General features: G+C 62.4%; 55 protein-coding genes, 1 pseudogene and 1 riboswitch (1 of these 57 only partly in view). Of the genes and pseudogenes, 30 read left to right on the forward strand and 26 right to left on the reverse strand.

The annotated features are described in order from the left end of the window. The 3 genes from groEL to NKI73_RS23985 all read right to left on the reverse strand — a co-directional run. Positions 1 to 622, reverse strand: a 622-nt coding sequence (gene groEL / locus NKI73_RS23975; RefSeq protein ID WP_352633254.1) for a chaperonin GroEL, incomplete at its 3' end; no start/stop codon positions are given. 62 nt (positions 623 to 684) lie between these two features. Beyond that, positions 685 to 981: a co-chaperone GroES gene (gene groES / locus NKI73_RS23980; protein WP_006203049.1), complete on the reverse strand. Its 297-nt coding sequence runs from the start codon at positions 979 to 981 to the stop codon at positions 685 to 687. 184 nt (positions 982 to 1165) lie between these two features. Beyond that, complete coding sequence (locus NKI73_RS23985; protein WP_352633255.1) at positions 1166 to 1963, reverse strand: class I SAM-dependent methyltransferase; 798 nt, start codon at positions 1961 to 1963, stop codon at positions 1166 to 1168. Positions 1964 to 2049: 86 nt separating this feature from the next. On the opposite strand from NKI73_RS23985, the gene NKI73_RS23990 reads away from it, so the two are divergent. Then, on the forward strand, positions 2050 to 2901 hold the full coding sequence (locus tag NKI73_RS23990; protein WP_352633256.1) for an ATP-grasp domain-containing protein: 852 nt from the start codon (positions 2050 to 2052) through the stop codon (positions 2899 to 2901). 43 nt (positions 2902 to 2944) lie between these two features. On the opposite strand, the gene NKI73_RS23995 is transcribed toward NKI73_RS23990, so the two are convergent. Beyond that, positions 2945 to 3577: a TetR/AcrR family transcriptional regulator gene (locus NKI73_RS23995; RefSeq protein ID WP_352633257.1), complete on the reverse strand. Its 633-nt coding sequence runs from the start codon at positions 3575 to 3577 to the stop codon at positions 2945 to 2947. 125 nt (positions 3578 to 3702) lie between these two features. Here NKI73_RS23995 and NKI73_RS24000 point away from each other — a divergent pair, with 125 nt between their 5' ends. The 3 genes from NKI73_RS24000 to NKI73_RS24010 all read left to right on the forward strand — a co-directional run bounded on the left by NKI73_RS24000 (position 3703) and on the right by NKI73_RS24010 (position 7374). Then, positions 3703 to 4890: an MFS transporter gene (locus NKI73_RS24000; protein WP_352633258.1), complete on the forward strand. Its 1188-nt coding sequence runs from the start codon at positions 3703 to 3705 to the stop codon at positions 4888 to 4890. 67 nt (positions 4891 to 4957) lie between these two features. Next, a complete protein-coding gene (locus NKI73_RS24005; protein WP_352633259.1) occupies positions 4958 to 6238 on the forward strand; it encodes a D-arabinono-1,4-lactone oxidase in 1281 nt (426 codons plus the stop codon). Beyond that, a complete protein-coding gene (locus NKI73_RS24010; protein ID WP_352633260.1) occupies positions 6235 to 7374 on the forward strand; it encodes an alanine racemase in 1140 nt (379 codons plus the stop codon). Before NKI73_RS24005 ends, NKI73_RS24010 begins: the two co-directional genes overlap by 4 nt. Before the next feature lie 4 nt (positions 7375 to 7378). Here the strand turns inward: NKI73_RS24010 and NKI73_RS24015 are convergent, their stop codons facing one another. Beyond that, a complete protein-coding gene (locus NKI73_RS24015) occupies positions 7379 to 8212 on the reverse strand; it encodes a GyrI-like domain-containing protein (protein WP_352633261.1) in 834 nt (277 codons plus the stop codon). A 234-nt stretch (positions 8213 to 8446) separates the two neighbouring features. Continuing rightward, a riboswitch (cobalamin riboswitch) is annotated at positions 8447 to 8653 on the forward strand. A gap of 93 nt (positions 8654 to 8746) precedes the next feature. On the opposite strand from NKI73_RS24015, the gene NKI73_RS24020 reads away from it, so the two are divergent. From NKI73_RS24020 to NKI73_RS24035, 4 genes are all read left to right on the forward strand, one after another. After that, the gene (locus NKI73_RS24020; RefSeq protein ID WP_352633262.1) at positions 8747 to 9151 is read left to right on the forward strand and encodes a DUF1636 family protein; all 405 of its coding nucleotides are present in this window, start codon (positions 8747 to 8749) and stop codon (positions 9149 to 9151) included. Continuing rightward, positions 9148 to 9933 (forward strand): ABC transporter ATP-binding protein, encoded by a 786-nt coding sequence (locus NKI73_RS24025; protein ID WP_352633263.1) that lies wholly within the window; start codon positions 9148 to 9150, stop codon positions 9931 to 9933. The genes NKI73_RS24020 and NKI73_RS24025 overlap by 4 nt, the downstream gene beginning before the upstream one ends. A 38-nt stretch (positions 9934 to 9971) precedes the next feature. Further along, a complete protein-coding gene (locus tag NKI73_RS24030) occupies positions 9972 to 10919 on the forward strand; it encodes an ABC transporter substrate-binding protein (RefSeq protein WP_352633264.1) in 948 nt (315 codons plus the stop codon). Between the two features lie 301 nt (positions 10920 to 11220). Continuing rightward, a complete protein-coding gene (locus NKI73_RS24035; RefSeq protein WP_502909600.1) occupies positions 11221 to 12252 on the forward strand; it encodes a FecCD family ABC transporter permease in 1032 nt (343 codons plus the stop codon). Positions 12253 to 12273: 21 nt separating this feature from the next. Here the strand turns inward: NKI73_RS24035 and NKI73_RS24040 are convergent, their stop codons facing one another. Genes NKI73_RS24040 through NKI73_RS24065 form a run of 6 tightly spaced genes read right to left on the reverse strand, consistent with a single transcriptional unit; the run spans position 12274 to position 18071 of the window. After that, a complete protein-coding gene (locus tag NKI73_RS24040) occupies positions 12274 to 13209 on the reverse strand; it encodes a phosphatidate cytidylyltransferase (RefSeq protein WP_352633265.1) in 936 nt (311 codons plus the stop codon). Then, positions 13209 to 13871: a lysophospholipid acyltransferase family protein gene (locus NKI73_RS24045; protein WP_352633266.1), complete on the reverse strand. Its 663-nt coding sequence runs from the start codon at positions 13869 to 13871 to the stop codon at positions 13209 to 13211. Before NKI73_RS24045 ends, NKI73_RS24040 begins: the two co-directional genes overlap by 1 nt. Further along, positions 13868 to 14311: a hypothetical protein gene (locus NKI73_RS24050; RefSeq protein ID WP_352633267.1), complete on the reverse strand. Its 444-nt coding sequence runs from the start codon at positions 14309 to 14311 to the stop codon at positions 13868 to 13870. The genes NKI73_RS24045 and NKI73_RS24050 overlap by 4 nt, the downstream gene beginning before the upstream one ends. After that, positions 14308 to 15633: a phosphatase PAP2/dual specificity phosphatase family protein gene (locus NKI73_RS24055; RefSeq protein WP_352633268.1), complete on the reverse strand. Its 1326-nt coding sequence runs from the start codon at positions 15631 to 15633 to the stop codon at positions 14308 to 14310. The genes NKI73_RS24050 and NKI73_RS24055 overlap by 4 nt, the downstream gene beginning before the upstream one ends. A 5-nt stretch (positions 15634 to 15638) precedes the next feature. Next, positions 15639 to 17423, reverse strand: a complete 1785-nt coding sequence (locus NKI73_RS24060; protein WP_502905604.1) for a bifunctional alpha/beta hydrolase/class I SAM-dependent methyltransferase — start codon at positions 17421 to 17423, stop codon at positions 15639 to 15641. Between the two features lie 39 nt (positions 17424 to 17462). Continuing rightward, complete coding sequence (locus NKI73_RS24065; protein WP_023762285.1) at positions 17463 to 18071, reverse strand: CDP-alcohol phosphatidyltransferase family protein; 609 nt, start codon at positions 18069 to 18071, stop codon at positions 17463 to 17465. Positions 18072 to 18285: 214 nt separating this feature from the next. On the opposite strand from NKI73_RS24065, the gene NKI73_RS24070 reads away from it, so the two are divergent. The 3 genes from NKI73_RS24070 to NKI73_RS24080 all read left to right on the forward strand — a co-directional run bounded on the left by NKI73_RS24070 (position 18286) and on the right by NKI73_RS24080 (position 21786). Then, on the forward strand, positions 18286 to 18765 hold the full coding sequence (locus NKI73_RS24070; protein ID WP_352633270.1) for a MarR family winged helix-turn-helix transcriptional regulator: 480 nt from the start codon (positions 18286 to 18288) through the stop codon (positions 18763 to 18765). Continuing rightward, a complete protein-coding gene (locus NKI73_RS24075) occupies positions 18762 to 19946 on the forward strand; it encodes an HlyD family secretion protein (protein WP_352633271.1) in 1185 nt (394 codons plus the stop codon). The genes NKI73_RS24070 and NKI73_RS24075 overlap by 4 nt, the downstream gene beginning before the upstream one ends. A 307-nt stretch (positions 19947 to 20253) precedes the next feature. Beyond that, positions 20254 to 21786 carry a DHA2 family efflux MFS transporter permease subunit gene (locus tag NKI73_RS24080; protein WP_352633272.1) on the forward strand — a complete coding sequence of 511 codons (1533 nt, stop codon included), beginning with the start codon at positions 20254 to 20256 and terminating at the stop codon, positions 21784 to 21786. 53 nt (positions 21787 to 21839) lie between these two features. Here the strand turns inward: NKI73_RS24080 and NKI73_RS24085 are convergent, their stop codons facing one another. Then, positions 21840 to 22349, reverse strand: coding sequence for a CAP domain-containing protein (locus NKI73_RS24085; RefSeq protein WP_352633273.1), 510 nt, complete (start codon positions 22347 to 22349; stop codon positions 21840 to 21842). A 72-nt stretch (positions 22350 to 22421) separates the two neighbouring features. Beyond that, a complete protein-coding gene (locus NKI73_RS24090; protein WP_352633274.1) occupies positions 22422 to 22784 on the reverse strand; it encodes a winged helix-turn-helix transcriptional regulator in 363 nt (120 codons plus the stop codon). 106 nt (positions 22785 to 22890) lie between these two features. On the opposite strand from NKI73_RS24090, the gene NKI73_RS24095 reads away from it, so the two are divergent. After that, a complete protein-coding gene (locus NKI73_RS24095; protein ID WP_352633275.1) occupies positions 22891 to 23601 on the forward strand; it encodes a glutathione S-transferase family protein in 711 nt (236 codons plus the stop codon). A gap of 147 nt (positions 23602 to 23748) precedes the next feature. Here NKI73_RS24095 and NKI73_RS24100 read toward each other — a convergent pair whose 3' ends face one another. Further along, complete coding sequence (locus NKI73_RS24100) at positions 23749 to 24972, reverse strand: TadE/TadG family type IV pilus assembly protein (protein ID WP_352633276.1); 1224 nt, start codon at positions 24970 to 24972, stop codon at positions 23749 to 23751. 289 nt (positions 24973 to 25261) lie between these two features. Here NKI73_RS24100 and NKI73_RS24105 point away from each other — a divergent pair, with 289 nt between their 5' ends. After that, positions 25262 to 26089 carry a DUF2189 domain-containing protein gene (locus NKI73_RS24105; RefSeq protein WP_352633277.1) on the forward strand — a complete coding sequence of 276 codons (828 nt, stop codon included), beginning with the start codon at positions 25262 to 25264 and terminating at the stop codon, positions 26087 to 26089. A gap of 118 nt (positions 26090 to 26207) precedes the next feature. Beyond that, positions 26208 to 27074 carry a dienelactone hydrolase family protein gene (locus NKI73_RS24110; RefSeq protein ID WP_352633278.1) on the forward strand — a complete coding sequence of 289 codons (867 nt, stop codon included), beginning with the start codon at positions 26208 to 26210 and terminating at the stop codon, positions 27072 to 27074. Between the two features lie 32 nt (positions 27075 to 27106). Here NKI73_RS24110 and NKI73_RS24115 read toward each other — a convergent pair whose 3' ends face one another. After that, complete coding sequence (locus NKI73_RS24115; RefSeq protein WP_352633279.1) at positions 27107 to 27739, reverse strand: LysE family translocator; 633 nt, start codon at positions 27737 to 27739, stop codon at positions 27107 to 27109. A gap of 230 nt (positions 27740 to 27969) precedes the next feature. Further along, positions 27970 to 29955 (reverse strand): pilus assembly protein TadG-related protein, encoded by a 1986-nt coding sequence (locus tag NKI73_RS24120; protein WP_352633280.1) that lies wholly within the window; start codon positions 29953 to 29955, stop codon positions 27970 to 27972. 272 nt (positions 29956 to 30227) lie between these two features. Between NKI73_RS24120 and NKI73_RS24125 the strand changes: the two genes are divergently transcribed. Together NKI73_RS24125 and NKI73_RS24130 are read left to right on the forward strand one after the other, a co-directional pair. Next, complete coding sequence (locus NKI73_RS24125; protein ID WP_352633281.1) at positions 30228 to 31088, forward strand: TIGR01459 family HAD-type hydrolase; 861 nt, start codon at positions 30228 to 30230, stop codon at positions 31086 to 31088. A gap of 6 nt (positions 31089 to 31094) precedes the next feature. Beyond that, positions 31095 to 32075, forward strand: a complete 981-nt coding sequence (locus NKI73_RS24130; protein WP_352633325.1) for a bifunctional riboflavin kinase/FAD synthetase — start codon at positions 31095 to 31097, stop codon at positions 32073 to 32075. 58 nt (positions 32076 to 32133) lie between these two features. Here the strand turns inward: NKI73_RS24130 and NKI73_RS24135 are convergent, their stop codons facing one another. Then, complete coding sequence (locus NKI73_RS24135; protein WP_352633282.1) at positions 32134 to 32688, reverse strand: HdeD family acid-resistance protein; 555 nt, start codon at positions 32686 to 32688, stop codon at positions 32134 to 32136. A 196-nt stretch (positions 32689 to 32884) separates the two neighbouring features. On the opposite strand from NKI73_RS24135, the gene NKI73_RS24140 reads away from it, so the two are divergent. Next, positions 32885 to 33691: a MipA/OmpV family protein gene (locus NKI73_RS24140; RefSeq protein ID WP_352633283.1), complete on the forward strand. Its 807-nt coding sequence runs from the start codon at positions 32885 to 32887 to the stop codon at positions 33689 to 33691. Positions 33692 to 33832: 141 nt separating this feature from the next. On the opposite strand, the gene NKI73_RS24145 is transcribed toward NKI73_RS24140, so the two are convergent. Next, positions 33833 to 34033, reverse strand: coding sequence for a hypothetical protein (locus tag NKI73_RS24145; RefSeq protein WP_352633284.1), 201 nt, complete (start codon positions 34031 to 34033; stop codon positions 33833 to 33835). A 107-nt stretch (positions 34034 to 34140) separates the two neighbouring features. Here NKI73_RS24145 and ileS point away from each other — a divergent pair, with 107 nt between their 5' ends. Both ileS and NKI73_RS24155 read left to right on the forward strand, forming a co-directional pair. Then, positions 34141 to 37104 carry an isoleucine--tRNA ligase gene (ileS, locus tag NKI73_RS24150; RefSeq protein WP_352633285.1) on the forward strand — a complete coding sequence of 988 codons (2964 nt, stop codon included), beginning with the start codon at positions 34141 to 34143 and terminating at the stop codon, positions 37102 to 37104. 211 nt (positions 37105 to 37315) lie between these two features. Further along, positions 37316 to 37996: a hypothetical protein gene (locus NKI73_RS24155; RefSeq protein ID WP_352633286.1), complete on the forward strand. Its 681-nt coding sequence runs from the start codon at positions 37316 to 37318 to the stop codon at positions 37994 to 37996. A gap of 47 nt (positions 37997 to 38043) precedes the next feature. Here the strand turns inward: NKI73_RS24155 and NKI73_RS24160 are convergent, their stop codons facing one another. Continuing rightward, positions 38044 to 38493, reverse strand: coding sequence for a nucleoside deaminase (locus tag NKI73_RS24160; protein WP_352633287.1), 450 nt, complete (start codon positions 38491 to 38493; stop codon positions 38044 to 38046). Between the two features lie 235 nt (positions 38494 to 38728). Between NKI73_RS24160 and NKI73_RS24165 the strand changes: the two genes are divergently transcribed. From NKI73_RS24165 to NKI73_RS24185, 5 genes are all read left to right on the forward strand, one after another. After that, the gene (locus NKI73_RS24165) at positions 38729 to 40696 is read left to right on the forward strand and encodes a pseudouridine synthase (RefSeq protein ID WP_352633288.1); all 1968 of its coding nucleotides are present in this window, start codon (positions 38729 to 38731) and stop codon (positions 40694 to 40696) included. Between the two features lie 13 nt (positions 40697 to 40709). Next, positions 40710 to 41264 carry a 16S rRNA (guanine(966)-N(2))-methyltransferase RsmD gene (gene rsmD / locus NKI73_RS24170; protein WP_352633289.1) on the forward strand — a complete coding sequence of 185 codons (555 nt, stop codon included), beginning with the start codon at positions 40710 to 40712 and terminating at the stop codon, positions 41262 to 41264. Between the two features lie 211 nt (positions 41265 to 41475). Beyond that, positions 41476 to 42864, forward strand: coding sequence for a M16 family metallopeptidase (locus NKI73_RS24175; protein WP_352633290.1), 1389 nt, complete (start codon positions 41476 to 41478; stop codon positions 42862 to 42864). 122 nt (positions 42865 to 42986) lie between these two features. Next, on the forward strand, positions 42987 to 44414 hold the full coding sequence (locus tag NKI73_RS24180) for a M16 family metallopeptidase (protein ID WP_352633291.1): 1428 nt from the start codon (positions 42987 to 42989) through the stop codon (positions 44412 to 44414). A gap of 273 nt (positions 44415 to 44687) precedes the next feature. Then, positions 44688 to 45551, forward strand: a complete 864-nt coding sequence (locus tag NKI73_RS24185; protein ID WP_352633292.1) for a patatin-like phospholipase family protein — start codon at positions 44688 to 44690, stop codon at positions 45549 to 45551. A 42-nt stretch (positions 45552 to 45593) separates the two neighbouring features. Here the strand turns inward: NKI73_RS24185 and NKI73_RS24190 are convergent, their stop codons facing one another. Continuing rightward, complete coding sequence (locus NKI73_RS24190) at positions 45594 to 46136, reverse strand: dihydrofolate reductase family protein (RefSeq protein WP_352633293.1); 543 nt, start codon at positions 46134 to 46136, stop codon at positions 45594 to 45596. A 129-nt stretch (positions 46137 to 46265) separates the two neighbouring features. On the opposite strand from NKI73_RS24190, the pseudogene NKI73_RS24195 reads away from it, so the two are divergent. Then, a pseudogene (locus tag NKI73_RS24195) lies at positions 46266 to 46523 on the forward strand (hypothetical protein); the annotation flags it as partial. On the opposite strand, the gene NKI73_RS24200 reads toward NKI73_RS24195, so the two are convergent. The 5 genes from NKI73_RS24200 to efp all read right to left on the reverse strand — a co-directional run bounded on the left by NKI73_RS24200 (position 46495) and on the right by efp (position 51751). Further along, complete coding sequence (locus tag NKI73_RS24200; protein ID WP_352633294.1) at positions 46495 to 48093, reverse strand: non-canonical purine NTP pyrophosphatase; 1599 nt, start codon at positions 48091 to 48093, stop codon at positions 46495 to 46497. The pseudogene NKI73_RS24195 and the gene NKI73_RS24200 overlap by 29 nt on opposite strands. Next, entirely contained in the window at positions 48086 to 49123 is a 1038-nt protein-coding gene (locus NKI73_RS24205) for a beta-ribofuranosylaminobenzene 5'-phosphate synthase family protein (RefSeq protein ID WP_352633295.1), read from the reverse strand. Before NKI73_RS24205 ends, NKI73_RS24200 begins: the two co-directional genes overlap by 8 nt. Beyond that, positions 49062 to 49775 carry a hypothetical protein gene (locus tag NKI73_RS24210; RefSeq protein WP_352633296.1) on the reverse strand — a complete coding sequence of 238 codons (714 nt, stop codon included), beginning with the start codon at positions 49773 to 49775 and terminating at the stop codon, positions 49062 to 49064. Before NKI73_RS24210 ends, NKI73_RS24205 begins: the two co-directional genes overlap by 62 nt. Then, entirely contained in the window at positions 49775 to 50914 is a 1140-nt protein-coding gene (locus tag NKI73_RS24215; protein WP_352633298.1) for a DNA adenine methylase, read from the reverse strand. The genes NKI73_RS24210 and NKI73_RS24215 overlap by 1 nt, the downstream gene beginning before the upstream one ends. A gap of 267 nt (positions 50915 to 51181) precedes the next feature. Continuing rightward, the gene (gene efp, locus NKI73_RS24220) at positions 51182 to 51751 is read right to left on the reverse strand and encodes an elongation factor P (protein ID WP_352633299.1); all 570 of its coding nucleotides are present in this window, start codon (positions 51749 to 51751) and stop codon (positions 51182 to 51184) included. Between the two features lie 114 nt (positions 51752 to 51865). Here efp and epmA point away from each other — a divergent pair, with 114 nt between their 5' ends. Then, entirely contained in the window at positions 51866 to 52912 is a 1047-nt protein-coding gene (epmA, locus tag NKI73_RS24225; RefSeq protein ID WP_352633300.1) for an EF-P lysine aminoacylase EpmA, read from the forward strand. Between the two features lie 27 nt (positions 52913 to 52939). On the opposite strand, the gene NKI73_RS24230 is transcribed toward epmA, so the two are convergent. Then, entirely contained in the window at positions 52940 to 53356 is a 417-nt protein-coding gene (locus NKI73_RS24230; RefSeq protein WP_352633301.1) for a VOC family protein, read from the reverse strand. 167 nt (positions 53357 to 53523) lie between these two features. Here NKI73_RS24230 and NKI73_RS24235 point away from each other — a divergent pair, with 167 nt between their 5' ends. The 4 genes from NKI73_RS24235 to NKI73_RS24250 all read left to right on the forward strand — a co-directional run. Continuing rightward, positions 53524 to 54867 (forward strand): TldD/PmbA family protein, encoded by a 1344-nt coding sequence (locus NKI73_RS24235; RefSeq protein WP_352633302.1) that lies wholly within the window; start codon positions 53524 to 53526, stop codon positions 54865 to 54867. After that, positions 54854 to 55657, forward strand: a complete 804-nt coding sequence (locus tag NKI73_RS24240; RefSeq protein ID WP_352633303.1) for a 3'(2'),5'-bisphosphate nucleotidase CysQ — start codon at positions 54854 to 54856, stop codon at positions 55655 to 55657. Before NKI73_RS24235 ends, NKI73_RS24240 begins: the two co-directional genes overlap by 14 nt. Positions 55658 to 55759: 102 nt before the next feature. Beyond that, positions 55760 to 56005 carry a DUF4170 domain-containing protein gene (locus tag NKI73_RS24245; RefSeq protein ID WP_352633304.1) on the forward strand — a complete coding sequence of 82 codons (246 nt, stop codon included), beginning with the start codon at positions 55760 to 55762 and terminating at the stop codon, positions 56003 to 56005. 5 nt (positions 56006 to 56010) lie between these two features. Next, positions 56011 to 56157, forward strand: partial view of a lysophospholipid acyltransferase family protein gene (locus NKI73_RS24250; RefSeq protein ID WP_352633305.1) — the start only. Its footprint extends 645 nt past the window's final position; 147 of the gene's 792 nt are visible here — the first part of the coding sequence; its start codon is at positions 56011 to 56013; the stop codon falls past the right edge of the window.

Here is a 56157-nt window from a genome sequence, read left to right on the forward strand (position 1 = left end):
CGTTGGTGACGAAGTAGGGCGAGAGGTAGCCGCGGTCGAACTGCATGCCTTCGACGACTTCGAGTTCGGTCTCGGCGGTCTTGGCTTCCTCAACCGTGATGACGCCTTCGTTGCCGACCTTCTGCATCGCTTCCGCGATCATCTTGCCGACCGACTCGTCGCCATTGGCCGAGATCGTGCCGACCTGGGCAACTTCCTCGGAGGTCTTGATCTTCTTGGCGGCCTTGCCGAGCGCCGAGACGACTTCGGTCACGGCCAGATCGATGCCGCGCTTCAGGTCCATCGGGTTCATGCCGGCGGCAACCGCCTTGTGGCCTTCCTGGACGATCGACTGCGCCAGAACGGTCGCGGTCGTGGTGCCGTCGCCGGCGATGTCGTTGGTCTTCGAAGCAACTTCGCGGACCATCTGCGCGCCCATGTTTTCGAACTTGTCCTCAAGTTCGATTTCCTTGGCGACGGTGACGCCGTCCTTGGTGATGCGCGGCGCGCCGAACGACTTGTCGATGACGACGTTGCGGCCCTTGGGGCCGAGCGTGACCTTCACCGCGTCGGCGAGGATGTTGACGCCGCGCAGCATGCGCTCGCGGGCATCACGGGAGAATTTTACGTCTTTGGCAGCCATTTTTAGCTCCTGGCAGGGGCTTTGATTGAGCCCGGGAATTCAGTTGAGGGAAAGGCTTGATATCAGCCGATGATGCCCATGATGTCGGATTCCTTCATGATCAGAAGGTCTTCGCCATTGAGCTTGACTTCGGTGCCCGACCACTTGCCGAACAGGATGCGGTCGCCAGCCTTGACGTCCAGGGGGACCAGCTTGCCAGCTTCATCACGAGCGCCGGAGCCGACAGCGATGATCTCGCCTTCCTGCGGCTTTTCCTTTGCCGTATCCGGGATGATGATCCCGCCGGCGGTCTTGGATTCGGATTCGACCCGGCGAACGACCACGCGGTCATGAAGCGGGCGGAACTTCGACTTTGCCATTTTTTCTTCCTCGATGAGAACGGTGAGAAACAGTTCCTCCGTCCGGCGGCGCCGGACATATGAGTTAGCACTCACCAATGGCGAGTGCTAACGTGGCGCTGAAATAGGCTGGCGGCTCGCCGGAGTCAAGGCGCTCGGAGCCATGAATTGCTCGATCAAAGCCCTGCCGCGCCCGACAATGAACTTACCGGCGCCTTGGCGATCCAAGCACCAGAAGCGGGCACCGTTCCGCCAGCGGGTACGAGCCGCTCGGCACGACACGCACGTCGCCGAAGCAGCCGCTCGCCTCATCGATCAGCATGGCCAGCGTCGCGAAGCAATAAATCGTTTCGGAACCTGCATAAACATCGATGGTGTTGATGGAGGCCATGCTCCATCCCGTGTTCGCGGCAAGGGCTCTGCGGTCGGGAAAGTTCTTGTCAAAAGCATCGCGGATTGCCTGCACCTTTATGGCGCGGTCGCAATCGTTCGTCGTACACGCCATTGCTATGCGCCATTTGAGGGCGTGGAAATTCCCGACCTCGCCGGCCAAGGCTTGGGCCTCGATGCTGCGCAAATCGTCAAACGTCTCTGGGCCGGCGAAAACGCGGATCGCTACCTGCCCCTGCGGCTTCAGGACTCTGGCGATCTCGCTCAGCAGCGCGCGGCGAGAGCGTGCGGAATCGACGACGGTCAAGCAACCGTCACCAATGACTGCGTCGAGGCTGGCGTTGCCGATTGAAAGGCTCAGCCAATTCCCGGTCATCGCTCTGCGACAGGCGTCGTCGCCCGGCCACACGCCGGAAACCATTGCAGCGGATCCATCGACCGCCAGCATCGTCCGGCCAAGGCCCGCCAGTTCCGGAGTAACGCCCAGCAGCAGAACATCGGCCTCGTCCAGATCGAGCTCGCGCTTGACAATGCCAACTGTTTCCGGCGGCGGCCGCAACGGCGCGTCCAGTAGCTGCCAGTGCCGATGATAATTGTCCCAATGATCTGTCATGCAAATTCGCCGGAGGCTAAGAAAGTCTGGCGCCGAATGCTCATAGCCGCTTAATAGAAGTGGGGATGAAGCCAAGGAGGTTAGCTGTGTCGCGCATCGTTGTCATAACGCATGAGCATGACCGGTTTCTGGGCAAGCGCAACCTCCTGCTGCGCAGGGACAGCCCTTATTTGCTTTTCGATATTCTTGGGAAACTGAAAAGGCGTGGCCATTCGGTCCGGGTTCAACAAGGTCCGTCGAAGGCACACAGCGCCGACATCGCGGTTCTGCACGTTGATGCCACGGTGACGTCCGCAGACTATGTCGACTATGCACGGAGTTTTCCATTCTGCCTCAATCTGGGGGCGTCCGACATATCCAAACGACGGGTCAGTGGAGCGTTGATAGTCGACGGAGATTCCTGGCAAGGCCCGGTCATCGTCAAAAGCGACCTCAATAACCAGGGTATTCCGGAGACGCTCCTCAACCGGCGATCGGAGCGCGCGGGGAAATCGCCGCCTTTTCCGCACATGCAGACCCTGCCGCCCTATCAGATCTATGGATCTCTCGGCGACGTTCCAGATGGCGTCTTCGAGCGCGATGATCTGGTCGTGGAAAAGTTCATTCCTGAAAGAGAACCCGACGGCTTCGCGGCACGCTTCTGGGTGTTTTGCGGAGAGCGCGAGCGTTGCACCCGCTATATATCGCCAAACAGCCTGGTCAAGGCATCGGAAACGATCCGACGTGAGACCGTTCCCGTTCCTGACGAAATGCGCGAGCGGCGACGTGAGCTAGGCTTTGACTACGGGAAGTTCGATTTCGTCATTCATGAGGGCAGGGCAATCCTCCTCGATGCCAACAACACCCCAGGCCGTCCCAAAAACCTCGTGAAGATGTTCGCTGCCGGCGCTTCCGATCTGGCCGACGGCTTCGAGGGCATCATTCATCGGGCGAGATAGGCCGATAGCTGGCCGAGATCGTCGTCGCGCCGTCCCGCCTGAGTCAGTCGTTAAAAAACAGGCCCAGCTGCGTGTGAATGATCGAACGATAATCTTCGATCGTGCGGCGGCTTTCCGCTTCGCCCTCGGCGAGCGCCAGGCGCACCACGCCGCCGGCGAGCTGGAAGATCAGTAGAACCATGCGTTCGAACCGCTCGCGCTTCTCGGGTTCTAGCAGAGTGATGACGTGGTCGCAGAACATCCTGGCTTGATGTCGGGTTTCTGCGATGTCGAGATTCTTGAGCGCCTTGTCGGCCTGGATGGCATTCTGCAGATCCTGGATGGCCGGATCGCCGGCGACGCGGCTGAGATAGTCGTCAAGCAGCCGGTCGGCGGCGGCGATCACGTCCTTGGCCTCGCGGATGTCGGCGATGATCGCCGTCAGCCGTGCACGGCTGACCTCTGAAAACCGCTCGTAGAGCATCGCCAGGATCGCCGATTTGTTGGGAAAATAATGGTAGACGGTGGCGATCGGCCCACCCGCCAGCATGCCGACTTCCTTCATGGTGACGGCGTCGATGCCCTTCTCGCCGATCAGCCGCATGGTCGTCGACAGGATCGCGTCGATGCGCTCGCGGCTGCGTTCCTGCTTGGGCCTGCGCCTGGGCTCGGTGGCTGTTCTCTTCACTTCCGTCATGCATCGATCTTTCGCACGGTTTTCAAATTCCGGTTGACAAGAAATGTGATCAAGTATCAGCTTCTATAAATGCTGACAGGTTGTCAGTTTTTTTGCCGCGCGGCAAGGACGTTGGGGAGGCGCCTTTGACTTCGACAAATGCCGGCCACTTGGGCAATGGCGACTGGCTGGTCGGCAATCCGACAGGTTGGCAGCTTGCCTCGGCCCTGTGGATCGGTTCGGTCGGCTTGCTCATCCTCGGGCTGCAGCCCGTGTTGCTGGGCGCGCTCTACACCGAGGGCCATGTCAGCGGCGATGAGCTGGCGCTGGTCGCGACCGCCGAGATGATCGCCATCGCCGTCGGTTCGGCTGTCGTGGCGATGCTGCTTTCGGCGCACAAGATGCGCTGGAAAAGTGCGGCCCTCCTGCTGCTGCTGGCGCTGGCCAATGTGTGGACGGCCTATGCCGCAACCGCCAACACGCTGATCACGGCCCGCGCCCTGGCCGGGCTGGCCGAGGGCGGTCTGGTCGCGGCCGCCACGGAGTTGATCGCCCGTTCGCGGCGCGCCGAGCGCATCGGCGGCTTTTTCGTCACCATGCAGACGCTGGCGCAATGCGCGCTTGCCCTGTTGCTGGCGCTCTATGTCATCCCGGCAGCCGGATCGGCAGGCGGCTTCATCGTTCTTGCCGTCGTCTGTGTCGCGTCGCTGGCGGTCGCCTTCACCGTCCCCGGGGACTATGCCGATCTCCCGAAGGAAGAGAACCTGGCCAATGTGCTGACGGTTCCCTCGCTGACCGCGCTGCTGTCGGTGTTCTGCTACTTCATGTTCTTCGGTGCGGTCTGGGCCTTTCTGGAACCGCTTGGCGCACAATACGGCATCGATGGCCGCACCGTCGGCCTGATCGTCTCGGCGAGCCTCGCGGCGCAGGTCCTGGGCGCGATGACGGCGACCGTCTTCGAGGCGCGCATCGATTATCGCTTGGCCATCGCGGCGATCGGCACCGTCGCGCTTGTCAGCTCGCTAGTTCTCGCCAGCGGACCTGGCCTCACCACATTCTGGGTCGCCGCCCTGGTCATGGGCTTCATCCTCTTGTTCATCGTGCCCTACCAGATCCGGCTGGCGATCACCGCCGACGAGACGCGCACCGCCGTGCTCTTGGTGCCGGCAGCCCAGCTGTTCGGCCTGGCGGTCGGGCCGATCGCCGCGTCGCTGCTGATCGACGGCAAGGATTTCCGGCCGGTGCCGGAATTCGCCGCCGCCAGCGCCGTTGCCAGCGTGCTTCTGCTCGGTCTGTTCATCCTGGTGACGCGGCGTCGCCGCGCCAGATCATGATCCCGAAAAGTGAGGCCGGTTTTCGGTAGAGATCATGATCCAACAAAAAGCCTGAGCGGGGAGCGCCATGTCGAGCAATTGGAGCAACTGGTCCGGTTTCGTGCGCGCCGAACCGAAGCTGATCGCCAATCCCGCCGATGCCGGCGAACTTGGCGATCTCGTGCGCACTGCGCCCGGCCCGGTGCGTGTCGTCGGCGCCGGTCATTCCTTCACGCCGCTGGTGAAATCCGAGGGCACGATCCTGTCGCTGGAGAGACTGGACGGGCTGGTCTCGCACGACCCGGAAAAAAACCAGGCGCGGGTGCGGGCAGGGACCCGGCTTGGCCCGCTGATGCACATCCTGCAAGGCATTGGCCAGGGCCTGCCCAATATGGGCGACATCGACCGCCAGGCGATCGGTGGCGCGCTGGGCACGGCCACGCACGGCTCGGGACCGACGCTCGGCGCCTATCACACGCAGCTGGAGACGGTGCAGATCGTCGACGGGCTGGGCAAGCTGCGCGACTTCAAGCGGGCAGGGGACCAGGAGACGATCCATGCCATCGGCGTCGCGCTCGGCGCCTTCGGCGCGATGACCGAAGTGACGCTCAACAACATCCCGACCTACCGGCTGCGCCGCCGCAAATGGGTGCTGCCAATCGCCGACATGCTGCGCGAGTTCGAGACGATGATGGCCGCGCATCGCTCGGCCGAATTCTACCACATACCGTTTTCCGGTTACGCCCAGTTCATCGCCAGCGATCTCAGCGACGCAGCACCGACCCCGCGACCGCCGGAAGCGGATGAGGCTGGGTTGAGAACGCTGCGTCGGCTGCGCACCGGGCTTGCCTGGCTGCCGTCGCTGCGCGGCCGCCTGATCCGCTCGGCAGTCGCCAAATTTCCGGCCGAGGACTACGTGCAGGACTGGCTCAACGTCTATGCCAGCGACCGGCAGACCAAGTTCAACGAGATGGAATATCATCTGCCGTTCGAGGAAGGGCCGAAAGCGCTGGTCGAAATCATCGAGCTGACGGAGAAGCGCTTTCCCGAGGTCTATTTCCCGATGGAGGTGCGCACCGTTGCGCCCGACGAATTCTGGCTGTCGCCATTCTACAGGAGGCCGACCTGCTCGATCGCCATCCATCATGACGCGGCGAACGATCCGCTGCCGTTCATGCGGGCAGTCGAGCCGATCTTTCGTAGATATGGCGGCAGGCCGCATTGGGGCAAGATGCACAGCCTGAAGGCGGCGGAGCTGAAAAAGCTCTACCCGCGCTGGGACGACGCCATGGCGGTGCGCCGCGATATCGATCCGCAAAACCGCTTCGTCTCGCCCTACATGGCCGGTTTGTTCGGCATCGCACAATGAGCACCTATTTTTCCGCCCTGTCGGGCGCACTGAAGGAAGCCGGCATCTTCCAGCCCTGCCTGCTGCTCGATCGCGACCGGCTGGACAGCAACATTGACCTGGTAAAGGGGAGACTGGATCCCGGCCTCGCCGTGCGGCTGGTCGACAAGTCGCTCGCCTGCCTGCCTCTGCTTGCCCATATCGGCAAGGCGCTTGGCACCAATCACGTCATGACCTTCCATCCGCCGATCAGCGAGGCGGTGCTGAAGGCGTTTCCCGATGCCGATCTGCTCTACGGCAAGCCGATGCCGATCGGCGCGGCAAGGGCTGCGCTTTCGAAGGGCGCGGCCGACTGGTCGCGTGTCTGCTGGTTGATCGATACGCAGGAGCGGCTGGCGGAATATGGCGCACTCGCTGACGAACTCGACATCGAGCTGCGTATCGCTTTCGAGATCGATGTCGGACTGCATCGCGGCGGCTTTGCCAGCCCGGAGGCGTTGTCGAAGGCGTTGAGCGCACTGCCGGCCAAGCTGCGTTGCGAAGGCGTCATGGCCTATGAGGCGCATGCGCCGCACATTCCGGGCCTGTTCGGTGGACCGGCGAAAGCCCTGGCAAAGGCGTCGGCGCAGGCCGCGGCGTTCGTCGCTTGCCTCGGTCCGGACCAGCGCCGCATCCTGAACATCGGCGGCAGCAAGACAGCATTGCTTCATCATGGCGGCGTGGCCAACGAAGTGTCGATGGGCTCGGCCTTCGTGCTGCCCAGCGATTTCGATACATCAGGCCTCGAAGGCTTCCAGCCGGCTGCCTTTGTCGCAACGCCGATCCTGAAAGTGGTCGAGCCGATGCTGCCCGGCCCGCCAGCCGTCACCCGCCTGCTGCAGGCGCTCGGCCGGTTTCCACGCAAGGGCTGCTACCTCTATGGCGGCAAGTGGATGGCCGAGCCCGTGTTCCCCGAAGGTATGCGGACGAACGGCCTGCTCGGCCTGTCCTCCAACCAGCAATTCATGGGCTTGCCGGCCGATGCGACCGCAAGGCCCGACGACTACGCCTTCCTGCGCCCGACGCAGAGCGAGGCCGTGCTGCAGCAATTCGGATCGATCGTAGTGTTTTCCGGCGGCAGGATAATCGATCGCTGGCCGGCGCTACCGATGGCGTGATCGGCTACGCCCTCACCGGTATCCATATCTCCAGCCCGCCATTGCCGCTGCGCGGATCGAATTCGGGGCCATAGCGCTCGAACTCCGGCGCATCGGATATTTCATGGCCGGACGCCGGCAGCCATTTGTTCCAGATCGTGTTGACCGTACGGCGGATGGTCGAGATGTGTTCGCGGTGGGCGAACACAGCATATTTCTGCGCCGGCACCCGCACCCGGCTGAATTCCTTCGGCAGGTTGGAAAAGTCCGACACCTCGACGCCGGCGATGTAGTCGAAATTGCCGGAATCGTCGCCGTTGACGCAGACGCCATAGGCGACGTCGCCTGTCTCGCCCGGAATGTTGCCGATATAGGGGCCAAAGCGCTGCCACTGCATCGGGATAGCGGCGCTGGTTTCACAGCTGTAGCGTTCGCCGAGGCCGGCGATCAGAAACGGCCGGCTGGTCTCGAAGCGCGGCGGTTCGAGGTTGGTAAGAAAGGACTGGTCCATCAGGATCGGCTCCACGAGGTCGAGATTTTTGAGCGTGCCTTGCGCGCGCACCAGTTCCGGCGTGGTGCCGAACTGGTCGCGGAAGGCACGGGTGAACGCCTCATGCGAGTTGTAGCCGGCATCGAGCGCGAGCGAGAGAATGTCGGGCGCGCCGCCGGCCAGCTTGCGCGCCGCTTCGCTCAGCCGGCGCGCGCGCATGTAGCCCATCACCGACCGGCCGGTGGCAGCGCCAAACGCACGCGTCACGTGAAAGCGCGACACGCCGCTGCTTTGCGCGACATCGTCGAGCGAAATCGCCTCCGGCAAATGGCTTTCGACGAACCACAGCGCTTTCTCGGTCGGGTTCATGGGGCTCCTTTTCGCATTGGGCGGATCACCTTGCCACCTTCCCGCAAAGCCAGTTTGATCGAAATTGCGCAATCTGCACGATAGCATCGGCTGGCTTTCGCTTGACAGTGCCAGGCGGCATCTTCTAGAGCGTTATGTTATTACATAATGAGAGCGCGCAATGCCTGTTTCCCCCACACATGAGTGGCCCATCACTCCGTCCGAGAAATCCGTTGCGAAGCGATTGGGGGAAATCTACGCTGGACCCGTGATGGTCCCCGAGTCGAAAGGCGAGGGGTGAAAAGGGAACACGGTGAGGCCTGCTCAGGTCGAGGCCGTGGCTGCCCCCGCAACTGTAAGCGGCGAGCAAAATCCGTGAATGCCACTGGCCGGCAAGGCTGGGAAGGCAGGATGGCGCAACGACCCGCGAGCCAGGAGACCTGCCATCAGCATGAGTTGACCGGACGGGGTGTGCCGGGAGGAAACGCGGATTTCGGTCTTGTCGGCCGGCTCGCCAGCGTCCTTCCGTCGCCAGTTTTGGAAAGTGACGGAAAGTTGGACGGCTCCATCGATCCCATCCATCGCATCATCGTGTGTACGCTTTGCCGTGACGTCCCCACAGGGATCAGGTCGGGTGAAGGCCTTAGTGCCGATTTGCGCTCCCGGCTCTCTGTCCATTGCGAGCCGGCCGTGGCGCACGGCTTCGCGGTCGAAGGCGTGGATTGCATGGCAGGCTGCGCGCGGCCGCTGACGGTCGCGTTCCAGGCACAAGGCAAGGCCACCTATCTCTTCGGCTCGATCGACGCGCAGGCCGATGTTGGCGACCTCGTGCGATTCGCCGGACTCTATGCCTCGCTCGCCGATGGCTGGCGCAATTCCGGGCAGCGTCCGGCTGGATTGGCCGGCAAGACGCTGGCCCGCATCCCGGCTCCGGGCAATCTGGCAGGCAGCAGCCGATGACGCCGCTTCTCGAAGCGCGCGACCTCTGCGCCATGGCGAATGGGCGAGATCTGATCCAGGCGGTCACTCTGTCGGTGGCCGCTGGCGACCGCCTCGCCATCATTGGACCCAACGGCGCCGGCAAGACGACGCTGCTGCGCATGCTGTCGGGCATGCTGCGACCGAGCTCAGGCGAGGTGAAGCTTGGCGGGCGGCGGCTGGACAGGATCTCCGCCGCCGAGCGGGCACTGCATATCGCCGTGGTCGGCCAGACCGACCAGCCCGATCCGCGGCTGGCGGTGATCGACTATGTCGAGCTTGGCCGCGTCCCGCATACCGGGCTGAGGCGCAGGAGCGAGGAGCGCGACATTGTCGTCGATGCGCTGCGCCAAACCGGTCTGCTGCCGCTGCTTGGCCGCACCATCGGCTCGCTGTCGGGCGGCGAGCGCCAGCGCGCCCAACTGGCGCGCGCCATCGCGCAGCAGCCAAAAATCCTGTTCCTCGACGAGCCGACCAACCATCTCGACCCGCGCGCCCGCGGCGAACTGCTCGAACTCGTGGCCGGCTTCAGCATGACGGTGATCGCGGTGCTGCACGATCTGGCGCTGGTCGCACCCTTCGCCACCAGGGTGGCGGTGATGAACCATGCCCGTCTGCAAGCGCTCGCCGCACCGCGCGAAGCGCTGACCCAACAGCTGATCCGCGAGATTTTCGGCATCGATGTGCTGCGTCTGCGCCACCCGACCGAAGACCGCGAACTGACGGTGTTCGAGGTTCCGAATCGTGCCGCGCCGCCGTCCTGACTGAAGCCGTTCCGTATTCCAACAAAGGAGCAACATCCGTGAAACGCCTCGCCTTTTCGCTTGCCTTCTCGCTGCTGGCCTCGACAGCCCTGGCCTTCCCGGTAACCGTCGACAGCTGCGGCAAACCACTGACTTTCGACGCGCCGCCGAAGCGCGCCGTCATCCATGATCTCAACATGGCCGAGATGGCTTTCGCGCTGAAACTGCAGCCGTCGATCGTCGGCCTGACCGGCATTACCGGATGGTACAAGGTCGGCCCCGAATTCAAGGCCGAGCAGGGTTCGATCCCGGAACTGGCGCCAAAGTATCCGACGCTCGAAAACATCGTCGCCGTCGAGCCCGATTTCTTCTTCGCCGGCTGGCATTATGGCATGAAGCCGGGCGGCGAGGTGACGCCCGACACGCTTGCCCCGCACGGCATCAAGACGCTGGTGCTGACGGAAAGCTGCATCCATCTCGACAAGACCCGCCCCGCCGCCTCGATGGACCTGCTCTATGGCGACGTCGAAAAGCTGGGCAAGATCTTCGGCAAGGAGGCCGAGGCGGAGAAGCTTGTCTCCGGCTGGAAGACGCAACTCGCCATCATCATCGCCAAGATCGGCGACAGCAAGGGAACGAGGGTGTTCCTGTACGATTCCGGTGAGGACAAGCCGTTTACCGCGGGCAAGTTCGCCATCCCCAGCGCCATGATATCGGCCGCCGGCGGCGACAACATCATGGCCGACATGGACACCAGCTGGGGCAACACGGACTGGGAAACGGTGGCCTCGCGCAATCCGCAATTCCTCATCCTGCTAGATTACCAGGACGGCGGCGGCTACAGGAAGCTGCTCGATTTCCTGAAGGCGCATCCGGCGATGAAGGAGACGGATGCGGTCAAGAACGAGCGCTTCGTTGCATTGCGCTATGCCGAGCTGACGCCCGGGCCGGCCAACATCGAGGCGATCGGCAAGATCGCCAAGGCCATGCATCCGGAAGCATTTTGAGGAAGTTTGACGGGTCGAATATGCTTGTGTTGATGGACGGCTTGCCTTGGCGATTGGTTGAAACATCAATCGCTTCGTCATCCACGGGCGGAGCAAGGAGCGTAGCGACGCGGCGCAGACCCGAGGATCCATGCCGCGACTTCCGAGCGTTGCTTCGGTGCAGAATTCTGCTCCGCTGCACGCTTCGGCCAAGGTCCCGGCATGGATCCCAGGGTCTCCGCGACGGCGCTTCGCGCCTGCTCCGCCCTGGGATGACGACGTTGGAGGGGCCTCGGCCAATCTTGAATGGCGAGGCAACGACATGTGTGAAAACGTGAGCTTGCGCCGCAAGCCATTCGCCTTGGCAATGACTACGGGAGCGGCGGCGATCGCCGCTCTCGCTCTGCTGTCGATCGCCTATGGCTCGACGCTGATCCCGTTGACCGACGTCATTGCCGCGCTTGGCCGTGCAATTGGCTTGAGTGGGCACGACGTGTCCGGTCCGGTCGGCAAGATCGTCGTCGATCTGCGGCTGCCGCGCACGATCCTGGCCATCTGCGTCGGCGCCGGCCTGGGCGTCGTCGGTGCGCTGCTGCAGACGGTGACCCGCAACGATCTTGCCGATCCGTTCCTGTTCGGCCTGTCGTCGGGAGCCGCCGCCGGCGCCGTTTCCGTCATCACCGTCTTCGGCGACAGTTTCGGCATCTGGACGTTGCCGGTCGCGGCCTTCACCGGCGGCCTATTGGCTGCCGGTATCGTCCTACTGCTGGTCGCGCGGGTGAAAGGGCAAGGCCCGGAGCGGCTGATCCTCGCCGGCCTTGCCGTGTCGTTCATGTTCACTGCCTTGACCAACTACCTGGTCTTTGCCGGCGACCAGCGCGCCGCCCACTCCGTGCTGTTCTGGACGATGGGCGGCCTTGGCCTGGCGCGCTGGGACAATATCTGGTTGGGCGCGCTAGGTGCGGGCACCATCCTGGCGTACGCGCTGTGGAACCACCGCCGGCTCGATGCTTTCCTGGCCGGCGAAAACGCCGCCGAAAGCCTTGGCGTGCCGGTGGCGCGGATGCGCAGGATGACGTTTCTCGTCGCCGCCTTCTCGACGGCGATCCTTGTCTCTGTCGCCGGCGTCATCGGCTTCGTCGGGTTGATGATCCCGCATCTGTCGCGCCCGCTGGCGGGTCCCTTGCATCTGCGCCTGGTTGCGAGCTGCGCCGTGTTCGGCGCGGTGCTTTTGCTGGCCAGCGATCTTCTGGCCCGCACGCTGCTGCCGCCGCAGGAACTGCCGATCGGCATCATCACCAGTTCTGTTGGTGCGTTCTTCGTCGTCACCATGCTGATCCGCAACCGGCTGTGATTGCGGTCGGAAACGGTTTACTCAGATCGTCCAGAAATAGCGCACAATGTGAAAGAACACCGGGGCAGCGAAGACCAGGCTATCGGTGCGATCCATCATGCCGCCATGACCTTCGATCAGGTGGCCCCAATCCTTGACGCCCTGGTCGCGCTTGATGGCCGAGGCGACCAGCCCGCCCAGAAATCCCATCGAGCAGGCGACGAAGGCCACGGCCGCCGCCTGCAGCGGCGAAAACGGAGTCACGAACGACAACAGCGCGCCGAGCAGGCTCGCCGACACCAGTCCGCCGATCAGCCCTTCCCAGGTTTTCGACGGCGAGACGTTCGGCGAAAAGCGGTGTTTTCCAAACAGCTTGCCGAAGATGTATTGCAGCACGTCGCTGCCTTGTACGACGATGATCAGGAAGGCGATCAGCAACAGGGTGCGGCCTTCGAAGCCCGGCACGTCGAGCGTCAGCAGGGCAGGGACATGGCTGACGCAATAGACCGATATCATCACCGCCCATTGCTGCGCGGCGATGCGCTCGAGGAAGCGTTCGGTGTCGCCATGCAGCGCCGTGATGGCCGGCATCAACAGGAAGCAGTAGACCGGAATGAAGATGACGAAGAGCCCGTACCAGGCGGTCCACACCAGCCAGTACTGAAACGGTATGATGATGCCGAACATGCCAAGCAGCACCCAATGGTCGCTGCGGCGGGTGTGCGTCAGCGTCACGAATTCGCGCAGCGCGGCGAAGGAGATCAGCGCGAACAGGATGGTCATGCCGTAGCGGCCGAAGAAGAAGGCGACCGTCATCATCGCCACCATCACCCACCAGGCGTTGATGCGCTGGGTGAGATTGACCAGCGTCGAACTCAGCGGCTTCGGCGCCCGCGCGCAAAGTATGGCGGCAACGATGCTGGCGGTGGTCAAAACCGCCAGCAGGCCGATGATCAGGATGGAGATCTCGTGGCGCATCAATCGTCTCGCTCGGGACGCGGGTTGAGCGCCAGAAGCGTGGCGTGGGCGCGCTCGAGAAAGGCGCGGCGTTCCTCGCCCGGGCCAACCGCGACCGGTGCGCCGAAGACGACGCGGCACAGCAGCGGCACCGGCAGGAACTGGCCCTTGGGCAGCACGCGCGACATGTTCTCGATCCAGCACGGGATCAGCTCGACCTCCGGCCGCGCCATCGACAGATTGTAGAGCCCGGAGCGAAAGGCCAGCAGCGGCTCCTCGGTCATGTTGCGGGTGCCCTCGGGAAACAGGATCAGCGAGTGGCCCTGGTCGAGAACCGACAGCATGATCTCGATCGGATTTTCCTCAGGCTTCGTCCATTGCCGGTTGATGAGCACGGATGACAGCATGTCCTCGGCAATGAAGCGACGCAGCCGTGACTTTCCCCAATATTCGCCGGCGGCAACCGCGTGCGTGATCGCGCGCTCCTTTTCGCTGAGGCACGCCGACAACAGGATGAAGTCGCCATGGCTGGTGTGGTTGGCGAAGTAGATACGTTGCCGGTCGGATGGCAGGCTGCCGCTCCAGATCGGACGCACGCCGGTCACCATCCAGGCCAGTGCCGAGAGGCCGACGGAGGTTACCGTCTGCAGCAAGGTGAAGGTCTTGAGCGAAAGCCTGTTCATCGCGGCGCCCAAAACCCCGCCGCCAGAAGCGCTACGGCAAATAGCGCCAGGGCCGCACGCTGCTTGAACAGCAAGCGACGGGTGCCGGCCATGCGGTCATCGAGCGTGCGTGTCGTGGACGCGGCGGGCTTCAGGCGCATGCGCGCCAGCATGTCGTCCACCGCGGCGCCACCGGAAGCTTCGTCATTGTGGCTGCCCATCAGCCGGAACAGCAGCGCATCGAACGCCAGCAGTGCCGACAGCGCCAGCACGGCGACAGCGCTCGCGGCGGTGATCGACAGCGCGAGGGCTGCAGGCAAGATCTCGAAGGCGCCGCGCGCCGACGCAGCCAGGGGCGCGAGGATATTTGCGGCCACCACGACCGCGGCCGGCCATGCTGCCTGCTGCATCAGCATGCGGGCGAAGCGATCGGCGCGATCCTGGTAGGCGTTGTCGGTCATGACGTCGTCCGCTCCGTGGCCTCGGCAAGATGGATCGGCCGGCCGGCGGCCATCAGCATCTCGCGGGCACGCATCGGCGTCCTGGCTCTGCCGGTCGCCACCAGCCATTCGGCAACGACGCCGGCGCTGCGCTGGAAACCGAGCGCGCAGCAGACCAGCACGGTGCCGTCGCGGCGCGCGCTCTCCAGCGCGCTGGTTGCCTGTTGCTGTATCGCCATTTCGGGCGGCAACAGGTCGATCATCGGAAAGCTGATCCAGCGGCAATCGGCTCCCGCCGGCTTTTCAAGTTCGGCGGCGAGGTCGATGACCGTGCCGAAGCTGTTGGCCTCGCGTGCTGTGGGAAAGCGCCCGAGAAAGACGCCGTCGGCAATTGCCGCCTGGGAAGCAAGATTACGCGTCCAGGCCCATATATTGGCTCTGGCGCCGAGGCGGTAAGGCAAGAGCAGAATACGGCTTGCCAGAGTGGTGCTGCCATCGGCGGATTTCTGGAACACCGTTGAGCCGGCCCCGGCATAGGCGAAGGCGACGATGGACAGCGCCAGCGCCGGCCAAAGCAGGAGAAGCGCGACGGCGCAAAAGAAAGCGCCGAGCGCGGCACCGGCCAGCGCAAGGGCGGCGCCCAGCGCATAGAACAGCGCCAGCCGCCGTGCCTTCGCATCGCTGGTCAGCCGTACGCCTGAAAACGGCAACACGCCGCTGCGCGGAAACAGCCACAGCGCAAAGAACCCGAGCAGCGCGCCGGTCGGGATGTCGATGAAGTGATGCTGCCAGGTCGTCAGCACCGAGGCACCGATCAGAAAGCACCAGCCATGCCAGAGCGGCAGAAGAAAGCCGCTGAGCCGGTGGCGCCAATGTTCCCAGATGATCACCAGCAGGGCGATGTGCAGCGAAGGCGCCTGGTTGAACGGCTTGTCGAAACCGCCGAGCACGGCAAACAGGAAGCCCGATAGCCCGGTCGTTGCCGGCCGCACGAACGTCGCGGTCAGCGGGAACAGGATGAAGCAGACAACGGCGACGATCTGCGCGGTGAGATAACGTCCGGCCAGGCGGTCGACCCCTTGCCTGTTGTCGTTGAGCAGCAGCGACAGGCCGTAGAACAGGTTGATCGACCAGTAAGGCACGATGGTCCAGGCGAGGAACGGGATGCTGTGTTCCCAGGAGAACACGATGCTGCCGACGTCGTCGCGCCGCGACGCCAGCCAGTTGGCGAAGCCGTAGCTGAGGTAGAAGAACGGCGCCAGGAAGCCCAGCCAGAGGACTGCCCTGACGACCACCCGTCCATAGGGCTCGGTGCGTGCGGTCGATGCAAGCGATGACACCATGCTGTTCAGCGTCGCCGTGCGACCGAGACGGTGAAGATGCCCCACTGATCGATGCGCTGGTCGAGCTTTTCGAAACCGGCGGCTTCGACAAGCTGGTCCATCTCGCCTTGCGTGCGCCGCCGCATGACCCAGGCCTCGCCGCCGCGATGCGACGTCAGGCTGCGGGCGATCATCTCGAGCTGCGGGTGCCAGGGCTGGTTGGTGTAGAGCAACAGGCTGCCGGGCTGCATGGTATGGGCCAATCCACCGAGCGAGCGGGCGATCATCGCATTGTCGGAGAACAGTTCGTAGAGGCCGGAAACGATGGCGAGGTCGGGCGCCGGATCGATCGAAGCGAGCATGCCGGCATCGAAGGCGTCGGCGCGTTGGAACGAGACATCAGCCGGCAATTTCCGTTCAGCGATCAGCTTGCGGCCAAGCTGCACGTTGAGGTCGGAATAGTCCTGCAGGCGCACGCTCGCCGGCTGGTCGGGGCTCTTGACGATGGCATCGAGAACATAGCGGCCGTGGCCGGCGGCGATGTCGAGAATATGCGCCGGCCGGCCGGTGGCCTTGAGCGTCGCCAGGCTGGAGCCGATCAGCTCTTCGAGATGCAGCTTGCGCTGGCGAATGCCGCGCCAGCCGATGGCTTCCAGGAAGACGCGATCGACGACGCGGCCAAGAGGCGTAAGACCCCGCGCGTCGTTCTCGTAGACGTAATCCAGTGTCGAGCCGGAATCGAAGCCAGTGGCGATGCCGGCCTTCATGCCCTGGGAGACCCAGGCGCCCATGCGGATGGAGGCACGGCTGAATGCCCAATAGAGACCCTTGGGCGACAACAGATCGAGCGGCGAGGCAAGCCTGTCGGCCTCGTCGCGGGTGTAGCCGGCAATATCCGCCTGCTTCAGGTCGACCGGCGCATCCGGCGCCGCAAACTGCTTCGCCAGGAACGGCCGGATCAGGTCGAGGGCCCGCGCCCGGTCGCGCTCGCCCAGCGTATCGTGGAAGAAACCCGGCAACACATGGCGTTCCTTGGTGCGGCTGCCGAGATTGACGAAGAACTGGTGCTGCGGGCCGTGGCGCACCACCCAGTCGCTGCCCGAGAGCAGCAGCTGCGTCGGCACGGTGATGGCGCGGGCATCAGTGACGATGCGCGCCGCGTGCTGGTAGAGTTCGACCAGGATGTTGGAGGCGATCGGCCTGGTGATCAGCGGATCGCTCTCGAAAGAGGCGATGCGCAGGGGATCATGGGTCAGGAATTTTGCCTTGACGTAGGAATTGACGAAGAAGCGGCCCTTGATCTTCTGCCACAACGCGATGCCTTCCCTGGCGAACGGCACGTAGAGTTTCACCGAGAAGGCCGGTGAGGCCAGCACCATGGCGCGCAGCTTCGGCGCATAGTCGTGCACCCAGGCTGCCGCGAGCACGGCGCCGAAGGATTGCGCGATCAGCGCGATATCCCGCGTGGTGAAGCCATCCCTGGCGGCGATCTCGCGCATGAAGCAGTCGATGTCGCGCACCAGGGCCGAGAAGGACGGGGCATAGCCGCGCTCGCCGGACGAACGGCCGTTGCCGCGCGCATCCCAGGCATAGAAGGCGTGGTCCGGCATCCGCAATTCGTCGACCAGATGGGCCATGCGGCCGCCATGCTCATGACCGCGATGGAAGAGCACCACCGCTCCCTTGGCATCGGCGGAGGCCGCCGGCCAGAAGCGGTAGAAGATCTCCGTCCCGTCATGGCTGCGGAAGATCCGCTCCTGCGCTTGCCGCTCAAGGCTTTGCGTGGCCGCGGCGGCGATCGGTTCGTGCATCATGGTCTTTCCCTTTGGCGGCATGGCGAGCCCCGATGCTCAGCTGGCGCTGCCAATAAGGCCGGCGCGTATCCGGTTGATGGCGGTCAGCAGCGAAAGCGTTGCCATGGCCGGAAACACAAATGGCGCGATGGATGCCGGCCAGAGCCCGGCCGCGCACAGCACCGCGACCACGCCCAGCGCCAGTGCCCTGTCGCTCTTGCCGAACGGCCCGGCATAGTTTCGCCCGACCTTGGCGGCGATGCCGAGCACACCGGCGAACTCGGTCAGGACGGCCGATATCGCGAAGGCGATGACGCCCCATGCGCCAAATTCCGGAAAGACGGCAAAAGGGAGTGTCAGCGCGAGGTCCGAAACGACGTCGCAAAACTCGTTCAGGTACATGCCGAGCGTGGAGGCCTGTCCGTGTTCCCGCGCCAGCATGCCATCCACGGCATTCAGCGCCATGCGCACGAACATCACTGCGGGGACAAGCAACAGTAGCCAGCGCCATTCATGCAAGATCGCGATGGCCATACCGGCCGCGATCGACATCACGGCCGCCAGGATGGTTATGCTGTTTGCGGTGACCCCGATCGCCGCCAGCCGGTTGACCAGCGGCCGCAGCCTTCCCTGGAAAGCCGGCTTGAGAGCGTAAAGCGTCGGCATTTTCGTGATCCCCCGATCCTGACCAACGGCTGTACATCAATATGTCGGACACGACCAGCATGACATGGCGGAGCGGCTATGCCGACTGGCATAGCGACCAGGCGCTCACCAATCGCTAACCATGACTGCACCGCATGGCTGTCGTGCACATTTGCCGGCTTCTTGTGCAACGCGGCATCTTGAATAGTAAGCACGCTTATTATATATCCGGCTCATGGTTTCCAATGGTATCGACAGATTGGGCTTCTTGATCCACGACGTGCAGCGCTTGATGCGCAAGCGCTTCGAGGCGAGGGCCAGTGGCTTGGGGCTTTCTTCGGCGCAATGGCGGCTTCTGGTCCGCGTTGCCAAGGAAGACGGGGTCGCGCAGGCGCGGCTGGCCGAACTTCTCGAAATCGAGCCGATCAGCGTTTCTCGCCTGGTCGATCGCATGGAGGAGGGCGGCTGGATCGAGCGTCGTCCCGACGCTGCCGATCGCCGCGTCCGCATGATCTTCCTGACACCCAAGGCGAGCGAAGCCTACGCCGTGATCAAGAGCATTGCTGGGGAAGTCTATGAGGAATCGCTGGTCGGCGTGAAGCCGGAAGCCCGTCGTGTCCTCATCGAGGGGCTTGAGGCGATGGTCCGGAACCTGACCGACGACGAGACGCCGTCCATTGAAAAAGTAAAGAATACAGAGGGCGCAGCAGCATGAACGCGGTAGCCAAGATAGACGACAAAGTGACCGAGCTGGAAATGGAAGCGCCGGAAAGGCCGGCCGTGGCCGCCCCGGTGACGGTCGCTCCTCCGGTGCAGCCGGCCCCGGCGCCAGTGAAGAAAAAGCGCCGGCTGGTCCGCTTTCTGCTGATGGTCGCGCTGCCCGCCGCACTGGCTGTCGGCGGCGGTTACGTCTGGGTCACCGGCGGCCGCTACCAGGAGACGGAGAACGCCAATCTGCAGCAGGCAAAGGTGTCGATCGCTTCCGACACGGCCGGGCGTATCGTTCAGGTCGACATCTTCGACAACCAACTGGTCAAGCAGGGTGACGTGCTGTTTGCCATCGACCCCGAGCCCTACCGGATCGCGCTGGCCCAGGCCGACGCGGCGGTGGCGGGAGCACGTCTCAATGTCGAGCAGCTGCGCGCCGCCTATGGCCAGTCGATGGCTCAGCAAAAGTCCGATGCCAGTGAAGTTGCCTTCGCCCAGTCGCAGTTCGACCGCGCCGCCGACCTTGCCCAGAAGGGCATCAACGCCAAGTCGTCTCTGGACGAGGCCAAGAACGATCTCGACAAGGCCAGGCAGCAGCTGACGGTCGCCGAGCAAGGCATCATCAGCGCCAAGGCAGCCCTTGGCGGCAATCCCGACATCGAGACCGACAAGCACCCGACCGTGATGGCCGCGCTCGCAGCACGCGACAAGGCGGCCTACGATCTGGCACAGACCACGGTCAAGGCGCCGGCTGACGGTGTCGTCAGCCAGGCCTCGTCGTTCAAGGTCGGTCAGTATGTCGGTTCCGGCACGCCGCTGTTTTCGCTGGTCGAGACCGGCGATACATGGATCGACGCCAATTTCAAGGAAACGCAACTCACCCACATGAAGCCGGGCCAGAAGGCCGAGATCATGGTCGATACCTATCCGGGGCGCACCTTCGAGGCGACGGTCAAGGCGATTGGCGCCGGTACGGGAGCCGAATTCTCGCTGCTGCCCGCCCAGAATGCCACCGGCAACTGGGTCAAGGTCACGCAGCGCATTCCGGTGCGTCTCGAACTGACCGATGCAGACGCCAAGATGGCGTTGCGCACAGGCATGAGCGCCACCGTTACCGTCGACACCGGTGTGGCGCGTGGCCTGCCGTCGATCTTCGGCCACGCCACGGCAGGCGAGGCAGTGCAGTAAAGTCAGCGGAATCCCGCGGGGACCTGCGGGTGGAAGCGAGTAGCAGGATTGGTCTGATGGAGGAGTGGGAAGGATCAGCGTCTGGGCCTGCCGCGTCGTGGCTCGACCGGAATCTGAAATCTTCGGCACGGACCCGTCGGTCCTCATGTTTCCGGGCGGCAGGCATCCGCTCATCAGAGACTTTCGGTCGATGTAACCCCCACATCGATAAATCGCGTCCCACCGCGATGAAGGTCTCTCAACGGAAGGCGTTGCCGCCCGGAAACCCGTTGTACACGTTTTTGTTACCTGCTGGAAGTTCCACGTCATGAGCACGCCCGAACCCTTCAAAGAAGTGCCGCATCGCGGCCTGATCACGGTCGCGCTCATGCTGGCGACGATCATGCAGGCGCTCGACACGACGATCGCCAACGTCGCGCTGCCGACCATGACGGGCGATCTCGGCGCCTCGCCGGACAACATCAATTGGGTGCTGACCTCCTATATCGTTGCCGCCGCCATCATGACGCCGGTCACCGGCTGGCTGGCCGACCGCTTTGGCCGCAAGGAACTGTTCCTGACGGCGGTGGTCGGCTTTACCGTGTTCTCGATGCTGTGCGGCATCGCCTGGAGCCTGGAGACCATGGTGTTCTTCCGGCTGATGCAAGGCGTGTTCGGTGCCGCGATCGTGCCGCTGTCGCAAACCTTCCTGCTCGACATCAATCCCAGGGAACGCCATGGCCAGGCGATGGCCATCTGGGGCGCCGGCATCATGCTGGGGCCGATCCTGGGCCCGACACTCGGTGGCTGGCTGACCGAGAATTTCAACTGGCGCTGGGTGTTCTTCATCAACCTGCCGGTCGGCATCGTCGCCTTTCTCGGCATGGCCGCCTATTTGCCGGCCGTTGCCCGGCGGGTGCGCGGCTTCGATTTCTTCGGCTTCGCCATGATATCGCTCGGCGTCGGCGCACTTCAGCTGCTGCTCGACCGCGGTGGCGAGGTCGACTGGTTTTCCTCGGTCGAGATCTGGATCGAGCTTGGTCTTTCCCTCACCGGTTTCTGGGTGTTCATCATTCACACGATGACGGCGGAACACCCCTTCATCGATCCCAAGATCTTCCTCGACCGCAATTTCGTCACCGGGCTGGCGTTTATCTTCGTCATGGGTGTGCTCATCCTGGCGAGCATGTCGCTGCTGCCGCCAATGCTGTCGACCATATTCGGCTATCCGACCGTCACCATCGGCGTCGTCATGGGACCACGCGGTGTCGGCACCATGATTTCGATGCTCGTCGTCGGGCGGCTCATGAGCAAGATCGACGCCAGGATCCTCGTCGTCATCGGGTTTCTGCTGACCGCGCAGTCGCTCTACACCATGTCCAGCTTCACGCCTCAGATGGACAACTGGCTGATCATCAGCTCCGGCGTGATCCAGGGCCTGGGGATGGGGATGGTGTTCGTGCCGCTGTCGACCGTCGCGTTTGCCACGCTTGACGTGCGATTCCGCACCGATGCCACGGCCTTGTTCAGCCTGGTGCGGAACCTTGGCTCGTCCATCGGCGTGTCGGTGGTGACGGTTCTGATGGTGCGTAACACGCAGGTCAATCACACCGAGCTTTCGGCCTTCATCAACCCGTTCAACCCAAATCTCTGGGCTGTCTCTCCGGCGGCCGCAAGCGGCGATCCAATGGCGCTTTCGCAGGTCGATCGCATGGTCAATCTCCAGGCGATGATGATCTCCTACGTCAACGACTTCAAAATACTCATGGTGATGACGCTGCTTGCCATCCCGTTTGTTTTCCTGCTGCGTAAGCCAAAGCAGGCGCCGGCCGGTGGCGCACCAGCCGCGCATATGGACTAGATGAAGCTTCCGTCAGGTCGTCTTCGCGGTGGCGCGCACAACCGGGACGCCTCCTATTTCCCGAGCACGAGGCTCCAGTAGCGGAGGTTGCTGTCGCTGCCGTCGCGCACATAGGCAAGGCCGAACCGGGTGAAGCGCGGGTCGAGCATGTTGCGGCGATGGCCGGGCGAATGCACCCAGATGTCGAACAGCTTCTGCAGGTCGAAACGGCCCTCGGCGATATTCTCGGCCGCGGCACCCGCAATGCCATTGCCTTTGACGCGCGAGGCGAAATCCTTGCCCCAGCCGGTGGTGTGGCTCATGCGACGGCGCTGCGCCATGTAGCCGGCCTGCTGCAGCGCGGCCTGTTCGAGCTGCCGGTCTGGGACCAGCGCCACAAGCCCGGCCGAGCCGCGGATACTGGCCAGCGTGCCGGTGGCGGATGCGGAAGCCCCGGCGCCTTCGCCGGTCGGCAGCGAAACGGTGCTGCAGGCGGCGAGCCCGGCCAAGGCTGCGAGGCCGGTCAGCAGCATGCGCCTGTTCAGGCCCGGATTCTGGTGGTTTTCGATTTTCGCAATGGTCATGCCCGCCTGAGATAGTGGCGATCATGGCTTTTGCCGGGCAGGGCGGCGAAAATCTCGGTCGAAACGACGATCCTAGGCGGCTGTGTCGAGATTTGCGTCCGAGGTTGGATTACCGCCCATCCGATCGTCTTCCGTATGCACCCACCAGGCGCCGAGCGCATCGATCAGCGGCACAAGCCTGCGGCCCGGCTCGGTAAGATCGTATTCAACGCGCAACGGATAGCCTGAATACACCGTCCGCCGCACGATACCGGCGTCCTCCAGCTTGCGCAGTTCCAGCGTCAGAATGCGGTGCGACACGGTTGGGTTGTTGCGCCTCAGGTCGCTGAACCGCTTGGTCCCGTCCTTCAGATAATAGAGCAGCAAGGTGGGCCAGCGGCCGCTGAGCACGCGCATGGTCTCTTCGATAGGGCAGCGTGAGACGACGTCTTTCATGGGCGGTCCCTGGTTACAGAATTGTGCGTAATTTACATGGGGCGACCAGCGTTTAGGGTCAAGTTTCGCTGCGCGGCGTGATCCCTTCAATCACGGAAGAAAACAAATGGAACCTATCCTCCTTTATGGCTTCCCGGCGGGAAGCTCGATGGGACTCGTCGCTGCCTTTGAACGCGTCGGGCATCCCTATCGCCTGTGCCGTGTCGATATGCTCTCCGAGATGAAGAACGACGCCTACGCCAGCATCAACGGCCGTCAGGAAACACCGGTTTTGATCACCGACGAAGGCGCGGTGCTGACCGAGACCATGGCCATCGCCGCGTGGCTCGAAGCCCGCGACACGCAACGTCGCATCAGCTTCGAACCGCGCACGCCGCAGGCCGACCGCATGCATCAGTTGATGGCCTTCGTGAACACCGGGTTCACCGCCGCTTTCAGCCCGCTCTGGGTAGCATTGGAAATGGCCGCGGATGAACCGGCGCTCAAGGCGACCTTGCGCGACTTCGGCCGCAAGGCCGTCGCCGAACGTCACGACCGCCTTGAAGCGATGATCGCCGATACCGACTTTCTGGTCGGCGATCGACTGACGCTGGCGGACACCACCCTGATCGGTGTGGCCCGCTGGGCGGAGTTCCACCAGGCCGTCGACGGCGCTGCCTATCCCAAATTGGCCGCATTGCGCCGCCGCATCGAGGCTGAAGCCGCTGTCCGGTACGCCATGGCTGTAGAGGATGGCAAAAAGCCTGCCGGGTCGGGCGCCTGTCTCGGCCATGTCCCGCTCGCCGAGGTGATCGAGCGCTTCGCCGCCCCGGCGTAACCATGGCGATGCGCATTTTCACCCGAATATGAGAGCTACTCATCTGCCGGAGTGCGGTAGCCGCACTCCGGAATTGTTGAACGCGCCGACACCAAGGCGACAGCTAGGGTCGATGGAGCGGTGCCGCGCCAGTCGACGGGGGGCGTCTCATTTCATGAGAGTGATCATCCGGCCGGCAAACATTGCGCGGTTTCCAAGCGCTGCCGAGCAGTCCGACTCGACGGATGAGTTTCCGGTCATCTGCACCGTGTTGCCGACAAGCCTGAGACAGTCGCCCTGGCCGCTCATATCGGAGTTGCCGGCGTAGGAAATGGGCGCGTCCGGCGCGTAGATGAAGCCGCTGACCAGGGAATTTGCGCCGCCATTCAACGTCAAGGCGGACGTATTGCCGTGATCCTGGAAAATCGTGATGCCGGCATAAGGGCCGCTAGTGGGCGGGGAAAGGTTCACCTTCTCATTGGCATTTATGTAGATCTGCGCGCTTTCCATGAGGAATATGGTCACGCCCTGACCAGTCAGGCTGCCGTTTCCCCCGGGCTTGATAGTGGTGCCGCGCATGATGTAGACGCCCGGATTGAGCGTGATGTTTCCCGACAGTGTCTTGTCGCAATACGTGCCGGGCGACAGCGTGTAGGTTTTGCCGTTCGGGACCGGCAAACACAATGTGTAGGGGGGAGGAATGACGTCGGCCAGTGGATCAAAAGACGCGTATTGATTTTCGTGCGGCGTTCCGCAGGCGAGGCTGGCGCTGGGCGGCAAAAGCCCGCTGGTGCCGCCCACGGTTGAGACACAGCCCGCTGAAACCAGCGCGGAACCGCCCCTATTGACGGCATCGGATGCGTCCGAGTTCGCCGCGATCACGCAACTGTCCATCGAGACATTGGTCGAGCCCTGCAGGTTGACAGCGGCGGACGCATGCGGATCGAGTGCCAGCACGCAGGCTTGCGCGCCAGGCTTTATCTTGACCGAGGCCGAGCGGTGGGCCTGCCAGGGGGCCGAGTCGCTGATGAAGCTTGGGCGGCTTATGCTGGACGACAGCGAGATAAAGTAGGCGCTTGGGCTGCCGCTTGCAGTTGCCGCGAACGCGGAGATGCTGCCCAAATATTCCTGCTGGTCGGCCGCGCTCATATTTGCGGCGAAGAATTGCAGCCCAAGCTGCTGAACATCGCCAGCCGCCATTTCGGGAGAGAACTTCGTGCCGATGGCGAGCCCCGCCGCGTCCAGCGAGTTCTGTAGTTGCGAGGCGTCATGGCTCGTGCCGACCAGATCAATGGCGCCAGCCAAACCAATCATTATCGGCAGCATCGCTATGGCGGTCGTTATGGCAAAGTTGCCACGCTCCGAAGACCAGAAGCCTTTCAATGCCGACATCGCCCCTCGCCAAAACTTGTAAAGCTGAGGTGATACGCCAGGGGTCTCTATGAGCCATTTAAGTAAATGCTAAAATGCGTAAATGCTAAAATGCTGCACAATGGTTGGCCAAGACGAAAGCTTGCCAAGGCACGGCCATACGAGTGGCGACACGGAGAGATGAGCACAACGAGGCTCCCAGGCCATTGACGCGGCGACAATCGCCGCCAAATCTGTTATCGTGTTCTTGAAGTGGCAGCTGCGGGCGGCCATCCAGGCGGTGACCGCCCCGACGTACGGGAGGAAGGCTATGGCCGGCTTTCATGTCATGGCGGACGCACGTGGAATGCATGTGCGGCCAACAGTGCGCCGCATCACCACGTCGCAGCTTTGGGATGCGCTGCGTCTCGGCTTCGAGGATTTCTGGGCAAAACCGTCGCACTACGTGTTCCTGTGTCTGATCTATCCAATTGTCGGCCTGATCCTGACGCGGTGGACGTCGTCTGGCGCCAATGCCATCCAGCTTATCTATCCCTTGATGTCGGGGTTCGCACTTGTCGGCCCGTTCGCCGCGCTCGGTCTGTACGAGATCAGCCGCCGGCGCGAGCTCGGCATGAACACCTCCTGGTGGCATGCCCTTGACGTGCGCCACTCGCCGGCGATTCCGTCGATTGCGGTGATCGGCATCATGCTGGTGGTACTGTTCCTGTTGTGGCTGTACACCGCGCAGTCGATCTATATCGGCCTGTTCGGCGATCAAGCACCGGCATCGATCGGCGGTTTTTTCCGCGAGGTGCTCACGACCAGCAAGGGCTGGATGCTGATCCTTGCCGGCAACGCCGCCGGCTTCGTCTTCGCCGTGGTCGTGCTGGCGACGACGGTTGTTGCCTTCCCGCTGCTACTCGATCGCGATGTCGGCGCCGTCTCGGCGATCGAGACTTCGGCGCGTGCCGTGATGGCCAATCCGCTGCAGATGGCGCTGTGGGGCCTGACGGTCGCCGTGCTTCTGGTGATCGGCTCCATCCCGCTGTTTGCCGGACTGGCCGTAGTCATGCCGATCCTTGGTCATGCCACCTGGCACCTCTACCGCAAGGTGGTCGAGCCGGAACGGGCGGAGCAGACAAGGCGGCCGATGTAGGCAAGCCGCCTCGTTGCCGATGAGCACCCCCGGAGCGCCTGACAAAGAGCGCCTGACAGACCCCGATATGTTTGGTTTTGTCAGGTGATCTCGATGGCCAACTGACTGAGATCGACCCATGGCGCGCAAACTGCGGGGATTGCTCAGAAAACTTGTTTGGCTGGCCTGCTTTAGCATTGCTGGCTATCTCAATGCCGCCCCGGCAAGCGCTGACCAGCCGGTGCAATTTGAAAGCGCAACTTTGAAGCCAACGCCGTTTCAGGAGCGCAATGCGCAACAAAACGGGCAATTGATCAAAGCTGTTTCCGGCACACCATTGAACGGGTATCTAACGCGACCGCTGGGTGAGGGGCCGTTTCCTGCGGTCGTACTTCTCCATGGGTGTGCGGGTGTGCTCTCGAATGACAAGCAAACCTGGCCCGAGCGGCTGTCCTCCTGGGGTTATGTCGTCCTCGTTGTCGACAGTTTCAGCACGCGCGGCATTCACGAGACGTGTGATCGGAGCCTGCTTGCTGATCGGGTCTATGACGCCTACGGCGCCTTGGAGTTCCTATCGAAATACAGTTTCGTCGACCCGCAGCGCATAGCGTTGATGGGGTTCTCCGCCGGCGGGATCGCAACACTCGAGGCCGTGCAGCTTGGTGGCGCTGAGCGGCTTATGGGGCGCAAGTTCAAGGCAGCGATTGCCTACTATCCGCGATGTTCGCTAGCGAATGGCGACATGGCGGTCCCGACCTTGGTTCTGGCCGGTGAACTTGACGATTTTAGCCCGGCCCAAAAATGCCGGGAGATGATGAAGCAGCGCAGCGGCAAGGGAAGCTACGTGCAGCTCAACGTCTACTCAGGTGCTCGTCATGCATTTGACGCTCCGGAATTCAAGAACGGTATCGAGGCCTACGGTCACCGGGTAGAGTACAATGCAGCTGCGGCCGATCAATCGACAAGCGATGTCCGTGCGTTTCTGAAAGAAGTCTTCGGCGGCTGACAGCCGGCGACCACCGTTTTGCCCTGTCGCTCTCAGCGCTGCGCGTCGGTTGCCATCTTCAGCGCGAGCGCCGCCAGCACGGTGCCCATCATCCAGCGCTGGATGACCAGCCACAATGGCCGTCCGGCGAGGAAGGTGGCGATCGAGCCGGCCGTCACCGCGATGATGGCATTGACGCTGAGGCTGATTGTGATCTGCGTGGCGCCCAGCACCAGAAGCTGCGACAGGACATGGCCTTTGCCCAGGCTGATGAACTGCGGCAGCAGCGACAGATAGAGCACGGCCACCTTCGGATTGAGCAGATTGGTCATCAGGCCCATGGCGAACAGCTTGCGCGGCCGGTCCCTCGGCAGTTCGCGCACCTGGAACGGCGAACGCCCGCCCGGCTTCACCGCCTGCCAGGCCAGCCACAGGAGATAGAGCACACCGGCAAAGCGCAGCGCATCATAGGCATAGGGCACGGCGAGCAGCAGTGCGGTGATGCCGAAGGCCGCAGCCAGCACGTAGAAGAGAAAGCCGAGCGCCACGCCACCGAGCGAGATCAGCCCGGCCTTCGGTCCTTGCGACAGGGATCGCGAGATCAGATAGATCATGTTGGGGCCTGGCGTCAGCACCATGCCGAGGCAGACCAGGGCGAAGGCGAGATGATTGGCGGTTTCGGGCATCGGTTCGTTCCCCAGCGCGCCGCGAATGGATGCACGATCCCGCGAGCGGCCAACATGTGCCTGTCCCGGCAGGCGCGCGCAAGAGCATGGCGGCGCCAGCCGTTGCGCCAGCTGGCTGCCAATGCATGTCGCCCAAAAGCGGCCCCGGTTTTGGGCGACATGCATAAAACAAAAACCTAAAGCGCGTCGCCTGAATCCGTTCAAACGCGACGCGCTTTAGTGCCTTTGGATCAGCCGACGACGCGCAGGTTCGACAATTCGTTGCCGATTTCCTTGAAATCGTTCGACAAGGTGGCGCCGGTCGCATTCCAGAACAGTTTGGCCGGCTTGCTGGGGTCCGTCGGATCCTTGCGGAAGCGTGAGTCCGACGAGCACGATTTCAAAGCATCGATCGCCTGCTTGTCGGCCGTCTTGGTCGTGGACAGGTCGAGCGCCACCGTCATCACCATGATGTTGGCTGCCTTGGCGTTGTTGCAAAGCGTCGCCATCTGCTCGTTGAGCGCGCTCGTATAATTGCCGTTCGAATAATCGAGCTGGCCAATGGTGCTCGATGTGCCCATGAACAGGCGACCGACCGAAGTGCCGTTGTAGCCGGGGTTGAGATAGCCGTAGGACGAATAGGTCGACTTCGAATCAGCGGGGTCTGAATAGCCCAGCGACGAAGGCGTGTAATAGGTGTTGGCACCGTCCGTCAGCACGATCACGACCTTGTCGTTGCCTCTTTCTGTTTCGGGGCGTCCTTGCGTGAACGGCTGGCCGCTCGAAACGACCCGCCAGCCCCAGGCCATGCCCTCGGGAACATTGGTGCCGCCACTCGGCTTCATCAGGTCGATTGCGGCCTTGATCGCGGTGAGCCCATCGGCGACGCTGACGTCCGTAAGCGACGTGATCGGGTTGGTGGAGCAGCTGTAGTTTGGGCCGTTGCCGGCCGGCAACGCCGGCGCGTTGATCGGCCGCGGCTGAAAATATTTGGCCATATTGCGCAGCCGGGATTGGCCGGTGGTGCTCGATGGGTCGTCGTTCCACCAACTGTTCACGGCACCGTCGGTTTCCGGCTCGGCCTCGTCAGGGTCCTGAGTGATCTTCCAATGATTGCCGGGCTCATCCGGGGCAAACATCGGCACGAACATCGTCGCCGGATCGCCGATACCTATGCCGGTATTCGCCGAGCCGCCGGAAGGCGCGACGTCGTTGACATTGTAGGGATAGGGGCGGGCCTCGACGCAACCTTGCCAGCTGGCGAACGGACCGTAGGTATCGACATAGTCATATTCATCGTGGCTGTCGCTGCAGGTGTTGTTCGAGTTGTAGTCGTCGCAAACCACGCGCTTGCTGTTGATGACGCGCTCATGGTTGGTGACGACCTTCATGTCGCGGTAGAGCGAAAACCGGGTCAGCATCTGACCTTCCTCGGCACCCCATCCGGAACCGCGCTTGTACCAGATGCCATTGGTCTTTTGGGCGTATTTGACGGCCGTGTTCAGCGTCGACCAGTCGAAATTCTCGTTCGATACCGGCGACAGGCCCTCTGTGTCCATCCAGGATGCATTGCCGTTGCCGGGTCCGACATTGACCGAGGCGGCAAACGGTACGAGGCCGAACTGCACCGGCTTGTCGACCTGCTTGATCATCGCCGCCTGCTGGGCCAACGTGTCGACCAGCTGTTTGGCCGCAGTCTTGAGAAGGTCGATGCGCTTTTGCCCCGAGCCCGTTCCCGGCGTGGTCATCGACCCGGAATTGTCGAGCACCAGGGCGACTTCCAGAGTGTTCTTCAGCCGCACCTCCGAAGTGACGTTGAAGCTGATCTTCTGGCTCGCGTCGGTTACGGATTTGCCGATCATCTGGCCGAAGACCGGATAAAAATAAGGCTTGTAGTCAAGCCGCGCGCTCATCTTGAGCAAGCCTCCGCCGGTGGTGTTGCTTGGCAAGGTGACGCTCAGCGTCGTGTTGGCGGGATCGATCTTGTTGAGGTTGGCGTTGAAGAAGTCGAGCGCATAGGCTCTCAACTGGTCGTCGGTAGCACCTTCCGTCAGCCGGCGCGCCGTGGCGAAGTTGGCGGCATCGAGCGCATTCGACACCATCTGTTTTTCGCGGCTCATCTCGGTGAAATCGACCGCCATCGCCAGGCCGCCCATCAGCGGAACCATGGCAACGACCGTCATAAGAGCATAGTTGCCGCGTCTGTCGCGGCAGAACTGACGCCAAAGTTCATGCATGTCTGCAGCGGCCCCCGCCGGCGGATTCTCGATTGGCGCCAGTTTTTCCACAAAACGCTGAAGGCGGCGTTTGGGAAATCGCTCGATTGCCGGGCCGGCGCTTCATCAACCGCTAACCAACCGGCACTGGAGCGTTACGGATGGGGAAGTGCCGCGCTATGCGGTTGCCTGGCGAAAGCTGGTGACAGGCCGGGGCGGTTCGGCTAATCCGAACCGGCTGCGGCGAACCGTCGGCCGTAGTGCTCGCAATGATCATGACTGAAGGAAACGGCATGGCGGATTCGCCTGAAATCATCGGCTCGCTCGAAGACGTGTCGAAGGCCTATTCGGCAATCCTTTGCGATGTCTGGGGCGTGGTCCACAATGGCGAAAGGCATTTCCCCGTGGCGGCCTCGGCGCTTGCGAGGGCTCGCGAGGCGGAGATCCCCGTCGTCCTGATCACCAATTCGCCGCGCAGAAGTGCCGATGTCGTGGCGCAGATGAACGCGATCGGTGTTCCACCCTCAGCCTACGACCGGGTGGTCACGTCAGGCGACGTGACCCGGGATTTGATCGCCGAAGGCCCGCGCAAGATTTTCCATATCGGCGCTGACCGTGACTTCACGCTCTACGAAGGTCTCGACGTCGAGCTTGTCGAGGAGTTCGAGGCGTCCGGCGTCGTCTGCACCGGTCTGTTCGATGACGAGGTCGAGAAGCCCGAGGATTACGCCGAGCTTCTGCGGCGGCTGCGCGCCAGGAACCTGCCTTTCATCTGTGCAAATCCGGATATCGTCGTCGAGCGCGGCGAACGCATCATCTGGTGTGCCGGCGCGCTGGCACGCGACTATGCCCAGCTCGGCGGTCGCACATTGATCGCCGGAAAACCTTACGCGCCGGTCTACACCGTCGCGATGAAGGAAATTGCGGAGCTTCTCGGCCGGCCGGTCGAGCGCGGCCAGGTGTTGGCCATCGGCGACGGCATGATGACGGATGTGAAGGGCGCCGCCGACAACGGCTTCGATGTTCTCTATGTCTCCGGCGGTATTCATGCCCGCGACTATGGCGATGCATTGCAACCGGATCCGGCAAGGCTGGCGGCCTTCCTGGAAAAGCACGGTTATCGTCCGGTGGCCGTCATTCCCAGACTGCGGTAGATGATGATGACAGCCTTCCAGCACGTTCTGGCAACCGCGCCGCTGCCCGCCGATCTGCGCGGCGGCGTGGTGGCGATCGGCAATTTCGATGGTGTCCATCGTGGCCATCAGGCGGTGCTCGAGCGGGCCTTGACTGAAGCCGGGCGGCGCGGGGTGCTGGCCCTGGTGCTGACATTCGAACCGCATCCGCGCAAGATCTTCAGGCCTGATATACCGTTGTTCGTGCTGACGCCGCCGCCGATGAAAGCGCGGCTCCTGTCGCTGCTGGGTTTTGCCGCACTCGTCGAACAGCCGTTCACGCGCGACTTCGCCTCGCTGTCGGCGGAAGCATTCGTGACCGATGTGCTGGATAAGAACCTTGGCATTACCCATGCCGTGACCGGGTTCGATTTCCATTTCGGCAAGGATCGCCAAGGCGGTCCAGCCTACCTGATGACAGCCGGCGAGCGTCACGGCTTCGGCGTCACGCTCGTCGACGCCTTCCGTGACGAGGGCGCGGAGGTCATCTCATCCAGCCGCATCCGCGGATTGCTGAGCGAGGGCGAGGTGGCCGAGGCCGCCGGACTGCTCGGCTATCGCTTCACCGTCGAAAGCGAGGTGGTCGGCGGCCAGCAGCTCGGCCGCACGCTTGGCTTTCCGACCGCGAATATGAGGCTTTCAGCCGAAGCCGCTCTGAAGGAGGGCATCTATGCCGTCCGCTTTCGCCGCGCCGACGGCACACTTCACGACGGCGTCGCCAGCTTCGGCCGCCGCCCGACTGTCGACGACAATGGCGCGCCGCTGCTGGAAACCTTCGTCTTCGATTTCTCCGGCGACCTCTATGGCGAGATCTGCCAGGTTTCCTTCTTCGGTTTCCTGCGCCCGGAGGTGAAGTTCGAAGGGCTCGATGCGCTGGTCGCGCAGATGAAGCGCGATGAAGCCGAGGCGCGCGCGCTGCTTGCCGGCGTCAAGCCGCTCTCCGATCTCGACGCCGCTATGGCTTTTTGAAGCATGATCCCGAAAAGTGGGAACCGGTTTTCGGACTAGATCATGTGCAAACGGAATACTACTTTTTCAGCGCCAAACCAACGGCGATGAAGGTCCAGCCCTGAAAGATCAGGTCGATCGCCAGGAACAGCCCGAGCACCCACAGGCTGTTGACCGGCCAGCCCATGGCGATGACCAGGCCGGCAAGCGCACTGATGACACCGGCCGCGACGATCCAGCCCCAGCCGCGCTGCGGCCGGTGGCTGTAGCCGACCCAGGCGCGGAGCACGCCTGACGCGACCAGCGCGATCGCCAGCAGGAACGTCAGTACCGCTGAGGCAAGCAGCGGATTGTCGAAAGCGAAGAAGCCGGCGACGGCGTAGAGCAGTCCGCTGAGCAGCCAGTAGAAGAAGCGGCCCCACGTCTTGACGCCGAACGCATGCACGATCTCGATTACGCCGGCCATCAGCATCAGCCATCCCACGACATAGACCGAAGCCACCGTGGCGATGAACAGATTGCCGAAGGCAATGCCGCCGAAAATGAGCAGCAGGACGCCGAGCGCGACAAACCACCCCCATTTTGTCCGTGTCTGTTCGATCGCGATTTTCAAGGCGTCGCCATGCAGGGTCATTGTCGCGGTCTCCATCGAGGGCTGCGGAATACTGCCGGATGGAAGTTAGTCCCGGCGCTGGCCAACGTCCAGTTGATGACCGGCACTGGGGGATCGAGCAAACCGCGATCAGATGTCTCTGGTTTAAATCAAATTTTACCAAACGGCCGTCAAAGCTGTCATCGGTAACCGTGTGCATTGTGTTAGTGGAGTGGCCATGAGTCCGGTCGGAAAAATCTCTCTGGTGCTGGCCGCTATGCTGCTGGGTAGCGCGGGCGCTGCTAAGGCGGGCGAGGGCAGCTGGCTGTCCGGCGACTGGTATCTGACCGTTGGCGCCACCGGCATGGTGGCGCCGAATTTCGAGGGCGGCAAGAAGTACCTGCTCAGCGCCTCACCGATCATCTCGCTGGGCAAGGCCGGACCCGCGGCACGCTTCACTTCGCGCAACGACAACATCTCGTTGGCGCTGGTCGACGATGGCGGTGTCCGTGCCGGCGTGACCGGCAAGCTCCTGTTTTCCCGTGACGATGACAACGCCGATGAACTGAAGGGCCTCGATCCGGTGCGCTGGGGCGGCGAAGTCGGCGGCTTCTTCGAATTCTATCCGACGGATTGGCTGCGCGCCCGCGCCGAGCTTCGCCACGGCATCCGTGCCCACAACGGCTTTGTCGCCGACATCGCTGCTGACGCCTTCTACGATGTGACGCCAACCGTGCGGATTTCGGGCGGGCCGCGCGTGTCGTTCGCCTCGGCCAAATATTTCGACGCCTATTATGGCGTCAATGCGCAGGAAGCCGTGGCTTCGGGCTTGAGCGAATATCATCCCGGTGGCGGCCTGAAATCGACAGGCCTCGGCGGCGCCATAACCTGGAAGGTGACCGAGCCGATGACCGCCAGCCTGTTTGGCGAATATTCCCGTCTGATGGGACCGGCGGCCGATTCCAGCCTGGTCAGGCAACGCGGCGACCGCAATCAGTTCATGGTCGGCGTCTCGACTACCTATCGCTTCGATTTCACGATGTAAGAGGCCGTTGGAAACTCTATTCTGGCGGCCATGTGATGGCGTTTTCTGCGCTTCCGGTGCTCACCGACCTAAATGTCCGCTGCGCTCCGGTTCTCGAAACCACCACCACATGACTCGCCAGAGCGATTTTCGAAACGGTCTCTAAGTGAATCGAACGAGACGCTTTATTCCTGCGCTCATCTCCGCTAAAAGCCGGGGCATGACGAGCTTTTCGCGCCTTTGCAGGCTGACGATACGAATTATAAGCCCGGTGTTCCGGGCGGCCTGACGGTCGCCGGAGCCGCCGGGAATGTTGCGCGCGGCCTCTCGCGCTTTTTCCAGATCATAAGGCATGTCGCCCAAAAGTGGCCCCGGTTTTGGGAAAACGACATGCGCAAGAAGTAAAGTTCAACGCCCGAGCTCCTTTGCGGCCGGGCAATGCACATGGCAGACCAATGACCGATTCCCTGATGACCGACACCAAAGAAACGATCGACTATTCCAAGACGCTTTACCTGCCGCAGACGGATTTTCCGATGCGCGCCGGCTTGCCGGAGAAGGAGCCGCTGCTGGTCCAGCGCTGGCAGGACATGGACCTCTACGCCAAGCTGCGCGAAAGTGCTGCCGGCCGCACGAAATACGTGCTGCATGACGGCCCGCCCTACGCCAACGGCAACATCCATATCGGCCATGCGCTGAACAAGATCCTCAAGGACGTCATCACCCGCTCGTTCCAGATGCGCGGCTATGACTCGAACTATGTGCCGGGCTGGGACTGCCATGGCCTGCCGATCGAATGGAAGATCGAGGAGCAGTATCGCGCCAAGGGCAAGAACAAGGACGAGGTGCCGGTCAACGAATTCCGCAAGGAATGCCGTGAATTTGCAGCGCACTGGATCACGGTGCAGGGTGGTGAGTTCCAGCGGCTCGGCGTCATCGGCGACTTCAAGAATCCCTATACGACGATGGCTTTCCACGCCGAGGCGCGCATCGCCGGCGAGCTGTTGAAATTCGCCATGTCGGGCCAGCTCTACCGCGGCTCCAAGCCGGTGATGTGGAGCGTGGTCGAGCGCACGGCGCTGGCCGAGGCCGAGGTCGAGTACCAGGACTACGAGTCCGACACGATCTGGGCGAAGTTTCCGGTCGCCAGCCTGGTCCGTGCCATCGACGATGGTGAGACCAAACTGACGGAGGGAGCCCTCGACCTGCTGCAGGCCCATGTCGTCATCTGGACGACGACGCCCTGGACCATCCCCGGCAATCGCGCCGTCAATTACTCGCCGCGCATCAATTATGGCCTCTACGAGGTCGCGGCGGCCGAGAACGCGTTCGGCCCGCAGCCGGGCGAAAAGCTGATCTTTGCCGACGCACTGGCCGAAGACGCCTCGGCCAAGGCCAAGGTCACCTTGAATCGTCTCCGCAGCGTTTCGGCGCAAGAGCTTGGAAGCCTTACGCTTTCACATCCGTTCAAGGGCTTTGGTGGCGGTTACGAATTTGCCGTTCCGATGCTCGCCGGCGACCACGTCACCGACGATGCCGGCACCGGCTTCGTCCACACCGCGCCCGGCCACGGCCGCGAGGACTTTGACGCCTGGATGGATGCGGCGACGGATCTGCGCGCACGCGGCATCGATAGCGCCATCCCGTTCACCGTCGACGATGGCGGCTTCTTCACCAAGGACGCGCCGGGTTTCGGACCGGACCGCGAGGGTGGACCGGCGCGTGTCATCGACGACAACGGCAAGAAGGGCAACGCCAACCAGGCCGTCATCGACGAGCTGATCAAGCGCAACGCGCTGTTTGCGCGCGGCCGGCTGAAACACTCCTATCCGCATTCCTGGCGGTCGAAGAAGCCGATCATCTTCCGCAACACGCCGCAATGGTTCGTCTACATGGACAAGGACCTCGGCGACGGCTCGACGCTGCGCAGCCGCGCGCTGAAGGCGATCGATGACACCCGTTTCGTGCCCGCCGCCGGCCAGAACCGCATTCGCGCCATGATCGAGGAGCGTCCCGACTGGGTGCTGTCGCGTCAGCGCGCCTGGGGCGTGCCGATCGCCGTCTTCGCCGATGCCGACGGCAATGTGCTGAAGGACGAGGCGGTCAACCAGCGCATCACGGACGCCTTCGAACAGGAGGGCGCTGACGCCTGGTTCGCCGCCGGCGCCAAGGAGCGTTTCCTCGGCAATCACGATGCGTCGAAATGGAAGCAGGTGATGGACATCCTCGACGTCTGGTTCGATTCGGGCTCGACGCACGCCTTCACGCTGGAGGATCGTCCTGACCTGAAATGGCCAGCCGACGTCTATCTCGAAGGCTCCGATCAGCATCGCGGCTGGTTCCATTCCTCGCTGCTGGAAAGCTGCGGCACCAGGGGCAGGGCGCCCTACGACACCGTCGTCACCCATGGCTTCACCATGGATGAGGATGGTCGCAAGATGTCGAAATCGCTCGGCAACACCGTCGTGCCGCAGGACGTCATCAAGCAGTCGGGCGCCGACATCCTGCGTCTGTGGGTCGTGACGACCGATTACTGGGAGGATCAGCGGCTCGGCAAGAATGTGCTGCAGACCAATATCGACGCCTACCGCAAGCTGCGCAACACCATCCGCTGGATGCTGGGCACGCTCGCCCATGACGATGGCGAGGAGGTGCCGCTGGAGAAAATGCCGGAGCTGGAGCGGCTGATGCTGCACCGGCTGGCCGAGCTGGATGAGGTCGTGCGCTCGGGCTATGACGCTTTCGAGTTCAAGCGCATCACCCGCATGCTGCTCGATTTCATGGTGGTCGAGCTGTCGGCCTTCTATTTCGACATCCGCAAGGACGCGCTCTATTGCGACGCGCCGTCGAGCGTGAAGCGCAAGGCTTCGGTGCAAGTGGTGCGCCATCTCTTCGACTGTCTGGTGAAATGGCTGGCGCCAATGCTGCCCTTCACCATGGAGGAGGCCTGGCTCGACCGTCGTCCGGACGCCGTCTCGGTGCATCTCGACCAGTTTCCGCAAATCCCGGCGGACTGGAAGAACGAGGCGATGGCCGAAAAGTGGCGCAAGGTGCGGCAGGTGCGACGCGTCGTCACCGGCGCGCTGGAGATTGCGCGCGCCCAGAAGGTGATCGGGTCGTCGCTGGAAGCGGTGCCGGTCGTCACCATCAACGACGCGGCACTCGAAGCGGCGATATCGGATGTCGACATGGCCGAAATGGCGATCACCAGCGATCTGGTGATTGCTCATGGGCAAGCGCCCGCGGGTGCCTTCACGCTTGACGACGTCAGGGGTGTCGCCGTGGTGGTCGAAAAGGCCGAGGATCGCAGCCTGGTGAAATGCGCACGCTCCTGGCGCTACACCGCCGATGTCGGCGAGGATCCGGAATTCCCGGATGTTTCGGCGCGCGATGCGGCGGTGCTGCACGAATTGAAGGCGCTCGGCCGGCTTTAACGGGCCGTCCAGCCAGCCGGATCGGTGCACAAATGCCACGTCGGGCGGGCGAAAACCGCCCGCGCGTTGCCCTTAACGAGTGGTTGAGGTAAACACGCGAAACTCCGGAAGACAAATTGTCGCCGGATTTCCGTCGCAAGTGCTTGGACGATGGGGACCGGCCATAAGGCCGGTGGCAATCGAGAGGCTGTCTAGAGTGGGACTTTTTGGCATGACCGAGAGATATAATGCGCGCCTGGCGCTGTTGGCGCCGCTTGTCGCATCGGGCCTGGCTTTGTCCGGCTGCATGGGCTCTCCGACCTATGGCACCGACAAGACCGCCGGCGAACAGCTGGCCGGCGATATTTCGGGCGCGTTTTCGTTCGCGCCGAAGCGCAAGGAACAGATCGATTACAAGCCGCGTCCGACGCTGGTGAAGCCGGCGCCAGGCCAGAAGGAAGCGCTGCCGGCGCCGCAGGACAGCATCGAGACGGCGAGCGCCGAATGGCCTGAATCGCCCGAGCAGCGCCGCGCCCGCCTGCGCGCCGACGCCACCGCCCATCAGAACGACCCGGCTTACCAGTCGGATATCGTCGACGACGTGCAGACCGATCCGGCCTCGGTGAAGAAGGCAATGGCGGAATCAGGCTCGAGCCACCCGCCGGCGTGGAGCCCCGCCGATTCCGACAAGGGCCGCGCTGCCGAGATCCAGCGCCGCCTTGCCGACAGCAAGCAAGGCGACCCGAACACCCGCAAATATCTGAGCGAACCGCCGGTGCAGTATCGTGTCGCAGCCGGCACGGCGCCGCAGAACGAGCTTGGCGAGGACGAGTACAGGAAGGAACGCCGTCTCAAGAAAGAGGCGGAAGGCAAGAAGGGCAGCGGCTGGTTCGACTGGCTGCCGTCGCTCTAAAAACGTCTGCGTTTCGTTACTTTTGTGCTGACGGGCCTTGCGTCCGGTCAGCCGCGCCGTTCCAGGAAAAATCCTTTGAGCAACAGGGCCGCCTCGGTCTCGCCCATGCCCGGATAGATGTCGGGCGTGTGGTGGCAGGTTGGCGAGGCGAAGAAGCGCACGCCATTGACCACCGCGCCGCCCTTGTCGTCAGCGGCGCCGAAATAGAGCCGGCGCAGCCGGGCGAAGGAAATGGCGCCGGCGCACATGGCGCAAGGCTCCAGCGTCACATAGAGATCGTGCCCGGTCAGCCGCTCGGCTGACAGTTTACGGCAGGCTTCGCGGATGACCAGCATCTCGGCATGCGCGGTCGGGTCGGCAAGTTCGCGTGTGCGGTTGCCGGCACTGGCAACGACCGTGCCGCCGCTGGCGATGACGGCGCCGACCGGCACTTCGCCGCGCAAGGCTGCCGCTTCGGCCTCTTTCAGCGCCATCGCCATGAAATCGGGTCGCTTCACGCGGTTTCCATTCCGATTATCTCCTCGCCACCCCAGGGCTTTTCGTTTGTCTGCCGGAAAAACCGGTCTCCACTTTTCCCTGACAAACTCTGATGATCCTGTTATTGAGCGCATCAACCCGAAAATCGGACTCGATTTTCGGAAATGATCATGCGCCAAATCAAAGTGCTACTGCGTTCGTTGCGCGCCCGAAAGGATGCGCCACGCTGTAGCAGCGCAAACGGACAAAGGCCACATGGACGACAACGACAAGAAATTCCGACCCAAGAAGGGTCCGGCAAGGAGCGGCCCGAAAGCGGCGGGACCGCGCAGCCGTGATGGCGCCGCCGGCAAGGGCGGCAAGCCGTCCTTTGGCGCCAAGAAACCTTACGCACCGCGCGGCGATCGCCCGATGGCCGCCGATGGCGAGCGGCCGAAGCGCGATTTCAAGGGCGGCGACAAGCCATTCAGTAAAGGCCCGCGTTCCGAAGGCAAGCCTTTTGAGAAGCGTGAGGGGCCACGCAAGCCCTACGCACCGCGCGGCGACCGGCCGATGGCGGCTGCGGGCGAACGGCCGAAGCGCGACTACAAGCCGCGCGAAGCCGGTGAGGGTGGCGCCCCGCGCGCCGAAAGACCATTCCACAAAGGCCCGCGCCCGGAGGGCAAGCCGTATGAAAAGCGCGAAGGACCGCGCAAGCCCTATGCGCCGCGCGGCGATCGTCCGTTTGCCGCAGCGGAGGGCGGAGAAAAGCGTTTCGACCGTCCCAAGCGTGATTTCGGCGATCGCCCCAAGCGGGACTTTGGTGATCGGCCGCAAGATGCATCGGGTGCCGGCTTCAGGTCACGCCCGCGTTCCGCGGAAGCGACGGAAGAGGCAGGCGAACGCATCGCCAAGCGGCTGGCGCGCGCCGGTCTGGCCTCGCGCCGCGATGCCGAGGAGCTGATCGCCGCCGGTCGCGTCAAGGTCAATGGCCGCGCCCTGACCTCGCCGGCCTTCAATGTCATGCCTGATGACATCATCCATCTCGACGGTATGGAAATCCCGCCGATCGAGCGCACCCGGCTGTTCCTGTTCCACAAGCCGGCCGGCGTCGTCACCACCAACCGCGATCCCGAGGGCCGCAAGACCGTCTTCGACGTGCTGCCGGCCGAACTGCCGCGGCTGATGACCATCGGCCGCCTCGACATCAACACCGAAGGCCTGCTGCTGCTCACCAATGATGGCGGCCTGTCGCGCGTGCTCGAACTGCCGGCAACCGGCTGGCTGCGCCGCTACCGCGTGCGCGTCCACGGCAAGGTCGAGGAGAGCGCGCTTGCCGGTCTGCGTGAAGGCATTGCCGTCGACGGCGTGTTTTACGGCGCCATCGAAGCGACGCTCGACCGTGAGCAAGGCACCAATGCCTGGCTGACCATCGGCTTGCGCGAGGGCAAGAACCGCGAGGTCAGGAACATCCTGGGTTCGCTCGGCCTCGATGTGACGCGGCTGATCCGCATCTCTTACGGTCCGTTCCAGCTCGATGACCTCGCCGAGGGCCATGTGCTGGAGATCAAGGGCCGGGTGCTGCGCGACCAGCTTGGCGAGCGCCTGGTCGAGGAATCCGGCGCCAATTTCGACGCCGAGGTCAACAAGCCGTTTTCCAACAAGCCGGTGCGGCGTACTGAAGTTCGCGAGCCGGAGCCGGAACGGCCGAAATTCACCCGTGACGGCGAGCGCCGTCCGATCGGCGAGGGCGGGCTGATCAAGAACCGCAAACGCCGCGAAGGCAGCCGCGACGAGGCGCTGGGCAAATTGTCGACCAGTCCCGACAGAAGCGCAGGGGCCGAGAAGAGCTTCGGCGAACGCGGCCCGCGTCCCGAACGCAGCTTTGGCGACAAACCCCGCGGCGGCTTTGGCGACAAACCGCGCGGCGGTTTCGGCGACAAGCCTCGTGGCAGTTTTGGCGGCAAGCCCGGCGGTGGCAAGAAATCCGAGCGCGAGCAGCGGCCGATCGAGCCGCCCGGCCAGCGCAAGGCCAATGTCTGGATGGCGCCTGGCGCGCGACCGATCGGCAAGGGCAGGGCTGAGGCTGATGCCGCCAAGGCGGCTGACGCCAAGGCGCGCAAGGCATCGTTCAAGCCGTCTTATGGCAAACCGGCCGGTGCAAAACCGTTCGGCAAGCCGCGTGGCGAGCCGGGCGGCGGCGAGCGGCCGCGCGGCGGCCCGAAGGGTCCCAGGACGAAATGAGACCCGGATTAATATGAGAATCGTCGGCGGTGAGTTTCGCGGGCGTCCCTTGGCGACGCCTCGCTCAAGCGCCATTCGTCCGACGACCGATCGCACCCGCGAGGCCGTCTTCAACGTGCTGGCGCATCGCTTCGCGGAGAAACTGGACGGCGCGCGCGTGCTCGACCTGTTCGCCGGCACCGGCGCGCTCGGGCTCGAAGCACTGTCGCGCGGTGCGTCCTACGGCGTCTTCATCGAGGAATCGGCCGAAGGCCGTGGCCTGATCCGCGACAATGTCGAAGCCTTCGGCCTGACCGGCCGCACCAAGATCTTCCGTCGCGATGCCACAGGCCTTGGCGAGGCCGGCACACTGGCGCCGTTCGGCCTCGTCTTCGCCGACCCGCCCTACGGCAAGGGCCTTGGCGAGCGCGCCTTGCTGTCGGCCAAGGCCGGCGGCTGGCTTCGCCCCGGCGCGCTGTGCGTGGTCGAGGAGGCCGCGGTGGCGCCCTTCGAGCCAGGCCCCGGCTTTTCCGTGCTGGACGAGCGCAATTACGGCGAGACCGTGATCCGCTTCATCGAGGCGGCCTGATACGTTTTGCTCCCGGCCTCTTTGCAGCCGCCTTTGACGGCAACATGGCCAACAATTCACTTTGCTTGTCGCCAGTAGCTTGCCTATCGTCCTGCCGAGAGCAATTCCAGGAAAAGTGTGAAACGGTTTTCCGTCCGGAATTGCGCCAAAACAAAGAGATAAAGCGGTTCAACGTTTCCGTGAACGATGAACAGCGAAATCGGAGCCATTGATGACATTTCAAGCTGAATGGCTGCGCGGGACTCTGCTGGCGACCTCGCTGGCTTTCGTTATCACCGGCCCGGCGCTGGCCGACAGCCCGGTGTTGCCCAATACGGTGCCGGGCGAATTCAAGGTCACGGATTTCCTGCTCGACAATGGCTTGGAGGTCGTCGTCATTCCCGACCACCGTGCGCCGATCGTCACCCACATGGTGTGGTACAAGATCGGCAGCGCCGACGAGCCGCCGGGCAAATCCGGCATTGCCCATTTCTTCGAGCATCTGATGTTCAAGGCGACGACCAATCATGCGGCCGGCGAGTTTGACCGAGCCGTCTCCGACATCGGCGGCTCCAACAATGCCTTCACCTCTTACGACTACACGGCCTTCCACGAGACGGTGGCGCCGTCGGCGCTCGAGCTGATGATGAGCTTCGAGGCCGACCGCATGCGCAACCTCATCCTCACCGACGACGTCATCAAGACCGAGCGCGACGTAATCCTGGAGGAGCGCCGCTCGCGCATCGACAACAATCCGCAAGCCGTGCTGGACGAGGAGGTCGATGCCACGCTCTGGCAGAACCAGCCCTATCGCATTCCCGTCATCGGCTGGATGCAGGAGATGCAGCAGCTGAACCGCACCGACGCCGTCGCCTTCTATGACAAATATTACCGGCCCAACAACGCCGTGCTGATCGTGGCCGGCGATGTCGAACCGGACACGGTGCGGGCGCTGGCCGAAAAGACCTATGGCAAGGTGGCGCGCGGTCCCGATCTGCCGCCGCGCATCCGCCCGGTCGAGCCTGAGCAGAACACCAAACGCACGGTCATGCTCGCCGATGCCCGCGTCAGCGTGCCGAGCTTTTCCACCCAATGGGTGGTGCCGTCCTATCATTCGGGCAAGCCGGGCGAGGCGGAAGCGCTCGACCTTCTGGCGGAAATCCTCGGCGGCGGCAACCGCAGCCGGCTCTACCAGGCGCTCGTCGTCCAGCAAGGCATCGCCTCCAACGCCGGCGCCTATTTCCAGGGCACCATGCTCGACGACACCAATTTCACCGTCTACGGCGCGCCGCGCGGCGATGCCAAGCTCTCCGACATCGAAGCGGCGGTCGACGTGGAGGTGGCGCGCATCGTCCGGGATGGCGTCACGCCTTCGGAGCTGGAAAAGGCCAAGGACCGCTATGTCAGGTCGATGATCTTTGCCCGCGACAAGCAGGATTCGATGGCCAACATCTACGGCTCGACGCTTGCCACCGGCGGCAATGTGCAGGACGTCCAGCAATGGCCGGACCGCATCCGCAAGGTCACCGCCGAAGAGGTCAAGGCCATCGCCGCACGCTATCTGGTGCTTGCCCGGTCGACGACCGGCTATCTCTTGCCGCAGCAACAAGCGGGGAATTGATCATGAGGAGCACGAACGCGATGCACGCTGGCGCGCCCTTACCTTCTCCCCTTGTGGGGTCCGAAGGACGGGGCGAGACCCGTGGCTCGCCCCAGGGCGGTGGCCGAGCGCAGCTCGGTCGGATGAGGGGTGTTCCAGCTTGGCGCCGACAGCATTCCGTCACGCACCCCTCAACCGTCTCGGCGCTGCGCGCCGATCCACCTTCTCCCACAAGGGGAGAAGGAAGAGCGCTCGCCGCCCTCGCAACCCTCTTCCTCTCCATCCTCTTCCTGATCCTGCCGGCACTCACCGCGCGCGCCATGGACATCCAGTCCGTCATCTCGCCAAAAGGCATCACCGCCTGGCTGGTGGAGGATTATTCCGTGCCTGTTATCGCCATTCGCTTCGTCTTCGGCGGTGGCTCGACGCAGGATCCGGTCGGCAAGGAGGGGTTGGCCAACCTGATGACCGGCCTGTTCGACGAAGGCGCCGGTCCGCTCGACAGTGAAGATTTCCAGATCAAGCTCGACGATGCCGGCGCCGAGATGAGTTTCGAGGAGAGCCGCGACGGCCTCTATGGCTCGATGCGCATGCTGGCCGAGCAGCGCGATCAGGCGTTCGACCTGTTGCGGCTGGCGGTCAACGAGCCGCGCTTCGACCAGCTGCCGATCGACCGCATCCGCTCCCAGATCCTTTCCGGCATCATCGCCGGCGAGAACGACCCCGACACGGTCGCGCAGAACAAATGGGCGCGCGCCCTCTATGGCGACCATCCTTATTCCCGCTCCGACCAGGGTACCAAGGAAAGCATTGCCACCATCACGCCGGATGATCTGAAAGCCTTGCACCGGGCGGTGTTCGCGCGCGGCGGCTTGCATGTCGCCGTGGTCGGCGCCATCGACCCCGAGACGCTGAAGAAGAAGCTCGACATGGTGTTCGGCGGCCTGCCGCAAAACCAGGCGCTGAGCCCGGTGGCCGATATCGACCCGAAGCTGGCACAGCATGTCGAGGTCGACTACGACCTGCCGCAGACCTCCCTGCAGCTCGCCTATCCCGGTGTGAAGCGCAAGGCGCCGGATTTCTTTCCGGCCGTGCTGATGAACGAGATCCTCGGCGGCGGTACCTTCACCTCGCGCCTGTTCCAGGAGGTGCGCGAAAAGCGCGGGCTGGCGTACAGCGTCAACTCCTCGCTGATCAACCAGGACCACGCCAACGCACTGGTCATCAGCACCGGCACCCGGTCGGACCGCGCGGCCGAGACGCTGGGGATCGTCCGCGACGTGGTCAAGCAGCTGGCCGAGCAAGGCCCGACCGAGGCGGAGCTGGCGGCGACCAAGAAATACATGATCGGCGCCTACGCCATCAACAATCTGGACTCTTCGAGTGCCATTGCCTCGACGCTGGTCGAACTGCAGCTCGACGATCTCGGCATCGACTACATGCAGCGCCGCGCCGGCTACATCAACGCGGTGACGCTCGACCAGGTCAAGGCGGCGGCGAAAAAGCTGCTGACCACCGAACCGACCATTATGGTCATCGGCCCGAAACTGGCCGGAGCCGGCAAGGGATGAAAGCCGGCGCGCATTTCTATTGTCCGAGCGCTGGCGCTGCCCCTCACCTGCCTGCCGGCATCCTCTCCCCGTATAGCGACGGGGAGAGGGACGCTGTTGTCGCCGGTTTCGCCAATCACCAGCATTGCAAGATAGGTGCCGACGTTGCGGCCAGCTTCTTTCTCCCCGTCACTATACGGGGAGAAATGCCCGGCAGGGCAATGAGGGGCAGCGCCAACTTCGACAATTGGTTGTCTCCGACACCGGCCGGAAACGGGGCAGGAGTCACACAAAATGGCGCCTAGCTTCGGCATCGCCTTTGGCGGCGGCGGTGCGCGCGGGCTGGCGCACATCCATGTCATCGAGGCGCTGGACGAGTTGGGCATCAAGCCGGTGGCGATTGCCGGCTCGTCGATCGGCGCCATCATGGGCGCGGGCATGGCCGCCGGCATGACCGGCAAGGACATCCACGACTATGCCCGCTCGATCCTCGGCCGCCGCGCCGAAGTGGCGAGCCGCATGTGGCGGGCGAGGCCGGGCACGATCGCCGAAGCCATGCAGGTCCGCGTCAGCCAGTTCAACGTCGAGCGCATCCTCAAGGCCTTTCTGCCCGAAGCCATTCCCGAAACTTTTGCCGAGCTGAAAATCCCCCTGAAGGTGACGGCGACCGACTATTTCGGCCACAAGCTGGCCGTGTTCGACGATGGCGACCTGCACTCGGCGCTGGCGGCCTCGGCTGCCATTCCCGCCGTTTTCCGCCCGGTGATGCGCGACGGCAGGCTGCTGATCGACGGCGGCATCTACAACCCCGTGCCGTTCGACCTGATCGAGAACGACGCCGACATCATCATCGGCGTCGACGTGGTCGGCGCGCCGGAAGAACTCGACCGCAAGCACCCGACCTCCGTCGACCTGATATTCGGCGCCACGCAGCTGATGATGCAGTCAATCATCGCCAACAAGCTGAAACAATGCCGCCCCGACATCCTGGTCCGCCCGGCAGTGTCGAAATACCGCGTGCTCGATTTCCTGAAGATCGACGCCTTGATGAACGAGACGGCGGATATCAAGGACGAGCTGAAGCGGCAGGTGGAGAAGGTGCTGGAGGCGCGGGCCGGCGCCGCCGTCAAAGCGAGGCGGGGAAAGCAGGTCGGGTGAGGATTCCCGACTCGATCTGAAAGGAAACAGGCTTCAACCGATTTACGATTTCGCCGCCACCGGCGCATACTCCAGCGCCACCACACCGTTGCTGAACGGCGTGGCCGAAATCAATTCGAACGACACCGGCTCGCCGGCTGGGAACAGCGGCTTGCCTTGGCCGACGGCGCCGGGATAGCTGAGCAGCCTGACGCGATCGACCAGGCCATGGCGCAGCAATTCCTGCGCAACGCTCAGGCTGCCATGCACATAGATGTTGCCGCCAGTGCCCTGCTTCAGCGCCCTGACGGCTTCCGGCAGGGAGCCCTTCAGCAATTTGGCCGGCTTCCACTCGAGCGCCTTCAGGCTGGTCGAGGCGACATATTTCGGCAGCGCGTTGAACCGGTCGGCAAAGTCTCCGGTTTCCGTGGGCCATGAGCCGGCAAATATCTCATAGGTCGTGCGCCCCAAAAGCATGGCGCCGCTGTCGGCAAGTTCGTCCTCCTTGAACCTGTTCATCTCGTCGTTCCAGGTCACGCTTGGCAGCTTCTCGACCTCGGCAATGCCATCGACGCTGATGAATTCGGTGACGATAAGTTTTCGCATGGGGCTCTCCTTCTTCTGTCAAAGGACGGACTGCGCAGGCCCTTTGCGACATGCTTCGTGAAAAATAGCGCGGCGCTTGGTCGTTTTCGGTCAACGCCAGAAACACGCATTGACCTCAGATGGCCCGACGGCGCCACGCAGCTGATGATGCAGTTGATCATCGCCAACAAGCTGAGACAATGCCGCCCCGACATTCTGGTCCGCCCGGCGGTTTCGAAATATCGCGTGCTCGATTTCCTGAAGATCGAGGCTTTGATGAGTGAGACGGCCGATATCAAGAATGAGCTGAAGCGGCAGGTGGAGGCGCGGGTGGGAAGAGCAAGCGCGGGAAGAAGGAGCGGCGTTAGGGTTTCCAGTTCTATTTCTGGATCTTCAGTGTCGATCTGAGGGTTCGGATCGCCATACCGTAGCCGGTGTTAGAAAGGCGGTACTTTTTTGCATTTTTATTTCTGTGAATTTCGTAGAAGACATAATAGTCCTGATTAAAATATCTGCTCACGTTATCCTTGTGCTTCGGACGCATTTTGGGAAAGACTGCAGAAATCAAATTTGCCATCTCTGTCGTCGTATAGAATTTCCGAGTTTCGTCGTCCTTCCAAACGCTCAATAGTGCGATCAAAATCGCGTCTTGCAAGCCGACATCAGAGATGCGAGCAACTGAGGCGAGGCTCGACTCAATGTCTATCTCATCCTTGCTTTCGGCCCCGACGAGTTGGTTCATAGAATTAAAATAGGTTTGCACGCTGCCATTGTTATCAAGAGCCAGTACGCCGGGCGATTTCTTGATAAGCTCCAACCCCATCCGCTCTTGTTGATGATCGCGCGCGCGAAATTCCCCAATAGTTAGATCATCGCCAGGCCGTGCGCGCGCGAGCAGCCGCTCGAAACGGGCTTGCTCATCTGCGACGACGAAATGTCGTTCGAAATCCTTCCCGCATAGCGCCATTTCCTTTTCGAGATGAATAATCTCTTGCTTTGCTCGGAAGCCGGAAATTACTATGGGCTCAGAAAGATTCTCAAGTATGTATTCAGCAACCTTTTCTGCAGCTATCGTAGGCTTTTGAGCTAGGGCACTTTCGGCGAAATCCCCGATCGACAGAACCCCGTGATAGCCGTGACGATAATAGTAACTTAGGTACATAAAGTCGCTAGCTTCGACATGTAGGTATCCGAAGGCCCTGGCAAGGTACTGACTTGCTGTTGTCTTTCCCGCGCAGGTATATCCGCAGAGAATGATATTAGGCCTGTGGTCCAGAGGGAGCTGCAGCTGCGTTCTAGCCACCGAAGAGTAGCGGCGTTCGTCGAGAAACTCAAACAATTGCTGGAAGGATTTTCTTCTAAAATCTACTTTATCCGCAACCTCGATGGGTAGTGAGCCAAGTGGTGCATCACACCCCGCTGGCTGGAACCATCGATTAAAAGATTTATTGTCTAGCCATGGGTACACGAGGTTGGTATCGTACTCGCGCTCTATATCGACTATGGTTCCATCTTGCTCTCCAGTAAAGACGACATAATCTTTGTCAATTCCCCAAGATTTTCTATAATTACTTGGAACATAGAGTAATACATCGGAGCGAACGGTCGCGCCGCGCACATTTCCAGATGCGCGCAGTATGGAGTCTAAGCTTGCAAAAGTACGGCCATCCATCCAATATTTGATATCGACGCCCGGTACATCGTTGTCTGTTCCGCTTAAGGCGTCTATGCGGACCGAGGTATCCTCTAAAATGAACGGATGAGTCGCTTCCGAATAGCCTGCCTTGAGTATTTGGCGCTTAGCGCTTCGATAGCTTGCTTCTAGGATGGCTTCGCGAGACGTCAGGCGGGGTTCGACATAGCCGGCATGGTATGTTCGCTGCCGAAATCCCTGAATGCGTATTTGATGGCCCTCTGCTAAGTAGCGTGCATGCGCAAGTTTGGTTGGATTGGTTGTAAAAAAGGTCAGTTCACGCATCGGTTTTGACAACGCTACGGCCAACATTCGAGGGTGAAGTACGATAGACGTCACAATCTAAAGCATCCGCATATTCGGCAATCGCTGAAATCCGACCAGACTCTCCGAAACAGAATAGCATCGGGCCGAGGCTCGACATGCCAACACAATCTGCCCCAGAATCGAGCAGTTTCTTCGAGAGAAGTCGTAGTGGTTCGCCATATTCTGCCCGCTCGGCACGCTTCCAGGCGGTCTCCTGCATCAGCGTCACGCCGCGACAGAAGGCTCGATAGTCGCCTTCGACTACTGCTGCGTAGATTTCAAACAAAGCGATGTAGCTAGCCTCGAAACTGGCAGTTGCTGGAAGCGGCGTGGTGCGTTCAAAGAATGCGATTTCTTCCTGTTGGGTTTTAGGGGTAATCGACCGTGGTAGGCAAAGGAGAATCGGCCAGGGCGGCATTGGCACAATGGGCAACGCCAAGGGAAGTCGGGTTGGTGTCGTCCGAGACGATGGCATGTAGGGACTGCCGTCGCTCGGTCGGCCGAGATCACAGACTAATCCGCCACTAAAATAGGTGTTGATGCCGATACCGGATGTCCCACCGCGTCCTGACGCTGCAAGAAGTCGATCAGCTACAATATGTGTCTGGTTGAGCAAAGCTAAGGCTTCCATTGCTCCAAGTCGTATCGCAGTAGCTGATCCCATACCAACATGGGTTCGCATGTCTCCGCTGACGCGGATCGTCCCTCTTCCTCTCATGCCATGATCCAAGGCGAAGCGCTCAAGTAGTTCGCTCAGAAGGGCACATTCGCTCGGGGCCATCGGCTGAGGGCGATCATCGTACACCTTTAGCTGCGAATCTTCTTGTATCTCGATTTCAGCCGCTGGCCCCTCAATCGCGAAGCCAATACCGCCGTTTTTTCGGAGAGCGCCTTCGTGAAGGGACAGCAATCCTAGGTGCAGGCGAGGGCGAACATACACGCGCACTTCACGCATTCGCGTTACAGGAATTCCAAACTGTTTCAAAATGATCGTCGTATTTTCGGCCAAATACGGTCTCGGCTGCGACATGGACCGCCGGCGCGTAACGGCTCTTGTCTCCTTCGAAAATTGGGCCTGCGACCAAATCGGCGTCCACCAGCACAAAACTATGATGTGCATGATCAGCAAATCGGCGCAGCTCAACCCTGCCGTCAAATTGCTTCCGGAGTAAGGCGATCTTCGAAAGCATATCACGCGCACGATGTTTTGCATCATCGCCCATGTGCTTTTCGTCAGGAATAAGCAATCGTACCTTAAGTTGACTGTATTTGATGAGCGCGTCGACCAAAACCTTGTCGTCACTTTCGATATCAAGAAAGTCTTGGACAAACCGGCTGCATGAAGCCCCCATTACATCGACGCGGCGTCTACTGCCAACAACGAGATCACGATAGTAGTTCTGATCGTGACGGTTCGCGAGAAGCGCCTTGATCCCCATTCTTCGAAATTTGTCAAGCTCTTGGATTGGCCGCAACAATGTTAGAAAGGTTGCGAGATAGACGATCAACCCGGTAACGATACCGCCAACAAAGCCGAGAAGTTTTGTGCTGCTTGGGTCTATTCTGTAGTACCAACAACCTAGGCCGAACGCTGCAATCGTAATAGCTATGGTGAGAATCAACCAAAGCGGCACACGTATTTTATCGAGCTCAAAGTTCATCACCGTGGGTACCCAATAAAGAGAAGCTCGCGTTTGCGTGCCTTGCTGAGCGCATGATTGTGCTCCGCAGAATGAATAGAGACCTGTGAAAAGCGCGATTCGAAATGCGCTTTGATTTCAGTTTCCGACGGAAAGGCACCTGACACGTAGGATAGAGCTACGATTGAGTGTTGATGCCTATCTATGAACGAAAACAGGCGGTCCTTGAACGAGCGCGTCCGAGCCCACTCTGGAAACCAATGGGGCGGGGCGAACAGGCGAATATCGGATTTGGGATCGATCAACCCTCCCCATTCATTATAATGCGCAAGGCCTTCCAAAAAATGATAGCGGCGCCAGTAGTCGTCGCGGTTGCGCCGTTCCTCTCGCCCTATGTAGGGTGGGTCAATATACACGAGGTCATAGCCGGCAGGTATATCTTCGGCATTGCCAGAAGGGAGAATGGAAAAGGAGCCGCCACAAGCCGACCTTCGAGTGATGTCGTCATAAGCCTGTAGCGCATGATGCATAAAACTTCGCTCCCATGTGATCGCATTGCCGAAGCTTCTGGTGACCGAAATATTGGTACGTAGTTTGAGATTTGCTCGATGGAATAGGTTGAATGGTCGCTTCTTTAAGCACGCCTGATAGATAAGATATCTAAGTAATGATTTGTCTTCTATGGATCGAGCGTCGTCGTTGACTGAGCGTATAAAGCCGTCAAGCCAAGTATTCTCTTCGTCTTTAAAGAATATTCCTGAAAAATTTTGAGAAATTACTCCATCTATTGGTTCAACCGCATCTAGCAGCGCCTCAACATCGCTACGGGAAAGTGCTGGTTGGTCGGCTAGTACAACTCGGCCAACATCTTCATTGAAGCAGAAGCCATCATGATAGGTAACACGCTTACGCATCGCCCTAAACATCAGTGAAACAGAGCCGGTGCCTCCAAATGCATCGAGTACGCTGTCAAAACGAACTGCGCCCAAATGGGAATACATCCATCCGAGCAACCTACGCTTGCTGCCGTAATATCGGGTTTGAGGAAACCCAGCAATTGCATCTGGGACCGGCTGGATTAACTGGAGTTTTGCGGGGGTATCGCTCAACTTGTCGGCCGAGAAGGCTGACGTCGACCGTTTGGCGATGTTGCCTACCATGTTTGCCCCCGCCGCGTCGGCGCGCTAGCTTTTTTCTGCACCAACCGCGCTGCGTCGAACGCTCCGGGAGATTAACAACTGTACACTATTGCTGTTTAGCTGAGAACTGATCCTCAAACTTCTAAGGAAAGTACGGTCACTAGGGCAACTTCCCGACGTGTGGCTGACGTTTATTTCAACCGGCCATCGTGATCGGCGTATACCGTGGCTATCGGCACCGTCCACCTCCGTCCAAGGGTGGCAAGCCTTCGTCCTTAGGTATTTCCCTCAGTCCTTCGCCCGCTCCACATAGGCCCCATCCGCCGTCATCACCACCACGCGGGTGCCTGGCGCAATGTGCGGCGGCACCAGCGTGCGCACGCCGTTGGACAGCACGGCCGGCTTATAGGAGGACGAGGCCGTCTGGCCCTTGGTCGTTGGCTCGGTTTCCACCACTTCGAAGGTGGCGCGCTGCGGCAGCACCAGGGAAATGGCGATGCCGTTGAACTGCGACACCTGCACGGCCATGCCTTCCAGCAGGTAAGGCGCCATGTCGCCGACCACGGCTTCCGACACCGCCACCTGGTCGTAGGTTTCCGGGTTCATGAAGTGAAACCCTTCGCCGTCGCGGTAGAGGAAGGTGTGCTCGCGCTCTTCCACATAGGCGCGCTCAACCTGTTCGGTGGTGCGGTAGCGCTCCGAAACCTTTACCCCGTCGCCGATGCGGCGCATGTCGAGCTGCGTCACCGGCGTGCCCTTGCCTGGGTGGATGTTTTCGGCAAAGAGGATCACATAAAGCTTGCCGTCCTTTTCGACGACATTGCCTTTGCGGAGCGAACTGGCGATGACTTTCACCACGGTTTTAAATCCTGCGAGAGTTGATTGGCGTTTGCCGGCTTGTGCGGCGCTGGATGGGGGCCTACCGCATCTTGGCCGCCGCCGCCAGCCCCCTTCCACCATGATCTGGGCCCCATGACCGAAGCTTCACCCTGGTGGACGCCGCATGTCCACGCCGACCGCCGCCCGCGGCTGATGCTGCGCAACGGCATCGCCGCCAGTCTGCGCGACTGGTTCGCCACCCATGATTTCGTCGAGGTGGAAACGGCGGCCCTGCAAGTCTCGCCGGGCAACGAGGCGCATCTGGCGGCTTTCGCCACGGAAGTGGTCGGACCGGACGGCGCGCCGTCGCCGCTCTATCTCCACACCTCGCCGGAATTCGCCTGCAAGAAGCTGCTCGCCGCCGGCGAAGTCAGGATTTTCAGCTTCGGTCCAGTCTACCGTAACCGCGAGCGTGGTCCGTTGCACCATCCCGAATTCACCATGCTCGAATGGTACCGGGTGGGCGAGGCCTATGAGAGCCTGATGCGGGATTGCGCGGCCTTTCTGGCGCTGGCCGCGACACGGGCAGGGGCAACGCAGTTTTCGTTCCGGGGCCGCGACTGCGATCCGTTCGCCGAGCCGGAGCGGCTGACAGTGGCGGATGCCTTCTCTCGCCATGCCGGCATCGACCTGCTGGCCACGGTCGCCGCCGACGGTGGCACCGACCGCGACGCGCTGTACGCCGCCTTGACCCGGGCCGGCCTGCGCACCGCCCCCGACGACAGCTGGGCCGACCTGTTCAGCCGGGTGATGGTGGAAAGGGTCGAGCCGTTCCTCGGGCAAAGGCGGGCGACCATCCTGTGCGAATATCCGCTGGCCGAGGCAGCACTGGCCCGGCCGAGTCCGAGGGATCCGCGCGTCGCCGAGCGCTTCGAACTCTATTGCTGCGGCGTCGAGCTCGCCAACGGCTTTGGCGAGCTGACCGACGCCGACGAGCAGCGCCGGCGCTTCGTCATCGAGATGGATGAGAAAGAGCGCATCTACGGCGAGCGCTATCCGCTGGACGAGGATTTTCTGGCGGCCCTTGCCATCATGCCGCCGGCCAGCGGCATCGCGCTCGGCTTTGACCGGCTGGCGATGCTGGCGACCGGCGCGCAAAAGATCGAGGATGTCATCTGGACGCCTGTCGCGGCGCCCTGAATCACTCGGCAGCCGGTCCTGACCTGCTCAATGCGCGAAAACCTGCTCCAGCGAGCGAAAGCCCTTGAATTCCAGCGCATTGCCCGAGGGGTCGCGGATGAACAAGGTCGCCTGTTCGCCGGGCTCGCCCTTGAAGCGGACCATCGGCCTTTCCAGCCAGTCGATGTCGTCGCGCGCCTCCAGTCGCGTCGCCAGGTGCTGCCAGTCGTCCATCAAGAGCACGGCGCCGAAATGCGGGATAGGCACGGTGATGCCGTCGACCTTGCCGTCGCTGGGGGCCTGTGCGGCCTGCGGCCGCAGATGCGCCGACATCTGATGACCGAACAGATCGAAGTCCACCCAGGTCGCCGACGAGCGGCCGATGGCGCAGCCCAGCACCTCGCCATAGAAAACGCGGGTTTCATCGAGATCACGGACAGGAAAGGCGAGATGGAAAGGCGTCATCGAAAATGCTCCGAGCAGGCTGCGGACTGATTTTGCGTCGCAGGGTTCGCGATTTGAACCGTCAACCCTGCATCTTGATTGAAGCCCATGCCATTGCACAAGCCGGACCGGAACAATAGATGGGTGGGCAACGACCGGACGCCGGCCGCACCAGCAGGATTTCAGGCATGACCGATATATCAGACGCAGCAAAATTGACCGACCGCGTCGCGGCTCTGGTCGAGGCTGCCAAAAAGGCCGGCGCCGATGCCGCCGACGCGGTGGCCGTGCGCGGCCGCTCGACCGGTGTGTCGGTGCGTCTCGGCAAGGTCGAGGGTACAGAGGCCTCCGAGAGCGAGGATGTCGCGCTGCGCGTTTTCGTCGGCGGCCGGGTGGCGAGTGTTTCGGCGACAGCTGCCTCGGATCCGAAGGTGCTGGCCGAGCGCGCCGTTGCGATGGCGAAAGCGTCGCCGCAGGATCCCTATCAGGGGCTGGCCGACCCGGCATTGCTCGCCAAGCAGACGCGCGATCTCGATCTGTTCGACGCTACCGAAGTGTCGGCCGACCAGTTGAAGGAGGCCGCACTTGCAGCCGAAGCGGCCGCCCTTGCCGTCAAGGGCGTGACCAATTCGGCCGGCTCCAGCGCCGGTGCCGGCCTGGGCGGCCTGGTGCTGGCCACCTCGCACGGCTTTCTCGGTCACTATGTCGGCTCGCGTTTCTCGCGCTCGGCCAGCGTCATCGCCGGCGAGGGCACGGGCATGGAGCGCGACTATGAATTCTCCTCGCGCCAGCATTTTGCCGATCTCGACACGCCCGAATACATTGGCCGCAAGGCCGGCGAACGCGCGGTGCGCCGCATCGGCGCGCGCAAGGCGGCGACCGGGCCGGTCGACGTGGTGTTCGATCCGCGCGTCGCGCGCGGCATTGCCGGCCATCTTGCCGGCGCCATCAATGGTGCCTCGGTCGCGCGCAAGACGTCGTTCCTGCGCGACATGATGGGCAAGCAGGTAGCCGCCTCCGCCATCACTGTCACCGACGAGCCGCTCCGGCTGCGTGGACAGGCCTCGCGTCCGTTCGACGGCGAAGGCGTCGAGGGCGAAAAGCTGTTGATGGTCGAAAAGGGCGTGCTCAATCACTGGTTCCTGTCGACCTCGGCGGCGCGCGAGCTTGGGCTCGTCACCAACGGACGCGGCGCGCGCAACGGCTCTTCCGTTTCGCCGTCCTCCACCAATCTTGCCATCGAACCGGGCGAGCGGTCGCCGGAAGAGCTGATCAAATCGCTCAAGACCGGCTTCTACGTCACCGAGGTGTTTGGCCAGGGCGTCGACATGGTCACCGGCGAATACAGCCGTGGCGCCTCGGGCTTCTGGATCGAGAATGGTGAACTGGCCTATCCGGTCGCCGAGGTCACCATCGCCTCGAACCTGAAGACCATGTTCCTCAACATGGTGCCGGCCGATGATCTCGACCGCAATTTCGGCACCGCCGCCCCGACGCTTCTGATCGAAGGCATGACCCTTGCCGGAGCTTGACCTGACCACCGCCGGGGCCACCGAAGATTTGCCGTTGCTGCGCGATGCCGCCCGCGAGGCGGGGGTCATCGCCATGCGCTACTTCGGCAACAGCCCGCAAGTCTGGATGAAGGGCGGCACTTCGCCGGTCAGCGAGGCTGATCACGCCGCCGACGCCTATCTGCGCGAAACGCTGCTGGCGGCACGGCCGGATTATGGCTGGCTGTCGGAAGAAACAGTCGACGATCCGGTTCGGCTTTCGGCACGCCGCACCTTCGTCGTCGACCCGATCGACGGCACGCGCGGTTTTCTGGAAGGCCAGCGCACCTGGTGCGTCAGCGTCGCAGTCGTCGAGCATGGCCGCACGCTGGCCGGCGTGCTGGAATGCCCGGCGATGGAGGAGACCTATTGGGCGCTGCCCGGCCAGGGCGCCTTCCGCAATGGCAAGCGCATTGCAGTGCGCAAGCTGGCGGATACGGCCGAGATTTCCGGGCTGAAGCAGTTGACCGACCTGATGCCGGCCGAATGGCAGGCGCGGCTGAAGCGGGCGCCCTACAGCCCTTCGCTCGCCTATCGGCTGGCCATGATTGCCAATGGCGTGCTGGATGCCACTTTCGTCAAGCCGAATGCGCATGACTGGGACATTGCGGCGGCCGATCTCATCTTGCGCGAGGCCGGCGGCCAGTTGCTCGACCGGCACGGCCGCGCCCCGCTCTATGCCGGCGAGGTGACCCGCCACGGCGCGCTTGCCGCCGGCAGCGGTGAACTGCTGGCCGTGCTCGCCGATGTCATCGCCGGGCTGGATGCGTGAAGCGCTTTCCGGAGCGTGATGAATTCATCTCGCTCTAAAGGTTCCAAAGTCGCCGGCTTTGGTCTAGACCTGTCACAAACTCACGATATGTGAAGGACCGACATGGCCGCGGAAGACGGAAAGAAACAGCTTTTGCATCTGGTGTTCGGTGGCGAACTGAAGAAGCTTGGCGGCACCGATTTCCGCGATCTCGACGGGCTCGACATCGTTGGCATCTATCCGGACTATCAATCCGCGCACTCGGCGTGGAAAGCCAAGGCGCAAGCCAGCGTGGACAATGCCCACATGCGTTATTTCGTCGTTCATCTGCACCGGCTGCTTGACCCCGACAACAAGGCTGCCGGTTGACTTCGATGGAACATGATCTGGCGAAAGGGCCAGCAAGCGATGCCGCGCCCACGGGCAGGGGACGCAGCCGCACGACCAAGGCATTCTGGCGCAAGATTCGCCAACCGCTGGCGGAGTCGCGATTCGTCAAGAACGCCATCGCCAGCCTGTTC

Origin of the sequence: Mesorhizobium sp. M0496 (assembly GCF_040321205.1) — a bacterium.
In the GTDB taxonomy this organism is placed as follows: Bacteria; Pseudomonadota; Alphaproteobacteria; order Rhizobiales; family Rhizobiaceae; genus Mesorhizobium.

Bases quoted from the DNA above. Each gene is read 5' to 3' on its own strand.
- NKI73_RS24200 (WP_352633294.1), bottom strand. From the start codon at position 48,093: ATGCGTGAACTGACCTTTTTTACAACCAATCCAACCAAACTTGCGCAT.
- NKI73_RS24075 (WP_352633271.1), top strand. From the start codon at position 18,762: ATGAACGCGGTAGCCAAGATAGACGACAAAGTGACCGAGCTGGAAATG.
- NKI73_RS24105 (WP_352633277.1), top strand. From the start codon at position 25,262: ATGGCCGGCTTTCATGTCATGGCGGACGCACGTGGAATGCATGTGCGG.
- NKI73_RS24090 (WP_352633274.1), bottom strand. From the start codon at position 22,784: ATGAAAGACGTCGTCTCACGCTGCCCTATCGAAGAGACCATGCGCGTG.
- NKI73_RS24235 (WP_352633302.1), top strand. From the start codon at position 53,524: ATGACCGATATATCAGACGCAGCAAAATTGACCGACCGCGTCGCGGCT.
- NKI73_RS24095 (WP_352633275.1), top strand. From the start codon at position 22,891: ATGGAACCTATCCTCCTTTATGGCTTCCCGGCGGGAAGCTCGATGGGA.
- NKI73_RS24140 (WP_352633283.1), top strand. From the start codon at position 32,885: ATGAGTCCGGTCGGAAAAATCTCTCTGGTGCTGGCCGCTATGCTGCTG.
- NKI73_RS23985 (WP_352633255.1), bottom strand. From the start codon at position 1,963: ATGACAGATCATTGGGACAATTATCATCGGCACTGGCAGCTACTGGAC.
- NKI73_RS24155 (WP_352633286.1), top strand. From the start codon at position 37,316: ATGACCGAGAGATATAATGCGCGCCTGGCGCTGTTGGCGCCGCTTGTC.
- NKI73_RS24110 (WP_352633278.1), top strand. From the start codon at position 26,208: ATGGCGCGCAAACTGCGGGGATTGCTCAGAAAACTTGTTTGGCTGGCC.
- NKI73_RS24085 (WP_352633273.1), bottom strand. From the start codon at position 22,349: ATGACCATTGCGAAAATCGAAAACCACCAGAATCCGGGCCTGAACAGG.
- NKI73_RS24035 (WP_502909600.1), top strand. From the start codon at position 11,221: ATGTGTGAAAACGTGAGCTTGCGCCGCAAGCCATTCGCCTTGGCAATG.
- NKI73_RS24040 (WP_352633265.1), bottom strand. From the start codon at position 13,209: ATGCGCCACGAGATCTCCATCCTGATCATCGGCCTGCTGGCGGTTTTG.
- NKI73_RS24180 (WP_352633291.1), top strand. From the start codon at position 42,987: ATGAGGGGTGTTCCAGCTTGGCGCCGACAGCATTCCGTCACGCACCCC.
- NKI73_RS24130 (WP_352633325.1), top strand. From the start codon at position 31,095: ATGACAGCCTTCCAGCACGTTCTGGCAACCGCGCCGCTGCCCGCCGAT.
- NKI73_RS24115 (WP_352633279.1), bottom strand. From the start codon at position 27,739: ATGCCCGAAACCGCCAATCATCTCGCCTTCGCCCTGGTCTGCCTCGGC.
- NKI73_RS24065 (WP_023762285.1), bottom strand. From the start codon at position 18,071: ATGCCGACGCTTTACGCTCTCAAGCCGGCTTTCCAGGGAAGGCTGCGG.
- NKI73_RS24050 (WP_352633267.1), bottom strand. From the start codon at position 14,311: ATGACCGACAACGCCTACCAGGATCGCGCCGATCGCTTCGCCCGCATG.
- NKI73_RS24215 (WP_352633298.1), bottom strand. From the start codon at position 50,914: ATGGTAGGCAACATCGCCAAACGGTCGACGTCAGCCTTCTCGGCCGAC.
- NKI73_RS24120 (WP_352633280.1), bottom strand. From the start codon at position 29,955: ATGCATGAACTTTGGCGTCAGTTCTGCCGCGACAGACGCGGCAACTAT.
- groES (WP_006203049.1), bottom strand. From the start codon at position 981: ATGGCAAAGTCGAAGTTCCGCCCGCTTCATGACCGCGTGGTCGTTCGC.
- NKI73_RS24185 (WP_352633292.1), top strand. From the start codon at position 44,688: ATGGCGCCTAGCTTCGGCATCGCCTTTGGCGGCGGCGGTGCGCGCGGG.
- NKI73_RS24190 (WP_352633293.1), bottom strand. From the start codon at position 46,136: ATGCGAAAACTTATCGTCACCGAATTCATCAGCGTCGATGGCATTGCC.
- NKI73_RS24010 (WP_352633260.1), top strand. From the start codon at position 6,235: ATGAGCACCTATTTTTCCGCCCTGTCGGGCGCACTGAAGGAAGCCGGC.
- NKI73_RS24175 (WP_352633290.1), top strand. From the start codon at position 41,476: ATGACATTTCAAGCTGAATGGCTGCGCGGGACTCTGCTGGCGACCTCG.
- NKI73_RS24165 (WP_352633288.1), top strand. From the start codon at position 38,729: ATGGACGACAACGACAAGAAATTCCGACCCAAGAAGGGTCCGGCAAGG.
- NKI73_RS24080 (WP_352633272.1), top strand. From the start codon at position 20,254: ATGAGCACGCCCGAACCCTTCAAAGAAGTGCCGCATCGCGGCCTGATC.
- NKI73_RS24025 (WP_352633263.1), top strand. From the start codon at position 9,148: ATGACGCCGCTTCTCGAAGCGCGCGACCTCTGCGCCATGGCGAATGGG.
- rsmD (WP_352633289.1), top strand. From the start codon at position 40,710: ATGAGAATCGTCGGCGGTGAGTTTCGCGGGCGTCCCTTGGCGACGCCT.
- NKI73_RS24245 (WP_352633304.1), top strand. From the start codon at position 55,760: ATGGCCGCGGAAGACGGAAAGAAACAGCTTTTGCATCTGGTGTTCGGT.
- NKI73_RS24230 (WP_352633301.1), bottom strand. From the start codon at position 53,356: ATGACGCCTTTCCATCTCGCCTTTCCTGTCCGTGATCTCGATGAAACC.
- NKI73_RS24005 (WP_352633259.1), top strand. From the start codon at position 4,958: ATGTCGAGCAATTGGAGCAACTGGTCCGGTTTCGTGCGCGCCGAACCG.
- NKI73_RS24055 (WP_352633268.1), bottom strand. From the start codon at position 15,633: ATGGTGTCATCGCTTGCATCGACCGCACGCACCGAGCCCTATGGACGG.
- NKI73_RS24210 (WP_352633296.1), bottom strand. From the start codon at position 49,775: ATGAACTTTGAGCTCGATAAAATACGTGTGCCGCTTTGGTTGATTCTC.
- NKI73_RS24070 (WP_352633270.1), top strand. From the start codon at position 18,286: ATGGTTTCCAATGGTATCGACAGATTGGGCTTCTTGATCCACGACGTG.
- NKI73_RS24045 (WP_352633266.1), bottom strand. From the start codon at position 13,871: ATGAACAGGCTTTCGCTCAAGACCTTCACCTTGCTGCAGACGGTAACC.
- NKI73_RS24100 (WP_352633276.1), bottom strand. From the start codon at position 24,972: ATGTCGGCATTGAAAGGCTTCTGGTCTTCGGAGCGTGGCAACTTTGCC.
- NKI73_RS24015 (WP_352633261.1), bottom strand. From the start codon at position 8,212: ATGAACCCGACCGAGAAAGCGCTGTGGTTCGTCGAAAGCCATTTGCCG.
- NKI73_RS24135 (WP_352633282.1), bottom strand. From the start codon at position 32,688: ATGACCCTGCATGGCGACGCCTTGAAAATCGCGATCGAACAGACACGG.
- NKI73_RS24125 (WP_352633281.1), top strand. From the start codon at position 30,228: ATGGCGGATTCGCCTGAAATCATCGGCTCGCTCGAAGACGTGTCGAAG.
- epmA (WP_352633300.1), top strand. From the start codon at position 51,866: ATGACCGAAGCTTCACCCTGGTGGACGCCGCATGTCCACGCCGACCGC.
- ileS (WP_352633285.1), top strand. From the start codon at position 34,141: ATGACCGACACCAAAGAAACGATCGACTATTCCAAGACGCTTTACCTG.
- NKI73_RS24060 (WP_502905604.1), bottom strand. From the start codon at position 17,423: ATGCACGAACCGATCGCCGCCGCGGCCACGCAAAGCCTTGAGCGGCAA.
- NKI73_RS23995 (WP_352633257.1), bottom strand. From the start codon at position 3,577: ATGACGGAAGTGAAGAGAACAGCCACCGAGCCCAGGCGCAGGCCCAAG.